The organism is Saccharospirillum impatiens DSM 12546, assembly GCF_000423605.1.
Classification (GTDB): Bacteria; Pseudomonadota; Gammaproteobacteria; order Pseudomonadales; family Natronospirillaceae; genus Saccharospirillum; species Saccharospirillum impatiens.
Map to the genome: position 1 here is coordinate 173,015 of NZ_AUIH01000002.1, position 57,671 is coordinate 230,685.

Sequence of the window (57,671 nt, forward strand, 5' to 3'; positions counted from 1 at the left end):
CTGCATAAAGGCGATTGCCCGCTATCGCCAGGGTGTTGGCTCGCAGGCGCATCCAGTCGGGTGAGGGTGTTTGGGGTCGGGCAATGGCTTCGGTCATCGGATTGTCCACTGATTCATCAGGCTATCAGTGTGACGTTTAAGCACACGCAATGGATTTCATTTTTTTCGATAAATAGGCTATTTTAGGGCAAATATTTTCAACATTGAATAAAGTGGAGGAATAAATTGCCCGACAACATCGATAAAGCCATCTTAAACCTGTTGCAGAACGATGCAACGCTGTCGGTGCAGGCCATTGCCGAGAAGGTCAATCTGACCACCAGCCCCTGCTGGCGGCGCATTCAGGCATTGGAGGAACAGGGTTACATTCGCCGGCGGGTGGCTTTGCTCAACCGGCAACCGCTGGCACTGGGCGTCGATGTGTTCGTCTTTATCCGCACCCGTGAACACAACGACACCTGGCTGACGGATTTCACCGAAGCGGTACAAGCCATGCCGGAAGTGATGGAAGCCTACCGAATGAGCGGAGATGTCGACTATCTGCTCAGGGTGGTGGTCGCAGACATCGCCGCCTACGACCGCTTCTACAAGCGACTGGTCAGCCGGGTCAAACTGGCCGATGTGAGCAGCAGTTTCGCCATGGAGCAACTGAAATACACGACGGCATTACCCCTGTAGCATGAGCCATGCGCAGAGGCCGGTCATTGAGTGTGGCCCCGGGTTAAGGCCAAAAAACCGCCGAGGGAGATCAGTAGAACAGAGGCACCAACCAAAATAGCCACGGGATAGAACAGATTACCGGCCAAATCGAGCTGACTGTATTTGATAATCATGATCAGCGATTCAAGCACCAGGGCGATGCACACTGTGCCCAAGAAACGGGTTATGGTTCGCCGTATGTTGGTGAAGACGTTCTCTTCCTGATCAGACTCGGTGTACTCTTTACTGATGCCAGCGCCAAGTTCAAACATGGCAAGACCGATAATCAAAGAATTGACGACGCTTACTGTGATCGACATAAAGCCGCGCTCGCCGGCAATGACATCCGTGAAGAACTGAAACACCCCGCTGATCACCAGCAGTGCAGACAGGCTATAAAACAGCAGGGTAAACACCCGGACCATCAGTTGCTTGCCCAGATGACTCAATGCCGTAAAGCCAAGGGGGTGCAGTGACTGAGACACGCCAGGGGCTATCGAAGGTGCCTGCTCCAGCGTGTCAGATGGCTTATTCAGTGCCTGAAATTCGTCAGGTGTTAAACTCAGGTCAATTGTCTGGCTTGTCATAGAGAAAAACCCCTTGTTGGCTGGTAAAGCGTGCGAACGATGCTAAAGCAAGCCAGGGTACAAACAAGCAGGGGCAGGTAAAGCCTGATGTGGAACAGGTAAACGTCGGTAAAATAATGATTATCGGTGTGAGTTGCGTCACAGCATCAGGAATGAAGGCCTAACACGACCATGCGAACAAGAGTTCAGTTGGGGTTCATGAAACAGGCGGATACTGAAGCCGCTATACTGAATCAGACGTCTTATTTTGCCATCAGCCACGAACAACCCCTTTATTCCCGGAGCCATATAGATGCAGCACCAAACCGGATACCGGCAAGCACTCCTGATTGCCTTTCTAGTGGCAGCGGCCAGTTCTGCGCTGGCCAGGGATGACTTTGTCTGGATATCGTACGGCGGCCAGCAAGGCTATTTCGAGTCGCCCTATGTGGGCGTCGGTTTTATGGCCGATACCTGGGGAGCTGAACTGGGCCTGGTACTGCGATCTGACTATAACGGCACCGTCAACCATTACGACCCACCACACAACGACACCACCCGGGTACAAAACAACGCCGTGGTCGGTTTCCCGTTGCACCTGTCCATCCTGAAAGGCTATGCCCCCAATGACCGCATTGCCTTCTACACCTCACTGGGCTTTCTCGCCTCAACTCGCTGCGACATAGAACAGTCCAATGTCACCAACTATGCCTATTGCGCCAACGAACGGGCTGAGTTTGAGCTCGTGCCTGGCGTCAGCGCTCTGTTCAGCCTGGGTGAGTTCACGCTGGGCATGGGTTACCAGTATGGTATTGGTCCTCTCATTTCTTTGGGAACGGACTTTTAACTGAAACCCAGATTCAGGAGTTAGGTGCGAATAATTAGCGGCGGGTGCCGGGTATGCCCCTGTGGGGTAGTCCGCAGCAGGGATGCTGCGGCCTAGGCTCCATGGATGGATTTACGCCGACCCCACAGGGGCATACCCGGTGGCCGCCGCGGGCCCATGCCACTTAGTCGGCCCGAAATCGGAACTTACATTAAAACAAGCCATTGGCGCCATTGGCGACGAACTGAATCGCCAGCGCCGCCAGAATCACACCAAGCAAACGCTGAATGATTTCATCACCGGTTTTGCCAATCACCTTACGGATCTGGCTGGCCAGCAAGCCTGCAGCCAGGGTCACCAGCAATACCGAAATCACCGCTGCGATCACCCACCCCTGATTGGCCGGAGAATCCGCATCGGCCATTAATAGCACCGTAATCGTCAGTGTACCCGGCCCGGCCATGAGCGGGATGGCCAGCGGATAGACCGCGATATCACCCACGCTGCGATCGGTTGGTTTGTCGGGCAGCGGAGCCGACGTAATCATTCTGAAGGCGGTATTGAACAACAGAATACCCCCGGCCACCCGCAACGCATCCATACTGATGCCGAGCGTGGTCAACAGCCCTTCACCCACCAAGGCGAACATCAGAATTACCGCTGCGGCAATGCCGGTTGCTTTCAGAATGACTCGAAGACGCTGGCGAAACGTTCGACCCAACGTCAGTGAATAAAAAATCAGCGCAGCGCCAATCGGGTCGATCACCACGAAATAACTGGTAAAGGCATTCAGAAACAGCGTCGTGTTCATACCCAGTCCAGGATCACCTTGCCGGATTGACCACTGCGCATAATATCAAAGCCTTCCTGAAAATCGGCGACCGGCAAGGTGTGGGTAATCATCGGTTTCAAGTCCAGACCCGATTGAATCAGACCGGCCATCTTGTACCAGGTCTCGAACATTTCCCGGCCGTATATGCCTTTCAACTCAAGCCCCTTGAAAATCACCTGGCTCCAGTCAATCGCCATCTCTTCACCGGGAATACCCAACAGAGCGACCTTGCCACCGTGATTCATCGACGCCAGCATGGACCGAAAAGCACTGGGTACCCCAGACATTTCCAGCCCCACATCAAAACCTTCGGTCATACCCAGGCTTTTCATGACGTCACTGAGATTCTCACTGGCCACATTGACCGTGCGGGTAGCACCCATGCGCTCTGCCAGTTCCAATCGAAAATCATTGACGTCTGTGATGACAATATTCCGGGCGCCGACATGACGTGCGACCGCTGCGGCCATCATACCAATAGGGCCGGCACCGGTTATCAGCACGTCTTCCGCCACCAGATTAAAGCTCAGGGCGGTATGAACCGCGTTGCCAAACGGATCAAAAATGGCAGCCAGCTCGTCGCTGACATCATCGGGCAACTTAAAGGCATTGAAGGCAGGAATCACCAGATACTCGGCGAATGCTCCGGCCCGGTTAACACCAACGCCTACCGTGTTGCGGCACAAATGGCGCCGACCGGCGCGGCAGTTGCGGCAATACCCGCACGTAATGTGACCTTCGCCACTGACCCGGTCGCCCAAGGCAAAGCCGGTGACTTCCTCGCCCATGGCCACGACTTCTCCAACGTACTCATGGCCAGTTACCAGGCCAAGCGGCACGGTGTTCTGCGACCACTGATCCCAGTTATAGATATGCACATCGGTTCCGCAGATCGCCGTTTTACGAATGCGAATCAGCAAATCGTTATGACCGACCTCGGGTTCATCAACCTCAGTCATCCAGATCCCGGCCTCGGGATACAATTTGGCAAGGGCTTTCATAGAGAGGACTCCTTAAATAAGCGCCAGTTCGCGACCGACATCGGTGAAGGCAGCAATGGCTTCATCCAGCTGCGCCCGGGTAAGCCCGGCACTCATCTGAGTGCGAATACGCGCCTCGCCTTTCGGCACAACAGGGTAACTGAAACCGGTCACATAAACACCGCGCTGCAACAGCTTGTCTGCCATGGTGCTGGCGACGGATGCATCGCCAACCATCACAGGAATAATGGGATGATCCGCACCGGCGAGTGAAAAGCCTGCAGCTTCCATTTGCTCCCGGAAATACTGGGTGTTGTCCCACAATTGCCGGCGCAGGTCACTGCCCTGTTCGATCAAGTCCAGTACTTTCAGGCTCGCCGCCGCGATGCTGGGCGACAAAGAATTGGAAAAAAGATAAGGGCGTGAGCGTTGGCGTAACCAGTCGACAATGGGTTTGGCCGCTGCCGTATAACCACCACTGGCGCCGCCCAGGGCTTTGCCTAGGGTTCCAGTCAGTATGTCGACGCGATCCATCACCCCATGGAACTCCGGAGTACCGCGCCCGTGTTCGCCCATAAAACCTACCGCATGGCTGTCGTCGACCATCACCAGGGCATCATAGCGCTCTGCCAGATCACAGATACCTTTCAGGTGGGCGACCACACCGTCCATCGAAAACACACCGTCCGTTACGATCAGACGGTAACGTGCCGACTCGCTCTGTTGCAGACAATGCTCGAGTTCCGACAAATTGTTATTGCTGTAGCGAAACCGTCGTGCCTTACACAAGCGGACGCCATCGATTATAGACGCATGGTTGAGCGCATCGGAAATAATGGCGTCCTGATCGTTCAACAGGGTTTCAAACAAGCCAGTATTGGCATCGAAGCAACTGGAATACAGAATCGTGTCTTCCATCCCAAGAAAATCACTCAGGCGCTGTTCAAGTGCCTTGTGCACGCTTTGCGTTCCACAAATAAACCGGACAGAGGCAACTCCGAAGCCGAAATCATCCAGCCCCTGCTTAGCTGCCGCGATCAGTTCAGGGCTATTGGCCAGCCCGAGATAGTTGTTGGCACAGAGGTTCAGCACTTCGCCATTGCCGGTTGTCACCCGCGCGCCCTGAGGGGATTCAATTATGCGCTCGGTTTTATAGAGCCCTTGCGCTTTCAGGTCGGCCAGGGCATCCGGTAACTGTTGAATGAGTGATCGGGACATAACAAAACTCCGGTAAAAGTGGATTGGACGCTCCGGCTCAATGGCACACTGAGGCATCCACAGCAAGAAATGCAGCAAGGGTCTCAGACCCGCCGGTGAAAGGCGACCCGTCGCCCACCAATAGAACACACTGTTCCGATACAGCTTGTAAGCCTGCTGCTACAGCGCAAAAGGCCCAAAATCCGGCGGGTTCTGTATAAAAACCATAAAAATCTAATCTACCACTGTTCTATTTCGGCTATTGATTTGAATTCCATCACAAAAATCGCTTCAATAGCACCCGCTCCGTGTCGTACTTCCATCGCCTTGTCAAAACAATCTGACAAAACGAATACAGCGTAGGATCAATACGGTAAGAAACCCTGTAGATCAGTGACAAATCAGCGCATGCAGTAGCAATTGTCATGCGGGTCAACTAGCATTACGTGTGTGAGTGACGTAACGATGGCGTGTCATCTTACCTCTTTCAATCCGTCATGAAACTCACACACAGGAATCTTTGACTGGCTGGCATTGCGGTCATCGTGGGACAACGAGGGAACTATGGATCAGAAGCTGGAAGAGCTTGAACAGGCCATTGTTGAGGCCGAGGAAGCAAAACGCCAGTTCGTTAGAGAAAACCCTAATGGGACTGGCAACAAAGACGATCGAATGCGCTTGTACAATGATGTTGAACGCGCACGCAAATCGTTGCGTGATTACAAACGCATGAACCCCCATTTGCTGTAACCTGCTCTTATTGCCCCGTCGGGCACTGTGCCTGCCCACCGTGTTACTGCACAGTGGGCAGGCGGAAGCACATCACTGAAGCCACAACGGCCAAAGCGCTCAGCAACAGGATCACCGCCAGCGGAGACCAAATATCTCCCAGCAAACCAATCAGCCCGCCAAACAACATGATTACACCGACCACCGTATTGCTGACAGCGACATAGCTTGCTCTATTGGACGGCGTCGCCATATCCACCAGATAGGCTTTGCGACCCAGCCGAACACCCCCATGGCAGATCATGATCAGCCCGTATGCCAGACTCAAGCTGAGCATATGGCCAGCCCCCGCCAACCAGGCGTCACTGGCCCAGGCCAACAATCCCGCCAACGAAGCCCCGAACGCTGCAATCGCCATGACGGTCTGACTTGAGCGGTCACTGAATCGACCCCAGACGCCCGATGACAACGACGCGGCCAGACCGCTTATGATGATCAGTGCACCCAGGCCGAGCCCGCCACCCTGCGATTGCTGGATCATCACCACATAAAAAGGAGGCATCAGCGCGACACTGAGAAGCGCCGACCGCGACAACACAAAAAACCGAAAAGTCGAGTCCGACCGCAGCAGCCCCAGTTGTCGCCAGGCCACGGTCCAGCCATTACCGCCGCCCTCGGTCGCGCCCGGCGCTTCGTTGATCACTGAAAAAGCCAGCATCGACAACCACCAGAATAGGGTCGCAACCAGTAAGAGCCCCACCAGAATAGGGGTATTTTCATCCAACCCCGGGGTACCGACCAGCATCAGGCCTAGCCCTAACAGGGCAAAACCGGCCAGGGAAGCACTGTACCCCATCACGGTGCCACGGCGGTTTTTCGACACCGTTTTGCCCAGTACATCTTTCGCCGACACCGAGCACAGGCCACGAGCCAGGCTGTATAACGTCAGCCCAACCAATATGCCACCACCCGCGATAATGCCCTCACTGAACAGGGCAGCAGAGGCTATCGTAAGCAGACCCAGAGACGACATAGCGGCCCCCAGCAGCCAAACTGGCTTGCGGTAAGCTCGCTGACGAACATAAGCGGCCACGAGCAACTGGGGAATCAGAACACCCGCTTCACGTATCGGCACCAGAAAGCCGACCAGTACCAGAGGCACACCGAGTGCACTCATCAGCCAGGGCAAGATGAGTCGAGCACTGCTCAGTTCATCGGCGATCTTACTGAACGTATTGGCGACGAGATAGGCAAAAAAATTACGCGGTTGATGCTGGCAAGCCGATTCGGGGATGTCCTTGCACACCCGAGCGTCTTCTTCACCAACGACCTGCTCATACACCCGGCCCAGGACGCCATTCTCAGTGCGGCCTTTAGCCCGGCCGGAAGGGGTTGATAGCGCCATCGGGCGGGTACTCTCATTACAGCTATTACAGCAAGTTCAACAACCAGCACATGGTTACTGCTGGCATGAATTCCGCGACTCTATCTGTCCTGCGGCGTCCAGGCCATTTTTAACGGTATAAACACCGCCGCCAGAACATCGGCTGGTTCAAAAGGCAAGCATTGGCGTCGACTGCTCCGGCATGGTTTAATACGCCTTGAACGTCCATGGTTCCGCTCTTTGACCCATTGTTCAGGATACTGAGTTCTTTTGAGCAGGACAGTTAACAGGATCGTTCAAAAAGCGCCAAACTCGCTTACAGCAAGCCAAAATAATAACACACGACCACCACAACACATTGCAGCCGATGATTAAGACTATCCCACGTGTTTGCCTTGTCTCAATAAAAAAGGATCACTCATGAAAAGCCTCGCGTTCGTGGTCAGGCTCTGTTGCCTGCTGAACCGATTCCTGGGTCAGGTATTTTCCTGGCTGACGCTGGGAATTGTACTGGTTTGCTTCACCGTCGTTGTCATGCGCTACGTCTTTTCGACCGGCTCAGTGCTGATGCAGGACCTCTATGTTTGGATGAACGGCGTGATGTTCATGGGAATTGCCGGTTACACCCTGCTCCGGGAAGGCCATGTACGAGTGGACGTGTTCTATCGGACGGCACCCATTAAGCGCAAGGCCATGGTCGACCTGTTTGGCTGTCTGGTTTTTCTGTTCCCCTTTATCATTACCATCAGTCTCTACGCCTACCCCTATGTCTCGCGCTCATGGCAGTTCATGGAAGGCTCCGCCAACTATGGCGGCATGCCTGGCTTGTACGTGGTCAAATCCTTCATTCTTGTTTTTGCCATCGTTGTTGCGATTCAGGCGTTGGCCATGATCGGACGCAGTATTCTCGTGCTGGCCAATCGCCAGGATCTGGTTCCCGAAGACTACCGTTATGGAGAGAAAGCCTGATGGAAGTAACGTTGTTGGGCGAAATTCTCGCACTGCTCATGTTCTTCGCCGTCATCGGCGTGTTAATGCTCGGCTTCCCAGTGGCCTTTTCACTGGCTGGCACATCGCTGATTTTTGCCGCCATCGCTCATTTCCTGGGTGCACTGGACCTGTCGAACCTGTCGAGCGTTGCACCGCGGTACATGGGTATTATGCTGAACGAGGTGCTGGTAGCGGTGCCACTGTTTATTTTCATGGGGATGATGCTGGAGCGTTCCGGCATTGCCGAAAAACTGCTTATCACCATGGGACGCCTGTTTGGTGACTTGCGTGGCGGTCTGGGTTTGTCGGTTATTCTTGTCGGTGCCTTGTTGGCCGCCTCAACCGGCATCATCGGCGCCACGGTGGTGACCATGGGCCTGTTATCCTTGCCTGCCATGCTTAAAGCTGGCTACGACCCCAAGCTGGCGACCGGTGTCATTACTGCATCCGGAACACTCGGCCAGATCATCCCCCCATCAACCGTATTGATTTTTATGGGTGACATGCTCTCAGGCATCAACAGCCAGGTGCAGATGTCGCTGGGTAACTTCGCACCGAAACCGGTTTCGGTGGGCGATTTGTTTGCTGGCGCCTTTATTCCCGGCATGATGCTGATGGGCATCTACATGCTGTACATGATCTACAAAGCCGTGCGTCACCCTGATAGCTGCCCTTCCCTGATCATGACGGCCGAGGAAAAGTCCCGGTTGCTGAAAGACGTATTCACTACCTTACTGCCACCGCTGGCTCTGATCATTGCGGTGCTTGGGTCCATTCTGGGTGGGATTGCCACACCGACCGAATCAGCGTCCGTAGGCGCCATTGGTGCCATGGTCCTGGCTGCTTTTCAACGCAAACTGACCTATACCAACCTGCGTCAGGTGATGTACGCAACGGCCAATACCACCACCATGATTTTCATCATCCTGATTGGCGCCACGGTATTCTCCCTGGTATTCAGAATGATGGGCGGTGAAGAACTGGTCAGCGACTTTCTCAACAGTTTGCCCGGTGGCCAACTGGGTGCCATTTTGTTCGTGATGCTGCTGATGTTCCTGCTCGGGTTTATTCTCGATACCTTCGAGATTATCTTCCTGGTCTTGCCTATTACTGCACCTATTCTACTGATGATGGGTGTCGACCCAGTCTGGCTGGGGGTGATTGTTGCGGTGAACCTGCAGACAAGCTTCCTGACGCCACCTTTCGGTTTCGCCTTGTTCTACCTGCGGGGTGTCGCACCCGATTCAGTCTCGACGATGACCATATACAAAGGAGCCGTCCCCTTTGTCTTCTTGCAACTGGTGGTAATCATTCTACTGGTAACCTTTCCGCAACTGGTTACCTGGTTGCCGTCGCAGCTCTACAATTGAGCCGTCAGTAAGACCAACAAGCGGGTTATCGCAAGCCATAACCCGCCCATAAAAAACCCGGCCTAAGCCGGGTTTTTTATGGGCCGAAATCCAAAATTACATCTGGAAGTACTTCTGACGTGCAGTCAGGAAGGCACCGTCAACCTGTTCGGTACGAGTACGCAACAGGGCAAGGGCCTCAAAGTAGCTTTCAGTGGTCCGGCGCACCAGTGCGTCGTCGCTGTCACGCAGTTCACCCAATACTTCTTTGGCTGCGTTCGCGCCCGCTTCCAGTACCTCTTCAGGGAAATACTTGACCTGAACGCCATGCTGTTCCACAAGGGTACGCAGCGCAATCGGGTCATTGGCGTAGAAGTCAGAAGCTACCTGGTCGTATTCAGCCTGGCAGGCGAACTCAACAATTTGCTGCAGGTCTCGCGGCAATGCCTCGAACTTCGACTTGCTCACCACCGCTTCTGTCGCCAGGCCCGGTTCGATGAAACTCGGCATGTAGTAGTTCTTGGCAATCTGATAAAAGCCAAGCGCCAGATCATTGTAGGGACCAACGAACTCAGCGGCATCCAACGCACCGGATTGCAGCGCCTGATAGATTTCACCACCAGCCATATTAACAACGCTGGCGCCGAGTTTTTCCCAAACCTGACCACCCAGGCCCGGCGTCCGGAATTTCAGGCCCTGGATATCTTCCAGGCTGTTGATTTCTTCGCGGAACCAGCCACCAGCCTGAGTGCCGGTGTCGCCTGACAGGAAGCCTTTAACGCCGAACTGGGCATAGATATCATCCCAAATTTCCTGACCGCCCATATACCGCACCCAGGCAGCCAGTTCGCGGGACGTCATGCCATAGGGTACACCGGTAAAGAATGAGGTTGCCCGGCTCTTGTTTTGCCAATAGTAGGCAGCACCGTGGCTCATCTCAGCCGACCCTTCAATGACTGCGTCGAACGCACCCAAAGGCGGCACCAGTTCACCGGCCGCATAAACCTGTACGGTCAAGCGACCGTTGGACATGGCGGTGATTCGGTCAGCCAGGCGTTGAGCACCCACGCCCAGACCGGGGAAGTTCTTTGGCCAGGTGGTGACCATGCGCCAGGTGATGCGATCTTCAGCCAGGGCCGGAGTGCCAATGGTGGTCGCTGCCGCCACGCTACCTGCGCCGATCAGGCCTTTTTTGATGACGTCACGTCTTTTCATGTTTAACTCTCCATCATGGGGTCAGGGAGGTACTCAACACGAGTCTGCTGGCTGCGATCTTACCGGAGTGCGAATGCGAGCCAGAGGGACCGGGTCACCGACCTCTATGTTCCAGTTTATTATTGTGTTAAATCGGGCAAAACCGTAACGGTCGTCAACCTCGCCGGGTACGATCCGTTACCGGGTTATCCCCCGTCGGAGTGAGCTTGCCGGCCGTTTTTAATTTTAATGGCCTGCGACGACTCCAGAACGCCGGGCTTTAGAATACCCCGCAGCCTGATATATCTCAATTCAGTTTAGACGGCATTGTCCGGTTTCGCCTGATCCTTTAGTGGTAGTTTGCGACTGGCACGCCAACTGGCAAGGCTGAATGCCCGGGCGGCTTTATACTTGCACAGACACCAATAGCCAGACAGTATGACCCTACCAGGCTGGCCTTAACGGTAACTGAATGCCCGACGTATTCATTCAGAGATTCCTGTGCCTGGGATCGCCATAACAATAAAACTGGACGGACATTCGATTCCACCGGCCAAACCTTGTAAGCCGGGTATGCTCCGTCAGGCAACCGAGGGATACACATGTCTCTAACCCTAGCTGTTCCGGTCGACAGAGCCCCGGGTGAAACCCGGGTTCCGGTCACCCCCGACACAACTCGCAAACTGATTGAACTTGGCTTTACCGTGCTCATTGAGCCCGGTGCAGGCAGCAACGCGCAATTCGCTGATGCCCTTTATGAACAGGCTGGCGCGACACTGGAAGCCGACGTTGCCAAATTGTATCAGCGCGCCGATGTTTTGCTGAAAATCAATGGACCCCAAACACAACGGGAAGGTCTGCCAGGCGGTGAACTGGACGCCCTGGGCAGCACCTCTGAACAAGCCAAGACCTGGATTTCCTTCCTCGCCCCCGGTCAGAATGGCCCTCTACTCGAACAATTCAACGGCCAGCACGTCACTGCCTTGTCGCTGGATGCCATTCCGCGGATTTCCCGCGCTCAGAAGATGGATGTCCTAAGCTCAATGGCCAACATAGCCGGTTACCGGGCTGTCATTGAAGCTGCCAATCAGTTCGGCCGTTTTTTTACTGGCCAGATTACCGCCGCAGGCAAGATTCCTCCGGCCAAGGTGCTGGTCATTGGCGCGGGTGTCGCCGGCCTTGCGGCTATCGGTGCAGCCAAAAGCCTCGGAGCGATCGTGCGCGCCTTTGACACCCGCAAAGAGGTTAAAGAGCAGGTTGAATCCATGGGCGGCGAGTTTCTCACCATTGAACTGGAGGAGGACGGAGCCGGTTCAGGTGGCTATGCAAAAGAAATGTCCAAGGCCTTTATCGATGCTGAAATGGCACTGTTTATGGAACAGGCCAAAGAGGTGGATATCATCATTACCACGGCTCTGATCCCGGGCAAACCCGCGCCCAAGCTGATCACCGATGCCATGGTTCAAGCCATGCAGGCCGGCAGCGTGGTGGTGGATCTGGCCGCACCAAACGGTGGCAATTGCGAATGCACCGTAAAGGACGAGATCGTCAAGGCGCATGATGTCACGGTTATCGGTTTCACCAATTTGGCGGCTCGTGCGGCCACCCAGGCCAGTCAGTTGCTGTCTAACAACCTCTGGCGATTACTGGAGCATTTATGCCCGAATAAAGACGGCCAGTTAGTCATTGATTTGAACGATGAAATCACCCGAAGCTGCACTGTCGTTCACGATGGCAACGTCACCTGGCCACCGCCGCCGCCCAAGCTATCAGCGACCCCCAAACCCGCAGCAACTGCGTCCTCGACACCGGCCGAAAAGCCAGCAGCTGCACCCCGAAAAGCCCGGCCGATTGCGCTGTACTGGGTCATCGCTGGTGCTCTGATTCTCGGGCTTGGCGCTGTTGCACCGGCTGACTTTGTCAGCCATTTCACCGTCTTTGTATTGGCAATTTTTATCGGCTGGCAGGTGATCTGGAACGTCAGCCATTCGCTGCATACCCCGCTGATGAGTGTGACCAATGCGATCTCGGGCATCATCATTCTCGGTGCACTGCTGCAGATCAGTGGCAGCGGCTCCTGGCTGGTGAGTGTGCTGGCCACGATCAGTGTGCTGGTAGCCAGCATCAACATCGCGGGCGGGTTCTATGTGACCCGCCGAATGCTGAACATGTTCCGTAAAGGAGACCCGTCATGACTGGCTTGCTATCGATGGCTTATTTGCTGGCCGGAGTGTTCTTTATCTTGTCACTGGGCGGTCTGAGTTCGCAGGAAACGGCACGGCGCGGCAACAACTACGGCATTGCCGGCATGCTGATTGCCATTGTGGCAACCGTCGCTTCGGCCGCCGTCGAAGCCTACTTTGTGCTAGCCATCGCCGTTGCCGTCGGCGCTGCCATTGGCTTGTGGCTGGCATCACGGGTGGAAATGACCGCCATGCCACAACTGGTTGCTCTGTTACACAGCTTTGTTGGACTGGCCGCTGTATTGATCGGCTGGGCTGCCTACCTGGACCCGAGATCGCAGTTAACGGGCGCTGAGAAGGTCATCCACAATACTGAGATCTACCTTGGCATTTTCATCGGCGCTATCACCCTAACGGGTTCCTGGGCTGCTTACGGCAAACTGCAGGGCATCCTGTCGAGCAAGCCATTGGCGTTGCCAGGGCGGCACCTGATGAATGCGGCCGCGATTCTGGTCTCGCTGGTGTTTCTGTTCATGTTCGCCCCAGACGGCCACGGCGCGGGTGATGCGACACTGCTGTTGCTGATGACGCTCATCGCGCTGCTGCTCGGTGCCCACCTGGTCGCAGCGATCGGCGGGGCCGATATGCCGGTGGTGATCTCGATGCTGAACAGCTATTCCGGCTGGGCTGCGGCCGCTACAGGCTTCATGTTGGGCAATGACCTGTTGATCATCACAGGCGCACTGGTTGGCTCATCCGGTGCCATTCTCAGCTACATCATGTGTCGGGCAATGAACCGATCGTTCATCAGTGTGATTCTGGGCGGTTTCGGCACAGACTCCGGTTCAAGCAATGACGATGAAGACTATGGTGAAGCACGCAGTTCATCCGCCGATGAAGTCGCCGGCTGGCTCCGCGATGCTGACTCGGTGGTTATCGCCCCGGGCTTTGGTATGGCGGTCGCCCATGCCCAGCAGGCTGTCGCCGAACTGACGTCCACACTGCGCAAACAGGGCAAAACTGTCCGTTTCGCGATTCACCCGGTCGCCGGTCGCTTGCCTGGCCACATGAACGTGCTGCTGGCTGAAGCCAATGTGCCCTATGACATCGTGCTGGAAATGGATGAGATTAACGATGACTTGCCGAAAACCGATGTGGTTCTGGTGATCGGAGCCAATGACATATGCAACCCCGATGCGCAGGAAAAACCCGGATCACCCATTGCCGGTATGCCGGTGCTGGAAGTCTGGCACGCACATCAGGTGGTGATTCTGAAGCGGTCGATGGCCACGGGCTATGCCGGTGTCAGCAATCCGCTGTTCTATCGTGACAACAGCAGCATGCTGTTTGGCGATGCGAAAGAGAGCGTGCAGGCCCTGGTCAGTAAGCTCTAGAAGAGTGTTAAAAGGGCTCTCAGCCTTTCGGCGAGCTACACCCGTGTAGCTCGCCCCTTGAGTGACTTGATGATTCGTTCCGGACGAATCGGTCATCACACCCAAAACCAGGGGCGCAGCGCACAGCAATCAGGCCGCACCTGACTTGCGCGCCAGCAGCTTGGTCAGTACCCGTGATACCTGAGTTCGGCCTTCGGCATTGATCATCAGCGCCTTGGGCGTCAGTCCTTCCAGGGCCGAGTTCGGCGTCGACAGCCAAGACTGAGCGGCGTCGACGCTACCCAGGGCATTACAGGCATGCAACACCAGTTTGCTGATGTCATCAACCATGCTTTGTGCGGGTGGCTCTTCAGACAAATCCATCCCAATCAACTGGGCATCCGGCATGGCTTGTTGTACCTGTGACTTGGCGTACTCCAGCACCTGAGTCACGCTGGCGCCCTCGCGGCTGAAATGAATCGAGAATTCACCACTTGGGTTCGACCCCAGGCCTTCAATGGTAAAATCCGATCCTGGCATCTGTCCGGCGACGGCCGCTGCATCGACGGCGGCGGAATCGGGCAACTGAAAGGTCAGTGTAAAATGGTGCAGCATGTCAGCCTTCTTAGTCTCGTGAGCACCCCTAAAGCATACCCAAACTGGCCGGGCTTTGAAAAACTTTCACGGATGGCCCCTTCCAATCGTCTAAAACAACTACCACGGAACCTTCACGCCCGCCAACACTGACCAAAAGATGGCTTACTGCTACACTGACCAGCTACCCTGATCTCAGTCTGGCAGGTCAAATCAAATGCGCCCTAGTTACCTGATATTCAATGGCGGTAATCCGTGTCAGCCACCAGGTAGGCTTATCCGGGGTCGGCGAAAACCCGTCCATGGGGCCTAGACTTCGGCATCCATGCCTCAGACTACCCCGGATAAGCCTACCTGGCAGCCAACTCTCAGTGTGTTGTCGACGCTTAACCTTGAGTTCATATAATTAAATAGTTTCTCGATAAAAGGATCACACCATGTCTGCCAACGACTCTGTAGTCATCAGCGGCGCCGGCCTCTGGAACCCCGAAAATGTGCTCACTAACACAGAGTTGGTGCAGGTACTGAATGAATACGCTGACAAGTTCAACGACGAACACGCCAGCGAAATAGAAGCAGGAACCCTTGAGCCCGTCGCCAAATCCGACCCGGATTTCATCACAAAGGCCAGTGGCATTCGCCAGCGTTATGTCTACGTCAAAGATGGCATCATGGACGTCGATCGCATGCGCCCCCGCATTCAGGAGCGCCCCGACGACCAGCTCAGCCATCAGGGGGAAATGGCCGTTGCGGCTGCCAAAAAGGCGCTGTCTGCCGCCAACAAAAAGCCAGCCGACATTGATGCCGTCATCGTCAGCTGCGCCTATACCCAGCGCTCCTATCCGGCCATTGCCATTGAAGTGCAGGCCGAACTCGGCATCGAGGGCTTCGGCTTCGACATGCTGGTCGCCTGCTCAGCCGCCACCTTCGCCCTGCACCGCGCCTATGAGATGATCAAGGCGGGCACCGCCCGGGCGGTTCTGGTCATCAACCCGGAACTGACCTCACCCCAGGTGAATTACCGCGACCGCGACAGTCACTTTATTTTCGGCGACGTCGCCACCGCCATGGTGGTTGAACGGGGCGACACAGCCGATGCCGAGCACGTTTACGACATTCTCGGCATCAAGGCAAAAACCGTCTATTCGAATAACATCCGCTCGAACTTCGGCTTCGTTTCACACGCCTTCGACTCCGACCCCTTTGGTCCGGACAAACTGTTCCACCAGGAAGGTCGCAAGGTGTTTAAGGAAGTCTGCCCAATGGCGGCCGAACATCTGGCTGTTCAGATTGAAGCAGTGGGCGCCGACATCGGTCAGGTGCGGCGCTGGTGGTTGCATCAGGCCAATATCAACATGAACCAGTTAATCACCAAACGCCTGCTGGGCCATGTAGGCACTCAGGACGAAGCCCCGATCGTACTCGACGAATACGCCAACACGGCCTCGGCCGGTTCGATCATTGCGTTCAACCTGCACCATAAAGACCTTAAGTCCGGTGATCTGGGCGTGATCTGCTCGTTTGGGGCGGGGTATTCGATTGGAAGTCTTGCTTTGCGCAAGCGGTGAGTTTGGTTTCTAAATTAGAAGTTTGCGCCAAAGTACGGACATGCCAGCTTATCTAACAACTCATTTTTAAGTATGGGAAACACAATGCTGGCACAGTGCTAAGTGCTGGTTACCGGGTAAGCGTATCCGGGGAAGTCCGCAACATGGATGTTGCGGCCTAGTCTCCATGGACGGATTCACAACGACCCCGGATAGGCTTACCCGGTGACCGGCACGACCTCCTTGCAACGTCAGTAGAGCAACGTAAACAGCTGGCGCTGGTATTTGACTGCGATGGGGTCACCCTTGCCGAGACTGTTGACGATATCCAGAAAGGTTTTACGAGCCTCTCCGTCCTTGAAGGTTTTGTCTTTGCGCAGGATGCCCAGCAGGGTATCCAATGCGTCCGCATGGCGGTTGATCTGGCTGTATTGCACCGCCAGTTCGTAGGCCAGTTCAAGGTTATCCGGATCGGCGTCCCGCTTGTTCTGCAAGTCCTGAATTTCCGGCGACTCGCCGGCCTGGTGCAACAGCGCAAGACGTGACTTCAGCGCCGCGTATTGAGGTTCTGTTTGCTCGGTCATCGTCATTTTACCGAGAATGGCCTCAGCGTCTTCAGCACGGTTCAGGGCAACGTAGATATCCGCCAGCGCAAAGGCAATGGCGGTTTCACCCTCGCTCAACGTATAGGCCTCCCGCAGCAGAGGCAGGGCTTCGTCGAGCTTCCCCTGCTCATGCAGCGCCTGAGCTTGCTGCAGCAGGCTATCCCAGGGTTTGGGCAGGTATTTTTCCAGGCGTTCCCGGATGGCCGATTCCGGCTCGGCGCCCATAAAGGCGTCTACCGGCTGTCCATTGACGATCAGCGCAACAGTGGGCAGGCTGCGAACACCAAACTGAGCCACAATGTTGGGTTGCTCATCGGCATTCACCTTAGCCAGCAGGAACTGGCCCTGGAATTCGGCCGCCAGCTTCTCAAGAATCGGCATCAGTGCCTTACAGGGCGCGCACCATTCCGCCCAGAAATCCATGACAACCAGGCGACGCTGGGATTCTTCAACCATTACGTGTTGAAAGTTTTGTTCAGTTACGACCACCACGTTGCCGGTATCTTGCCCGTATACTTCGTTCATAACACCCTCGCGTTCAAAACTGGCTTTATCCCTACATTATTGGGACATCACCGAATTTCGCAACACCGGGGATTCCATAAGAGCGCCAGGGATGCCATGACAGCAGGGCAAGCGACCGTTACAATCCTTTTCTTCACAGATTCCCGTGCCGGGTGCCGACCGGGATAGCCGTGAGTCTGAACGTCATTCATCAGGAGCGCAGTATGAAACGGGGTGTTCTCATCGCCATTACCGCCGGGGTTATCGTTGTTCTGGCAAGCGCAGGGCTGGTTGTTACCAGCGCCATGCAGCCCGGAGAGGAAAATCCGTCCAACATCGTGGTCAGCGAACGTGAAGACCGGGTATTCCACCAGTATGAGCTTGAAAACGGACTGACCGTTGTCCTGGTGTCGGATGAGGATGCCGAAGTCGCCGCTGCGGCCCTGAATGTCAGCGTTGGTTCATGGAGCAACCCGGCCGACTTACCGGGTCTTGCCCACTTTCTTGAGCATATGTTGTTTCTGGGCACAGAGAAATACCCGCAAGCCGATGAATACCATCGCTTTATCGAGCAGAACGGTGGCAACAACAATGCCTATACGGCCGATGAGAACACCCTGTATTATTTCGATATTGATGCCGAGCACCTCGAACCGGCGCTGGACCGACTGGCGCAATTTTTTATCGCCCCACTGTTCGATGCCAGCTATATAGAACGCGAAATCAACGCCGTGCAGTCGGAATTCACGGCCAGTCTGCAAGACGATAACCGCCGCCGGGAAGACGCCGTGCGCGAACAGATCAATCCCGACCACCCTGCAGCCAACCTGGCCATAGGCAATGCCCAAACACTGGAAAGCGACCAGCTGCGTGAGCGCATGCAGACGTTCTATCGTGAGCACTATGTAGCAAACCGGCTGTCGCTGGCGGTGGTTGGACCTCAGGACATCGAAACGCTTAAAAGCTGGGTCGACGCCCGCTTCAATCAGATTCGTTCTGTCTCCTCAGAACCCATTCAAGTTCATAGCCCCCTGTTCCAGGCCAGCACGTTACCCATGCTGATCGAGGTACAGCCCCGTCGTGAATCAAGGCTCCTGCAGTTCCGGTTCCCGGTGCCTGCCACCGTGACTGAACTCGATACCAAGCCCTATGCCTACCTCGCAAGCCTGCTGGATCATCAGGGGTCCGGCACTCTGTTTGCCGAACTGAAAAGCCGAGGCTGGGCCGATGGCCTGTCCGCTCATGCGCCAGGCACCAGCCGCAATTCAGAGACGTTCAATGTCTCCGTACAGCTGACGTCTGAAGGCATGGCCAACTGGCAGACGATGGCGACCCTGATGTTCGATTACCTGCAAACCATCGAACAGGAAGGCCTGAACCAGTGGCGCTACGAAGAACTTCAGACCATCAACCGGATCAATTTCGAATTCGCCGAACAGGTTTCGCCAGCGGCCACCGCCCAGCATCTGGCCACCCGGCTGATGCATTACCCAGCCGATCAGATTCTGGCCGGGCCTTACCAGTTGGCGCAATACGATCCCGAGGCAATTCAACTCTGGCTGTCCTACCTGAAACCGGACAATGCCCTGGTCGTATTAATGGAACCGCAGGTAGAAACCGACACGACCAGCCAATGGTACGAGACGCCCTATAAGGCCACCCCGCTGTCAGGTACCCAGGTTGCACAGTGGCGCAGCCCTGACGTAGATGCGGCAATGACCTTGCCGGAGGAGAATCTGTTCATTCCCGAAGACTTGTCGGTACTGCCCTTTGACGGTCGCCAGAGCGAGCTGATCAACAACACGCCACTGGTCATCAAACAGAGCCCCGGTCTGACTGTCTGGTTCGAACAGGATGAGACCTTCCGGACGCCCAAGCTCGACATTACCGTTATGATGGAATCGCCCGAGGCGAATGCCAGTGCACGCAGCGCCATTGCGACGCGACTGTTCATTGACATGGTCGACGACGGCATGACCGATTTTCGTTACGACGCCAGCCGCGCCGGCTCCGGCTACGGCTTGTCTTCATCCAAACGCGGCTTGCAATTACGGCTTTACGGTTACAGCGACCGCCTGCACGTGCTGCTCGACACCCTGTTGGTAGAAATGACCGACACCGGGGTCAGTCAGGCCCGGTTTGAACAATTGAAATCCGACTTGCAGCGACGGTTGCGCAATACCAGTGAAGATCCGGTTCTGAACCAGATGGTACGCCGGCTAAACACGGCGCTGATACGGGATACCCGCACACCCGAAGCCTTACTTGCGGCGCTCGACGACCTGACGCTGGAAGACGTCCTCGCTCAGCGCGATGCGTTGCTGAATCGCCAGGCCATGACGGTACTGATTCACGGCAATCAGACCGAAGGCGGTGCCCTGCAACTGGCCAATCGCATCAGCGCAATGCTACCGCCCAATGCGGAAATTGGCACCGTACGCACCGAGGTTGCCGCCTTGCCAAGTCGCCGTTATCGCCATGAAATGACGATTGATCACAACGACAGTGCCCTGCTCGGCTACTATCAGGGCCAGGACAGCAGTTTGCGTGAGCGTGCCCTGTTTTCCCTGCTCAACCGAACCCTGAGTGCACCTTATTTCGCTGAGCTGCGCACCGAAGAACAACTGGGCTACATTGTATTTAGCCAGAATTTTATGGTTGAAGATCTGCCCGGCCTGATCGTTTATATTCAATCACCGGGTACCGACCCGGCCTTGCTGCAATTGTTTTCAGACCGTTTTATGAATCGTTATCTGCAACAACTCCGAAGCTTGGAGAGTGATGCATTCAACCGCTACAAAGCCGGGCTGATCAACGACCTGACGACGCCGGAACAAAATCTCTATGAACTCAGTCAGACCTACTGGCAATCGATCATGGACGGCAACCAGAACTTCAACACGCGCCGGCGCCTGGCCTCCGCTGTCGAGGCGATCAGCCTGGACGGCTTTACCCGCTTTTTTGAAAACCAAATGCTGCGAGACGATGCCAAAAGCCTGGTGCTTCATCAGATCGGGCGGGGAATGGAAGACGCTTACGCTGAAAACGGCACCAATCTGGTGGGCTTCTACCCAGCTGACGATGTGCTGACGCTTCAGGAAGCCAGCCGCTGGATAACACCGACGTTCAATAATTTGCCAGTGCAGGACAACCCCGCGCAATAAAGGGCCATTGAACCGCTCGACTGGATAACCCGGCATTCATGCCTGCCGACCCGGAGAACTCTCTCCGGGTCGGCAGGCATGAATGCCCCTATCTACCAGGGCGTACCAGGCTGGCAGCCAAGCCACCCGGCTTCAGCCGTTGTGCACAATGAAACAACGCAACCGGGTTAACCGTGCTCTGCGGTTTCCAGCCAGTTGTGTTGCCTGCGCGGTAGCACCACCATGACTTCGGTGCCCTTGTCGCCATCCAGTACATCCAGATTGCCGCCCAGCATTTGTGCCAATCTGCGAGCGACTACCAGCGACAGGCCAGGTCCCACATCACGCCCTTCGTCAATGACACTGGTGTAATGGGTAAGTACGTTACTGAGCTGATCCGGATCGAGATGGCGGCCTTCGGCGTTGATCCGGATGCGCAGGGCTTCGCCAAGTTCGGCATCGATGTACCCGATCAGATGAACCTGTACCAGACCTCCTTCGTTCATCCTCATCAGTGAGTACACAACCCGGGTGAGCAATGAGTGCAACCAGTTCACATCAGAAACCAGGGGCAGCTGGTCTTCCTGATGCTCGAATTTAACGCGTGTCTTGTAGCCTTTGCCGAACCGTTGCCACTCTTCACAAAACCCTTCCAGTACCGTCAACAGATTCAGGTTCTCGGTGCGGGGTAATTCTGACTTAAGCTCCAGCCGGGCCAATACTTTCAGATCGTCGGCATAACGCTGCATCAGTTCCGATTTCTCGCGTATTCGCTCCAGTGCATCCGGCTGACTAGACGTGCAGAGTGACTGAACTTCGGCCATGGCTGTGTTCAGCGCATTGGCCATGTTCTTGAGTGCCAGATCTTTCTCCTGGGCCGAAGACAGCACCAAACGACGCAGCTCGGCGCTTTGCTTACCTTCATATTCGAATCGCTCGATCCTGAGATGGCTTTCCTGCAACGTCCGCTTAACCCGGCTGACCTCCCGGAACGCATCATCTGCATGGTTCTGACTGCGATTCAGGGTCAACAGTGACATGGCGGCGGCTGCCACCAGCAAGGCCACCGGCACAGCCAACACCGGTACCTCGAGCACCGGTCGTGCGAAATACACCAGCGCAGCCAGGCTGGCCAGCCACAACACCCCGCTGATCACCCAGAAGGTTGCCACCTGTGACGATTTATTCACTGTTTTCTCCCAAACAAAGACGCCTAATACGTCAGCCGCGAAGAACGAGCCGCAGCGACGACATGGATTTGCTGGCAGTTTGCCATTAAATTCAGGGATGCGCAGTCTTCTTGATAAATAAGCGTCCACCTTTGCCGCCAACGCTGTATGGGTAGCCGGGCGGCCTGGTCGCAACCGTTCGTAATGCGATCAGCACCATCCGAAGCCCTCCGGCATGCACCCGGCCGACAGCCCTGGCCGCCTTGCCGATCCTGCGGTTAGGGACCCCGGGCCACCGCTTTGGAGCGCTTACGTTGAGTCGCCGGTCGAACCCTCCATACTGAGTCACCTCAGCGGCTGGCACGCCGTGCATTGGCATGAGAAACCCCATCGCAAGTGGCTTGTTTTTTAACCAGTCAGACGTTGTTTTTGACCCCTTATGGGCATAAACTTATTAAAAACTGACCATTTGGACAATAAAATGAATCCGCTACAGCGCGATGCCAGAACAGCACTCGGGTTAATGGACCTGACCAGCCTGAACGATGATGATAACGACGCTGTTATCGAAGCCCTGTGCAAGCAAGCCAGAACGACAGCGGGTTCTCCTGCTGCCGTGTGCATCTACCCGGCGTTCATTGATATCGCGCGCAAGACCCTCGCTGCGGAGGGCTTGAACTCGGTGCGTGTTGCGACAGTCACCAACTTTCCCGATGGCAGTGACGACATCGAACGGGCCGTTCTCGAGACGCGCAAGGCCGTTGCTGCAGGGGCCCATGAAGTGGATGTGGTGCTGCCCTATCGGGCATTGATGGCCGGTGACACCCCGGTATGCCAGGCGCTGGTCGAAGCCTGCAAAGCAGCCTGTGGCTCTGCCGTGCTGCTTAAAGTGATTATAGAAAGTGGCGAGTTGGGCAGCCCCCGGTTGATTCGTCAGGCCAGTGACATCGCGATTGCCGCCGGGGCTGACTTTATCAAGACAAGCACCGGGAAAGTCGCGGTGAACGCGACTCTGGAAGCGGCTGAGGTCATGCTAAATGCCATTCGCGACGGTGGCCGCCAGGTAGGCTTCAAAGCCGCCGGAGGCATTAAAACCACCGAAGACGCCCAGGCTTATCTGGCACTGGCTGAGCGCATTATGGGCTCTGGCTGGGTCAGCCCCGCTACCTTCCGCTTCGGTGCGAGTAGCCTGCTGAATAACCTGCTGGTCACCCTCGGTGAAGCGGATTCAACATCAACTGAACCAGGCGGGTACTGATATGTATTTGCCTCAGGAATTGATTCGTCAAAAACGCGACGGTGGCGTACTCAGCGATGACGAGATTCGCTGGTTTGTGCAAGGCATAAAAGATTCCAGCATCAGCGAGGGCCAGATCAGCGCCTTTGCCATGGCGGTTTACTTCAACGGCCTGACGCTGGACGAACGCGTCGCCCTGACTCTCGCCATGCGCGACTCCGGCGACGTGATGCACTGGCCCGACCTGAACGGCCCGGTCCTCGATAAACACAGCACTGGCGGAGTGGGTGATCTGGTCAGTCTGATGCTCGGCCCCATGGTGGCCGCCTGCGGTGGCTACGTACCGATGATTTCAGGGCGGGGCCTCGGCCACACGGGAGGAACTCTCGACAAGTTCGAATCCATACCCGGGTATAACACCTACCCGGACAACGCCCTCTTTGAACGCACCGTTCGCGAAGCTGGCGTCGCCATTATTGGTCAGACCGGAAATCTGGCCCCGGCCGACAAACGGTTTTATGGCATTCGCGATGTCACCGGCACTGTGGAAAGCATTGATCTGATCACCGCGTCCATTTTGTCGAAAAAACTGGCCGAAGGGCTAGATGCGCTGGTGATGGACGTCAAAGTGGGCAGTGGCGCATTTATGCCCACTCCGGAGAAAAGCCGGGCCCTGGCCGAGAGCATTGTCCGTGTCGCCAATGGCGCCGGTGTTAAAACCACGGCGTTGTTGACTGACATGAACCAGGTTCTGGCACAGTCCGCTGGCAACGCGGTAGAAATGGCCGAGGCCGTCGCCTACCTTCGGGGAGATCACCGCGACCCGGTGGTCCATGAAGTCACGCTCGCTTTGTGTGCCGATATGCTGGTTTCCGGCCGACTGGCCGACAGCGCCGATGCCGCTCGCAACCAGCTACAAGCCGCACTCGACTCCGGTGAAGCCCTGAACGCCTTTCAGCGCATGGTGACACGGCTCGGCGGCCCGTCGGACTTTACCGACCGGCCCGATGAATATTTGCCTACTGCCCCCATCATACAACCAGTCATCGCAACTCGAGATGGCATCGTACAACCATTGCAGGTACGCGATATTGGCCTCGCCGTCGTCGCTATGGGGGGTGGGCGAACTCGCGCTGACCAGCAGATTGATGCCGCCGTAGGGCTGACAGACATCCTGCGCCCGGGTGCAACCGTTCGCGCTGGTGACGTTCTGCCCATGGCCCATGTGCGCAGCGAAGAACAACTGGCCGACGCCAGGCAACGGTTGACCCGGGCCATGCCCATCGCCGACCAGCCAGTAGCGGCTCAACCGGTGGTTCACGACCGGATTAGCCCGGAAGACCTAGGGAGCCTCTGAATAACTCCCCCGGGGCTCTGGCTTATCCGAGGGACGTTGCCACAAGGCGGACTCATGCAGGAATGTCTAGACCTTTCAAATGAGTCCAACGCAGTGGCAGCGTTCCTCGGAAAACCCCTGCGGGCGCGGCTAAAACGTCCTGGCCCGACGTTGCACTTCTTGACAAGGGCTACGGCCATTGCGCTGCGAAGTGCGTCGGAGTGCCGCCCACTTGTGCCAGAACGTTTTAGCTCGCGCAGAGCCCTGGGGGAGTTGTTCAGAGGCTCCCTAGACTAACCAGGCCGGTAGCACACCGCAGACCGACCTGACACATCACCACAGGGCTCTGTCAAACACAGCCCGGGAGGAAAACATGGGACGCGCCATCGTATTGGTACTGGATTCATTTGGCATTGGTGCCAGCGCCGATGCCGACCGCTTCGGCGATACCGGAGCCAACACGCTGGGCCACATTGCCCAGTGGTGTGCGGCAGGCAAGGCGAACCAGGGCCGCAACGGGCCGCTGACACTGCCCAACCTGACTCGCCTGGGCCTGATCAATGCGGCCACGCAAAGTAGCCAGGGTGCTGTACCGGAAGGCATGGCACAGGCGACGGAAACCGAAGGCAGCTACGGCTACGCCCGTGAACTGTCGAGTGGTAAAGACACCCCCAGCGGTCACTGGGAAATCGCGGGTGTGCCCGTTCTCTACGACTGGGGCTATTTCAGCGAACTGGAGAACTCCTTTCCGCAATCGCTGCTGGATACTCTGATTGAGCGTTGCAACCTGCCCGGCGTATTGGGTAACTGCCACGCCTCTGGCACCGAGATTCTGAAAACGCTGGGTGAAGAGCATTGCCGCACCGGCAAGCCGATTGTGTATACCTCGGCCGACAGCGTTTTTCAAATTGCCTGCCATGAGGAGACCTTTGGTCTGGATCGGCTTTACGAGGTCTGTGAAGTGGCCCGTGAGCTGGTCGATGAGTACAACATCGGTCGGGTCATCGCGCGCCCCTTTATCGGCGACAGCGCCGACACCTTCCAGCGTACCGGTAATCGCCACGACCTGGCGGTCGAGCCACCGGCGCCGACCGTACTGAAAAAACTGGCGGAAGACGGTGGGGAAGTCATTTCCATTGGCAAGATCGCTGACATCTACGCCAACGTGGGCATCACTCAAAAATTCAAAGCCACCGGGTTGCCCGCCCTGGTTGATGAGACCCTGACACAGATGAACAGGGCTGGCGACCGCAGCCTGGTGTTTACCAACCTGGTGGATTTCGACTCCTCTTACGGGCACCGTCGCGATGTCGCCGGTTATGCCGCGGCGCTTGAATACTTCGACTCACGTCTGCCCGATATTCTCGAACAGATGCAGGACGATGACATCCTGGTCATGACCGCCGATCACGGCTGTGACCCAACCTGGCCAGGCACCGACCATACCCGCGAGCACATACCCGTGCTGGTCTATGGCAAAACGCTGAAACCGGTCAATCTGGGCGAACGGGAAACCTTCGCAGACATTGGTCAGACGCTGGCGGAGTTCTTCAAGGTAGAACGAATGGATTACGGCACCAGTTTTCTGAAGTCAATGACCGGACAGGCCGCTTAGCGGCGTCCGATTATGCTACCCAAGTAATGGAGTTCGATCTTGTTGTATTGCCAGGAGTCCGTATCAGCCACCGGTCATGCTCTTCCGGGGTCGGCGTGAACCCGTCCATGGGGCCTAGATCGCAGCATCCCTGCTGCGAACTACCCCGGAAAAGCATGACCGGCACCTGATACTTAACCGTTTACGAACTCCAAAACTTGAGTTACAAACCCAAACGTTGCCGCACCGTTTCAAACAGACACACGCCAGCGGCGACACTGACGTTCAGGCTACTTACCTGCCCGGCCATGGGCAGCTTGAACAGGACATCGCAGGTCTCGCGCGTCAGGCGGCGCAATCCAGCACCTTCAGCCCCCATCACAATGGCTACCGAGCCGGTCAGATCAGTCTGATAGAGTGACGACTCGGCTTCTCCCGCCGTGCCATACACCCAGACACCCTGTTGCTTCAGCGCATCCAAAGTGCGCGCCAGATTGGTCACCACCACAAAGGGCACGGTATCGGCTGCGCCACTGGCAATTTTCACGGCTGTAGGCGTGAGACTGGCGGATTTATCCTTGGGTACGATGATCGCATCGGCCCCGGCGGCATCGCAGCTGCGCAAGCAGGCGCCAATGTTATGCGGGTCGGTCACGCCGTCCAGAACCAGCAGCAAAGCCGGGTGATCCAGACCGGCCACCAGCGACTCCAGATCACCTTCATCCAGCACCGGTGCCGCCAGCGTCTGTACCAGTACGCCCTGATGGCGGGCGTCCTGCATCTCGTTACGATTGAGAAGGCGGTCGAATTCGTCCCGGGCCAGCCAGCGAAACCGGGTGCCCTGGTCTTTGGCCAGATCGAGCAAACGCTGAATGCGCTGATCCTGCCGCCCTTTCAAAAACAGAATTTCGCGCACCCGGTCCGGATGCTGTTCAAGGGCACTCTGGCAAGCATGAATGCCATAGACCCAAGAGGTTGTGTCACTCATTATTTTGGATACCACTTTGACAAGTACATTCGCAACCAGCGTACGGTTCCGTTATGGGTGAACGGGGGCGGGCCGGTTGACGGTGTCGATTTCCGTTCGGGGTGAGCTTGTCGAAGCCCCTTGGGAATCAGATTAAACCGGTGGCCGGGCAAACGCCCCAAGGCCCTTCGACAAGCTCAGCACGAACGGGAGTTGGACCGATAGACCACCCCCATTTCGTGTGAGGTGATCCTGTCTATCGGGATGTCAGCTTTCTTTTTTACGACGCGGGCGGGATTTGCGCTTACCGCCCGACTTCTTGCCTTTTTTCGGTTCGTCACCGGCGCCGGTTTTTTGTGCCGGACGTGCCTTGGCCTTTGAGCCTTTGGCAGTACCGGGGCGAGCTGGCTTTTGCACCCAGTCGCCCGACAGTTCAAAGTCGATTTTACGGTCATCGAGATCAACCCGCATAACCTTGACCTGTAACCGGTCACCCAGGCCATAGCTGACTCGCGTGCGCTCCCCGACCAGGCAATGCGCCACTTCGTTGAACTGGTAATAATCGCTGGCCAGCGAACTGATGTGCACCAGACCATCAACGTAGACTTCATCTAGCTGAACAAAAAGCCCGAAGTTAGTCACAGACGACACCGTACCCATGAACTCGTCGCCAACGTGGTCTTTCATGTATTCGCACTTGAGCCAGGCCACCACATCCCAGGTCGCTTCGTCGGCACGGCGCTCTGTCAGTGAGCAATGCTCACCCAGCTCAACCATGGCCTGCAGATCGTAGGGATAGATGTCTTTCTGGTTCAGCTTGGGTGCACTGCGCACCCGACGCACCAGCGACGTGCGCTTGCCGGAACGGATAACGCTGCGGATCGCCCGGTGGGTGAGCAAATCCGGGTAGCGGCGAATCGGTGAGGTAAAATGGGTGTAGGCATCAAACGCCAGACCAAAGTGGCCCAGATTGTCAGGCTGATACTTGGCCTGATTCATCGACCGCAACAGCATCGTCTGAATCAGCTGGAAATCTTCCCGGCCTTTGAGTTGGTTCAACAGCGTCTGGTAATCCTTAGCATGCGGTTTATCGCCGCCTTTAAGATCCAGCCCCAGTTGACCCAGGTATTTGCGCAGGTTTTCCAGACGCTCGGGCGATGGCGTATCGTGCACCCGGTACAGCGCCGGAATCTCGAGTTCCTGCATAAAGTTCGCCGTACAGACGTTGGCGATCAGCATGCACTCTTCGATCAGGCGATGCGCATCGTTACGCTCGCTGGGCACAATGCGTTCTATCTTGCGATCGGCATCGAACACGATTTTGGTTTCGACGGTTTCAAAATCGATGGCGCCACGCTTGCGCCGCTGAAAGCGGAAAATCTTGTACAGCTCGCGCAGCGTGGTCAGGTTTTTAAGCACCGCCTCACCGTATTCCTGCTGCATGGTTTCCCGCGCCTCAGCGGCGGTTTCGGGTTCCAGCAACGGCGCTACCTTGTTATAGGTCAGGCGGGCGTGAGAATTGATCAGGCCTTCCATGAAGCGGTAACTGTCAATATTACCGGTGGCCGAGACGTTGATTTCACAGACCAGCGTCAGACGATCGAGGTTCGGATTCAGTGAACACAGACCGTTTGACAATATTTCCGGCAACATCGGGATCACGCGCTCGGGAAAATACACCGAGGTCGATCGTTTGCGGCCCTCAACGTCCAGCGGCGAGTTGACCGCCACGTAGCTGGAAACATCGGCAATGGCAACGTACAAACGCCAGCCACCGCCCTTTACCGACTCGGCAAGTACCGCGTCGTCAAAATCGCGCGCGGTTTCATCGTCGATGGTGACAAACGCTTTGTCGCGCAGATCAACCCGGTTTTCCTTATCGGCTTCGGCAACCTGATCGCTCATACCGTCGATCTGGTGTTCGACCTCGGACGGCCATTCATGCGGAATGTCATAGGTGCGTAGGGCGATGTCGATTTCCATGCCCGGTGCCATGTGCTCACCCAAAACCTGGGTAACACGACCGACCGGCTGGCGCCGGAACTGCGGCTGCTCGAGCACATCGACCACCACGATTTCGCCGGGCTGAGCGTCGCCCTCATTGCCTGCTGGAATCAATACATCGATGCTGACACGACGGTTTTCCGGTTCAACCCGGCCAATGCCACCGTCGTTGAAATACCGGCCCACTACTTCGTGGGTATTGTGCTCGAGCACTTCCGTGATAATGGCTTCAACGCGCCCGCGATGGTCGGTACCGCCCTTGCGGACCAATACCACGTCGCCATCAAAGCAGCAGCGCATCTGGCGGTGGTTCAACACGTAGTCTTTGCCGCCCTGATCGTGAATCAGGAAGCCAAAGCCATCGGGGTGGCCCTGCACCCGGCCTTTAACCAGATCCATCTTGTCGATCAGGCCAAAGGCGCCTTTGCGCGAGCACAGCAACTGGCCGTCGCGGACCATGGCAATCAGACGGCGACGCAGTGCTTCAATATCGCGTTCGTCGTCGGCAAGGCCCAGCTCATCGCACAGTTCGGGGTGTGTTGCGGGGCCCTGGCGGTTTTCCAGGTGCTCCAGAATAAATTCCCGACTGGGAATGGGGTTTTCGTATTTCTCAGCTTCCCGTTCAAGATTCGGGTCAGCAGGTTTCCGTCGGCTGATAGGTCGTAATCCTTGTTGATTAAAATTTGATCAATAGTGCGTCCATGTCAACCTCCAGTTTGGTAACCGCCTCGGCGGCCAATGGGTATCGGCTGACTAACGCGCGCACAGTATAACGCATTGTTTGGGTTCTGAATAAGGTTGTCTGCAGACGGCTGTAACAGCATGGCTACGGCCAAAACGGAGAGGCTGGCTTAGGTTCGGTGGTTGTCGTACGCGGCGGCTAACGGTGGTGCCTACGCGGGGTCGGCGTAAACCCATCCATGGGGCCTAGACCGCAGGATATGAATCCCCTCCCTGGGATTCACCCTTCGGGCTCGCTTCGCTCATGCTAAAACGCTCCAGGCGTTTTAGTCCATGCTGCGGACTACCCCGCGTAGGCACCACCGTCACCCACCGCTGGCATTATGCAAATGCCGGAACTCGGGTCACTGAATATCGAACGAGTGGCGCAATACGATGGTTTCAATTCGGTCCGGACCGGTTGAGACGATATCGATTGGCGCGCCAATGGCTTTTTCCAGGTAGGCGATGTAATCGCGTGCGCCCTGTGGCAACTGGCTCAGTTCACTCGCACCAACAGTGGATTCATCCCAGCCCGGCAGCTCTTCGTAGACCGGTGTTACCCGGGCGAAGGCTTCTGCTGATTCCGGCCACTCAACCTCGTTGCCCGCTTCATCGCGATAGCCCACGCATACCTTGACCGTTTTCAGGCCGTCGAGAACATCCAGCTTGGTCAGGCAGATGGCATTGATGCTGTTGATGCGAATGCTGTGCTTGACCAGCACGGCATCGAACCAGCCGCAGCGACGCGGGCGGCCCGTGGTGGTTCCGAACTCATTGCCTTTCTTGGCCAGGTACTTGCCGTCGTCGTCGAACAGCTCCGTCGGGAACGGGCCGGCACCTACGCGGGTGGTGTAGGCCTTGGTGATGCCCATAATCTGGTCCAGGTACAGCGGTCCAACACCCGAGCCTGTCGCAACACCGCCAGCGGTGGTGTTTGAGGACGTCACATAGGGGTAGGTGCCGTGGTCGATGTCCAGCAGTGAGCCCTGGGCTCCTTCGAACATGATGTCGCCGCCCTGCTCGCGAATGCTGTGAATCAGGCCGACCGAGTTGACCGTGATGTCGCGAATGCTTTGCGCCTGCTCGGTCACTTCAGCCAGGGTTTTGTCGACGTCTATGGCGTCTACGCCATAGTAATTAACCAGCACAAAGTTATGGTAATCCATCAACTCGCGGACTTTATCGGCGAAACCGGGCTGAAAGACATCACCCAGACGCACACCACGACGGCTAACTTTGTCTTCATAGGCCGGGCCAATACCGCGCCCGGTGGTCCCGATCTTCGCTTCACCACGACGGTTTTCACGCGCCTGGTCGAGGGCGATGTGTACCGGCAAAATCAATGGGCAACCGTGGCTAACGCGCAGTCGCTCGCGCACTGGAACGCCACGCTCTTCAAGCATGGCCATTTCCTTCAGCAGCGCCTCAATCGACAACACGACTCCATTGCCAATGATGCAGTTGACGCCCTGGCGTAAAATGCCTGAAGGAATCAGATGCAATGCGGTTTTGACACCGTCGATAACCAAGGTATGGCCGGCATTGTGCCCGCCCTGAAAGCGCACCACAGCCGACGCTTTTTCCGTCAGCAGGTCGACGATCTTACCTTTGCCCTCGTCACCCCACTGGGTGCCGAGTACGACAACATTCTTACCCATTGTATTTTGCCTGTAGTTGATAAAATGGTTGGTTAATTCGCTGACTGTCCGAAACAGCCAGGCCAAGCAGCGCTGAGCCGCTTCAGGTCAGCGGCTTTATCTGCCAGTCGCCCTGCTCCAGCACAAGCTCCCGGTCGCAGCCCAGTTCTTCGGGCGCCGTCTGCTCTGTAAACACTTGAATAACCCGCTCGCCAGCTGCCCGCAATTGGCTGATTCTCTCAATAAGCAGCGGATCGGACACCGCTGGTGCCCGTATACCCGCTGCTTCATGCCATTGGCCGCGCGTTTGACTGGCCAGAATTTTCAAATCACTGGAGAAGCCTGTCGCCGGTCTCGCCCGGCCAAATACTTTGCCGGTTGAGTCGTACCGACCGCCCTTGGCAACAGCCTGTCCAAAACCCGGCACAAACGCCGAAAACACCAAACCGGTGTGGTAATTGAAGTCGCGCAATTCAGCCAGGTCGAGATGGATCGGCTGATCCGCAAAGCGCGCCTTCAATGCCTCGGCGATCCGGGTCAGGGTATCCAGTGCCGTTAGCACACCTTCGGGTGCGCCGTCAAACCGCTCTGGCCAGCTTGCCAGTTGATCCATGGAGCCCGCGCATTGAGGCAACAACGCAAACCAGCGCTTGAAATCATCGGTCAACGGGGCCGTTGTCAGCCAGCGATTCAGCTCCGGCAGCGAACGGTGGCGCAATAGTCGGAACAGTTGAGCCGCCTCATCGCCTTCCAGGCCCGACGCTTCTATCAGGGCCTGATAAACACCAATGTGGCCCAGATCCAGCGTTACGTTCACCAATCCGGCCCGGGCCAGCGAAGTCAGCATCAACGAAACGATCTCGATATCGCTGTCGATTCCGGAATAGCCATACAGTTCGGCACCCACCTGAATGGGGCTGCGTGACGACAACAGGTGCGTGGCTTTGGTGTGCAGCACATTGCTTGAGTAACAATAGCGGGCCACACCTTTGCGTGGCAGGCTGTGCGCGTCCATCCGCGCAACCTGCTGAGTATTGTCGGCGCTCAGACCCATCAGGCGACCGCTGGTTTGGTCGGTGATCTTGTAGGTCAGCAAGTCCAGGTCATGGCCAACACCGGTCAGCAGGGATTCCAGGTATTCGGCGCTCGGCGGAATCACCAGGTCGTAACCCCAGGTACGGTATTCATCAAGAAGAAGTCGGCGCAAGGCCTCAATTCGTGCGGCTTCCGGCGGCAGGACTTCTTCGATACCGTCGGGCAACAGCCAGCGTTCTGCTATGGTCATGCCGAAACACGTTCCCGTTCATTCAATCAGGATTTTACCGGACGTTGTGGTCTCATCGCGGCTTTCAGGCCGCCATTTGCCAACACCAGGCACAAAAAAACCGGGCACAGAGCCCGGTTGATGGATTCTACACTTGCAATGGCCGGTCCCCAACCCTTTTTTAACTATTTCTCAAAGGGCGGGGCATTCAGGCCTGGCTACTCTTCGCTTGGGGACAGCACGCCCGTTTTCGATTGCAAGTAGCGGAAAAAGTCATTGTCCGGTTCCAGCAACAGTATGTCGCCGTTTCCGCCAAAGCTTTGTTCGTAAGCGCCGAGGCTGCGATAGAAGCTGTAGAACTCACCATCCTGAGAATAAGCGTCTGAATAGACCCGTGAAGCTTCGGCGTCTCCTTCACCACGAATCTGTTCCGATTCACGAAACGCATTGGCCCGTATCACGGTTTCTTGCCGGTCGGCAGAAGCTCTGATTTCTTCGGCTTCCCGCTCACCGTTAGACCGGAACAACTGAGCTTCCTGCTGACGGTCCGAACGCATCCGGCTAAATACGTCAGCCGACACTTCCTGTGGCAAGTCAATTGCCTTCACCCGGATATCAATAACCCTGATGCCCAGACCACTGCGAGCAAAACTGTCCACATCGGCGGTCACTTCTCGCAACAGCCGATCCCGTTCACCCTCGTCTTCGATCTCGGTTCCTGTTGACAGTGGCTCGTCTTCGCTACGCCCTGAAACCACTTCACGCAATGTACGACGACCGAAGGCGTCACGCAGTGCCGAATTAACCCGGTTACCCAGAATGGTGTTAGCACGGAAGAAATCGCCCCCGCTGGTAGCTGTGTAAAACTCACGCACATCATCTATCTGCCATTGAACATAGGCGTCTACTTCAAGACCTTTCTGTTCGCTGGTGATGAATCGCTCAGATTCACTGTCGAGTGTAATGAGACGGGCTTCAAATTTGCGCACGTTCTCAATGAACGGCACCTTGAACTGCAGGCCTGGTTCAACATCGGCTGCAACCACTTCACCAAATCGCAGTTTAATAGCACGCTGTTTTTCGCTCACGACATAAACGCTTTGCAAGCCAATAAAGACAACCAGAGCGAGCACGGCGAGCAGGATTGTATTACGAGTACTCATAGTTCAGCCTCCTCAGTTTGCTCGCCGGCGGTCAATTTCACGCAAAATCTGATCAGTCAGACTTCGCACTTCACTGCTCGACAAGTTATTCACATTGGATCCGGATCCGGTCGGGCTCAGAACCTGGCCGGATGGCGTCTGTCCGCCCGAAGCGTTGTTACGCAACTGATCCAGTGGCAGATACATCATGTTGTTACCACCTTCGACATCCACCAACACCTTATTGGTATTTGCATAGATGCGTGAAATGGATTCAAGGTAGAGACGTTCGCGCGTCACTTCCGGTGATTCACTGTAGGCACCCAGGATGTCGGTAAAACGGTCCGCTTCACCTGTTGCGTTAGCAACCACTTGCTCACGATAGGCCTGAGCTTCTTCCAACTGACGACGCGCCTGACCCTGAGCTACCGGTAAAATCTGGTTGGCATAGGCCTGGGCTTCGTTGATCAGCCGTTGCTGGTCCTCTCGGGCGGTGATCACATCATCGAACGCGGCTTGCACTTGGTTCGGAGGCGAGGTGTCGTTGATGTTCAACTGCGCCAGTTCAATACCCACGTCATAGAGGTTCAGGTAGTTCTGCAAACGCTGACGCACCGACACCTGAATCTGGTCTCGACCGACGGTCAGTGCCTGCTCCAGTGTGGCGGAGCCAATGACATGGCGCAGAGCTGATTCGGCGGCGTTCGCCAGGCTGGTTTCCGGCTGCTGCACATTCAGCGCGAACTTTTCAGCATCCGCAGCACGGTATTCTACCGACATGGTCACAGATACAATGTTCTCGTCTCCGGTGAGCATACTTTCCTGCAAGCGGAGGCTTCGAACTTCGGTAACGTTTACTTTCTGATCAATCTGATCGATGAACGGTACCTTGAAATGCAAACCTGGCAACTGAACGCTGCTGAATTCGCCCAGACGGAGAACAACCGCCCGCTCGGATTCATCGACTGTATAAATCGAGTCATAGGCGGCGTAAGCCACAAACACCACCAGTAAAATACCGAAAATGGCCCCAATGCTGGCACCGGAACCACCAGTGCCACCGGATCCACCGCCGCCTTTCTTTTTGCCGCCGCCGAGCCACTTATTCAGTTTCTCATTGACCTGCTTGAAAATTTCATCCAGATCTGGCGGGCCATCGTTGCCTTTACGGCGCCGGTTCCCCCAGGGATCCTGATCGTTATTGTTGTTGCCATTTGGTGGTTCATTCCACGCCATGGTCATCTCCGTTTTCAAATGATAAAGGGTTGGGTTGATGATCGTCGGCCGATAGCCGATAACCGTCACAACTCAAAAAATTCCCGGGGTTCGCTAACACCGAACCGCTCTGCATCGAGGCCGTTTTTCTTCAGCAACTGTTTTAGGTCTTTCTTCTGGATTCGTATATCCAGGACCGACAGCCCCTGTGCATCATAATCCTCAGACAGTACCGCATTGTACTGATAGAGTGCAGCCCTTAAAGCCGATTCGTTCGGTTTCAGGCTGATTTTACGTGCAATAATCTCATCACCAAGGCACTCAGCAATGGCCTGTTGAATCAATGCCAGTCCCTGACCCGACTGTGCGGACACCCAGACCCGCACCGGTCGGCCCTGGTCATCCCGTTCAATGGCCGGGGCAAAATCGTCCAACAGGTCAATCTTATTGAAGATTTCCAGTCGGGGCAGGTCCATCGAGCCAATTTCTTCCAGTACCAGCTCAACCTGCTCCATATTCTCTATACGGTCTTCATCAGCACAATCGACCACATGTAACAGCAAATCGGCATCGGCGGTCTCCTGCAAGGTCGCTTTAAACGCCTGTACCAACTTATGCGGCAAATGCCGGATAAAACCCACGGTGTCGGCTAATACAACATCGCCCATATCGGGAATGCTCAGTCGACGCAACGTGGGGTCAAGGGTGGCAAATAGCTGGTCGGCCGCGTACACCTCGGCCTGCGTCAGGGCGTTAAACAGCGTTGACTTGCCGGCGTTGGTGTAACCCACCAGCGAGATGGTCGGCGTATCCGACCGGGTTCTCGCGCGTCGACCCTGGTCACGCTGCTTCTCTACCTTTTCGAGCCGACGATGAATGGTACTGATGCGCACTTGAAGCAACCGCCGGTCGGTTTCCAGCTGGGTTTCACCGGGGCCTCGCAACCCAATCCCGCCCTTCTGACGTTCCAGGTGGGTCCAGCCACGCACCAGCCGGGTACTCTGGTACTGCAACTGAGCCAGCTCGACCTGAAGCTTGCCTTCATGGGTGCGCGCGCGCTGAGCAAAGATATCAAGAATGAGCCCGGTTCTGTCCAGCACCCGGCACTCGACCGCGCGCTCGACATTACGCTCCTGAGAAGGCGACAAAGTATGGTTGAACAACACCACCTCAGCCCCGGTAGCCTCAACCGCCGCCTTGATTTCTTCCAGCTTGCCCGACCCGACAAAGTACTTCGGGTGCGGCGCCGATCGGGACCCGCCAAGCGTAGCCACGGGCGTGGCGCCGGCAGAGGTCACCAGCTCTTCGAATTCCCGGGGGTCTTCCCGGTTGGCAGATTCGGGAAAATCGACGTGGACCAATACCGCTCGGTCCCCGCCTTCGACACGTTCAAAAAACAATCAGACTCTCCGATACCCGGACATTGACCGGGCTAACCTGCATGACGGCGTCATCACTCGATGGTGACTTCTTCGCTTTCATGAGGAATTTTAACATTACGTGCTGGTACCACAGTGGAAATGGCGTGTTTGTAGACCATCTGGCTCACGGTGTTTTTCAGCAGGATGACAAACTGGTCAAAGCTCTCAATCTGCCCTTGCAGCTTGATGCCATTCACCAGAAAGATTGAAACTGGAATACGTTCTTTCCGCAGCGCATTGAGGAAAGGGTCTTGTAACGAATGCCCCTTTGACATGTCGAACTCCTTTTAACGAAGGATTATAGTAATCGTTTATGGGCATTCCGACAGTGCCGAACGTCACTGGACATTCAAGCACCCGGCTTGCCGTGGATGGATTGCTCCAGCGTCACCATTGACACCATAGCCTGACTGGCATGTTTCGCACACCCGGCCTAAACCGGATGGTCTGAACCCTTACTGGTCAGGCTTGCGTGCCCCGGGTCGACAAAAAGTCTGGGTTGTCACGATCGGGCCGGCAAACGCCCGCCAGATCACTCCACAATCCGCAAGATATTGTGGAATTGTAGGCGAATTTCAAGCTGATGTGGATGCAATTCGTCTACTAAAGTCCCGATTTACGCAAGATTTGCCACGCCTGGTCAATAATGCGGCGATCCCCGTCGGCACCGACCGGGTCCAACACCGCCAGCTCCGGCCATTTGCGCAGCCAGGTCAGTTGCCGTTTTGCCAGCTGACGAGTGGCCGCTACCCCGGTGTCGATCAGCGTTGAATGGTCGATCTGGCCTTCCAGGTACTGCCACATTTGCCGGTAACCTACGGCCCGGATACTGGGCAAGTCCGGATGCAGGTCTCCTCTCGCCATCAGCGCGCGTACTTCCTGCTCAAAACCCTGATCCAGCATCTGACGGAACCGCAACGCTATGCGCTCATGCAAAACGGTTCGATCAGAGGGAATGACGGCCAGTTGTAGCAGGCGCCAGGGAAACGCATCGGCGGCCTGGTCGGCCAGACGACCCTTGCCGTCGTTCACGGATTCAGCCCAGAACGCTGAGATAGGCCGGCCACTCACCCGGTAGACTTCCAGAGCGCGCACGACTCGCTGTGGATTTTGGCGGTCTATGCCCGCGAACGCCCTGGGGTCAACCCGCTCCAACTCGTGAAGCAAGGGTGCCAGGCCTTCATTGTCCAATTGCGCCAACAACGCCTTGCGCACCACTTCGTCGGCCGGTGGCATATCAGCCATTGGCTCAACCAATGCTTTAAAGTAGAGCATGGTTCCGCCCGTCAGCAAGGGAATCCGGCCCCGTTGCTGAATATCGTTCATGACGCCCAGGGCATCGGTTCGAAACCGGGCAGCGCTGTAACTGTCGGCCGGGTCGCAGATATCGATCAGATGGTGAGGTGCCCGCTTCAGAGTGGCCGCATCCGGCTTGGCGGTGCCAATATCCATTCCGCGAAACACCTGGGCTGAGTCCACACTGATGATCTCGTACTGCCCGGAGTCCACCAGCGACAGTGCCAGATTGGTTTTGCCTGCCGCTGTTGGCCCCATCAGGAACACAGCGGCTGGTTTGTCCGTGGGTACCTGTGGACTCACCTATCGCCCCCTTAGAAACAGTTTGTCGAGGTCATCAAGCGATAGCTGGGTCCAGGTGGGGCGGCCATGGTTGCATTGGCCGCTTCGTTCAGTGCGCTCCATGTCCCGCAATAAAGCATTCATTTCGGGAATGGTCAGCTTACGATTGGCGCGTACCGAACCATGGCAAGCCATGCTGGACAATATCTCGTCGCGCCGGGCTACAATGGCATCCGAGGTCTCATGCTCCATAAAATCGGCCAGAACCGACCTCACCAGTGGTTCAACATCGGCCTGCTGGAGATACACGGGTGTCTGGCGAACAATCAGAGTATCCGGCCCCAGCCGCTCGATCACCATGCCGAACTGCACCAGCAAATGCCCAAATTCCTCGGCAACATTCGCTTCGCGCTCACTGACCGAGAGTTTCTGGGGCACCAGAACCGGTTGGGCCTGCAGGCCTTGCTGATCGTATTGACGCTTCATCCGCTCGTAGGTGATGCGTTCATGGGCGGCGTGCATGTCCACCACAACCAGCCCGTGCTGACTTTGCGACAGAATAAAAATACCGTGCAACTGAGCCACGGCGAATCCCAGCGGGGGCATGTCGCCATCGGCATCCGGCAATGGCTGAGCCGGCCGATCCCAGGCGCCCGGCGCCGGGTGTTCAGGCGATGACCCGGCAGGAGCGGGATACAACGCCTGATAAAACCCGATCTGATCCGCAACAGACGCAGGCTGTGTGGCACCGGCGGAATGATCATAGCCACCCCCGTGCACCGGCGGCGACATATCCATACGCTGCTGCCCGGCAAACTCTCCTGCCATTGTACCCGTGGCCTGGGGACGCAGCCCCTGCGGAGACGATGACTGTGCCCGGGAAGGATCATTGTCTGCATCGGGCCGAACTTGCGCCAGTGCCCGGTGCAACTGCCTGAACAGGAAGTCATGCACCAGGCGCTGGTCGCGAAAGCGGACTTCGTGTTTGGTGGGGTGAACATTAACGTCAACGCCGCCCGGATCGAGTTGCAAATACAATACAAAGCAAGGCTGGCGGCCGTGGTAGAGCACGTCCCGATAGGCTTGCTTCACCGCATGCGAGATCACTTTGTCGCGCACCACCCGACCATTAACGAAGAAATATTGCATGTCCGCCATCGACCGGGAAAACGTTGGCAATCCCACCCAGCCAGTTAAGTGCAAACCCGCCGCTTCAGCGTCTATCACCAGCGCATTGTTCATGAAGTCCGGGCTGAGCAACTGAGCCACCCGACGCTCCTGCTCGGCCTGAGTGGTCGCCGGGCGCAGTGAGTGAATCGTCCGGTTGTTGTGGCGCAAACTGAAACCAACATCAAATCGTGCCAGTGCCTGTCGCTTTACGACCTCTTCCAGGTGGTTGTACTCGGTTTTCTCAGTGCGCATGAACTTGCGCCGAGCCGGCGTGTTAAAAAACAGATCGCGGACCTCAACGGTGGTTCCGTCGGTATGGGCGGCCGGTAGAATTTCAGTGTTCATGTCCTGGCCGTGGGTATTTACCTGCCAGGCCTCAGACTGCTCGGCCGGCTTCGAGGTCAGCATCAGGCGCGACACTGAGGCAATACTCGCCAGTGCTTCACCGCGAAAACCGAGCGAGGCTACCGCTTCCAGTTCATCCAGATTATGAATCTTCGAGGTAGCGTGGCGATTCAACGCCATCGCCAGATCCTCCCGGACAATACCCGAGCCGTTGTCGCGGATGCGCATCAGCTTGACGCCACCCTGCTCGACTTCGACATCGATGCGGTTTGCCTTTGCATCCAGACTGTTCTCGACCAGTTCCTTCACCACCGAAGCGGGCCGTTCAACCACCTCACCCGCCGCTATCTGGTTCGCCAGCCGGGGAGAGAGCGTTAGTATTCGACGCATACCAGAACCTTTACTGTCTCTAATTTGGGTGTTCGCCACCACTGAGCGCCAGGGAGTCTCCCTAACCCTGGGGGATCAGAATCACCTGACCGATACGAATGGCCGAGCCGTTCAACTGATTCACTTCGCGCAACCGGCTGACCGAGGTGTTGTTGCGCGAGGCAATACCCGACAACGTATCACCACTGACCACAACATAGCGCCGCAAGGTACCCGCCTCACGCTTCTGCCAGGCGACCCAGGTACCCGGTGGCGGATTACTTTCGAACCAATGAGTCACGCCTTGTCGAATGGCGGTTGCCAGTTGCCTGCGATAACCCGCCGAACCGAGATTCGCCTCTTCCGTCGGGTTGGAAATAAACCCGGTCTCGACCAGTACCGAGGGCACATCCGGCGATTTCAAAACCGCGAAACCCGCCTGCTCGACACTGGCTTTGTGCATGCGCGCCACTTGTTTCATCTGGCCTAGAATGTTGTTGCCCACATCGAGACTTGATCTCAGCGTCGCCGTCATCGACAGGTCAACCAGCACGGAGCGCAGCACCTCATCCTTATCTTCCAGGCTAATGCCGTTCACACCGCCGATAACATCCGCCGCATTTTCCTGGTTTGCCAGATACCCCGCCATAGCCGAGGTCGCGCCACTTGAAGACAAGGCAAACACCGACGCCCCCGACGCCCGGGGGTTGGTAAAGGCATCCGCATGGATGGAGATAAACAGGTCAGCCCGCTTTTCACGCGCCAGTTCCCGCCGACGTTGCAGTGACAGATAGTAGTCGCCGGTTCTCATCAGCACGGGCTCATAGCCGCGCAGGTCGTCCATTTGGTTATAGAGTTCACGGGCAATGGCCAGTACGACGTCTTTTTCACGCGTCCCCCTTGGGCCAATCGCCCCCGGGTCTTCACCACCGTGTCCGGCATCGATGGCAATAACGATGTTACGTTGCTGGTTTGACAGATCATCAGCGCTGCGACTGACTTGTCGTTCGCTGGGCTCCATGGAAAGACCAGGCGGCCGTTCCAGATCGAGCACGAGACGATGGCCATATTGTTCATTGGGGCGCAGAACAAAGCTGCGCGGGTTCAATTGAGTCGACAAATCGAGCACCACACGCAGCTCTCCGCCCTCGCGTTGAGCACTGCGAATGCGTGAGACGCCGCTATTGTCCAGCGCCAGGCTGGCCAGGTTAATACCCAGCGACACATCACTGATGTCTACCACTACCCGACTCGGGTTCGACAACACAAACACCCTGTGTTCAACCGGTCCACTCAGGTCAAATACCAGGCGGGTGTTGTCTGGCGCCGGCCAAATACGGGCGTCCTCTATTTCAGTGGCGCTGACACCACCGGGAATAACGACCATACCCATCAGGAAACCCAAGGGCATCGCCAGGCTCATAAACCACTGTTTCATTTACTGTCCCATTACCAATTGCATCGTGCCAAACACCAGGCTCGTACCCGAAACAAGGAGATTCCATTGAAATCAATAACATCCAAATCATTGATTTTTAAAAATAATAATTTTGTAAAACGTTCGCGCGAGTGTTTTAAAAACAGATAGAAACGGGCTCTATTTCTCCCAGCTAGTCAGCCTTTTCGGCAGTTGCTGCTGCAATAAGTCAACCATGCGTTTTCCCGCAGAAGTGGCGCTTTCGAACCTGAGCAGACGACCGTCACTGCCATCAAGAGCCCCGGCATCGCTGAAATGTACCACGACATCGGCTGCTGGTAACACGCCCGCGCCCCGTTCCGGCCACTCTATGAGCCACAGGGCGTTGGGCAGCAGATAATCGCGCAGCCCCATAAACTCCAGCTCTTCGGCATCGGCCAGTCGGTACAGGTCGAAATGAACCACGGTAATGTCGTTGCACTCATAGGGTTCAAGCAGCGTGTAAGTCGGGCTCTTGACCTTACCCGACCAGCCGCAGGCTTGAATCACAGACCGGCTCAGGGTGGTTTTGCCCATGCCCAGAGTACCGTCGAGATAGACAATACCCCCGCCATTGGCACGCAACGCCGATGCCAGACACTGCCCGACAGACGCCATCTCAACTTCACTGACAGTGATCGACAACACGATGTTCTGTTTCTCCGTTCGTGGTTTACCGGCAATATTCGGTTAGGGTTTGACTCGCCTGGCAGCAGGCTGGCTCCCCTCACGCATTCTGGCTGTGTGCCTTACATACCGAACATCACGGATGGATCACTTGCCCGGACATTTCGCGCACAAACGCGCAAAGTGTAACATCAACGTGCCACGGGTGCGGAACCCATGGGTTGTCTAACCCGGTTTATGGCCGCACACTTTACACCCTGCTTCCAAACTGGCTATCGCTTCATGCCCGCTGACACCCAAATCGTTCCAAGTCTGGATCTGATTCACCTGACAGAACGGATCAAATCCGAAGCGACATCGCTCGGCTTTCAATCAGCCCACATCGGCTCCGGGAATACCGAGGCGCATCAGGCGCGCTATGAGGCCTGGCTGGATGCAGGCTATAACGGCAGCATGAGCTGGATGGCTCGAAACCTGGACAAACGATTCGACGCCAGCAAATTGCATTCAGGCACCCTTAGGTCCATTTCAGTACGCATGGACTACCGGCCCGAGGGCGACATGCAAGCCGCACTGGACGACCCCAATCGAGCCTACATCTCCCGCTATGCACTCGGCCGCGACTATCACAAGCTGATGCGCAAACGCCTGACTCAACTGGGTAAATCGATAGAGTCCTGGGTTGGAGAGCACGGCTACAGAGCCTTTGTTGACAGCGCACCGGTTCTCGAACGACAGCTCGCTCAGCAAAGTGGTATGGGCTGGCTTGGCAAAAATACCCTGCTGCTCAACCAGCAGGCCGGCAGCTATTTTTTTCTGGGCGAACTGTTTACCAACTTGCCTTTGCCGCTGGACACACCGTTCGAAACACAGCACTGCGGCAGCTGTAATCGCTGCCTGACCGATTGCCCGACCGATGCTTTCGTGGAGGCCGGCGTGCTGGACGCGCGCAAGTGCATCAGTTACCTGACCATAGAACACAGTGGCCCGATTCCGGTCGAATTGCGCAGCAAAATGGGCAACCGCATTTATGGCTGTGACGATTGCCAGATCGTCTGCCCGTTCAACAGCTTCAGTGAACCCACCCGTGAAGCCGACTTTCAGCCTCGTCATTCACTGGATAACATCAGTTTACTGACTCTGTTCAACTGGGACGAAACCACCTTCCTGAGCAACACCGAAGGGTCCGCCATTCGACGCATAGGCTTTGAACAATGGCAGCGCAATCTGGCCGTGGCCCTGGGTAACGCGCCCACCAGCGCTGCCATTATTGCGGCTTTGCAGCGTCGACTCCCCGAGGCAAGCCCGTTGGTTCAGGAACATATTCAGTGGGCTTTGTCGCAACATAATCACTTGCCGGCCGTTTGAGATATCCCAGGTTCAGCGATACGATACCCCAACCTCAATTAAAGGCTGTTCATGTGTCTGTCGAATACCCCTCCGATGCTGTAAAGCGACTCGCCCAATGCGCCTGTTAAGACGCCTGGTGCGTTTGCTCGGCCTGGTGGGTGCTTTGATTCTGGGCATTTTTCTGATTTTGGGTCACGACCTCGGCCGACGCCTTGGCTGGCTCGACCGGCACAGCAAACACCTGCTGGCACAATGGTGGTATTCCCGGCTATTGCGGGTTATGAGGGTGGAAGTCAGTCTGTTACAGGCACCGGACCAGGCGCGCGGGCTGATCGCGGCCAATCACATCAGTTGGCTGGACATTCCGGTTCTGGGCAGCGTTCTACCCACCTACTTTCTGGCCAAGATCGAAGTGGGGCAGATTCCCGTCATCGGCTGGCTTGCTCGCCGGGGCGGCACCCTATTCATTCACCGGGGCAAGAGTCAGCACGCCGAAGTTCTTACCTTGATGCAAGCATTGATGAGACAGGGCGGCGGAGACCGGTACCTGACCTTTTTCCCGGAAGCCACCACGGGTCCGGGAGATCGGTTACGCCCATTCCACCCCCGCCTGTTTGCAGCCGCTATTGAGACGGCTTTACCCGTGGTTCCGGTTGCGATCCGCTACAGCAGCGACGACCCGAACCATCCCATCATCCCTTATGGCGAGGAATCCATGGCCTCAAATATTATGCGGGTATTGGGCGAAAAACAGATAACCGTTGAGGTAAGCGCACTGCCAGCACTGGCCAGTGAAGCCTGCTCCCGCAGGCAATTAGCGGACCAGGCGAGACTGGCCATTGCGCTATCACTCAGGATTCCCGCAACGCCCTTACCCGGCGCTCGATCAAATCGCTCCGCTGCGGCGCCAGAACCATGAAGTCACGACGCAGGTCGCTGAGCTGGCTTTCGGGCACGGTCACTTCAATCTGGACTCCGGTCGAATATTCGACCTGCTCTGGCATCAGTTGATAGCGTTCCAATAGTCGGCGAAGCTCACTTTCCAACGCAAAGGGGCAAGTAAACGCCCAGGGATGCATCGTCTCAACCGGTACCCATTCCGCCTGCTCCAACGCTAATGAAATGACGCCTCCGTAAGCCCTGACCAGGCCACCTGCACCCAGTTTGACGCCTCCAAAATAGCGCACCACCACAGCCAACACATTGACCAGGTGCTTGTGACTGATCACATTGAAGATGGGCTTGCCAGCGGTACCCGAGGGCTCACCATCGTCACTCATGCCGCTGTTGCCACTCACGTAAAACGCAAAACACAGATGGCGTGCGTCGGCATACTGTTTGCGCAATTCAGCCAACCGGGTCTGCACGGCTTGCGGGTCAGCGACCGGCTCTACCCAGGCCAGAAAGCGACTTTTCTTTACCTCGAGTTCCGCATAGACGGGCGCCTTGAGAGTACAACTCAACCGAACCACCAGCTGCGGTCGTTGCTGACCAGATCGAATATTTTGCGGTGACCAAAAGACCCCGGGTGCAGGCGATCACCCTGGTTCAGTTCACGACGGTATTGAACGTCGTCCTGTAGCGATGTAAACAGGTCGACATAGGGTATCCTGGCCCGGGTGCACAGTTCACGATAGCCGCCATTGATGCGTTTTATCCGGCCATTCTGCGCCGGATCGTAAACCGCAGGGGGTCCAATCAGCAGTGGTTTATAGTGACCATGAACCTCTTTCAGCAACGTCGCCAGATTGTGCCAGGATGTCTTGGCTGGCAGCGGTTCCTCGCCACGCACACCAACGGCGTCCATAAGCCCAAACGCCAGAATCAGGCGGTTATCAGCTCCGAGGGGCATCCGCGGCTCGAGCTCACCCAGGCGTTGAAGCACGGCCTCAGAATTCTGACCAACGATGCCCAGATTGTAATAGTTCAAGGGACCGTGATCGGCACGCACGCTGTCGACCAGTTGCCCGGCCCAGCCGCGGTTCTGGGTATCGCCCTCGCCACTGGCAATACCGTCGCCAAGTACACAAATATTAAGGTCTGTCAGCAATACGGTGCTCATACCATCTCTACTGCGGTGAATCATTCATGCAGTATATCGGCAAACAGCGGTGTCTTCTCCAGTCACTTGCATCACTTTACCCACTTGATGCAGCAGCAATTGCCGCATTCACCTTTTCGACGCTGGTCTGGCTGGTTATAGTGAAGCCTGTTTCCGGCCACCCTAACAAGAGTGCGTGATGACCCTAAAAACGCTATCCCTGCTGACCCTGACCGTTGCCATAGGCTCGGTGCAGGCTGAAAACCTGAGACCCGCCAACTGGGTGTTGCTGCCAGCCATTGGCTCAAGCCCCGAGACCGGTTTTCAATACGGCGCCTATGTGATGCGTCAGTTCAGACAAACCAGCCTGAACCAGCCGCAGGACCGTCTCGAACTGTTGCTGCAAGGCACCGCCAAAGGCCAGTTTCAGGCCTATATCTGGCCGGATTTTTATGTGGCCGGTGGTGACTGGAACCTATACGGTACTCTGGGCGGCAAATACTGGCCAACCCCCTACTACGAGCAAGGCAACGACTCCGGTTTCGATGACGACGAGGAAATCTACGACCTTACGACTGTTGAAACCGAGTTCGGCGCGGCCTACCGGGTTTCGCCCACCCTGCGCCTGGGCGGCCTGGTGTTTGCCGACAATGAGACGATAGAAGACGATGCGGGCAACCCTCTGCTCAGCGGTGGTCAGCGCGGCTATGAAGGCGGTTTTTACAGCGGTCTCGGCTTAACGGCACGGTGGGATACGCGGAACGACAGAGACTGGCCAACGGCTGGCAGTCAGGTCAGTATTACCGGTCGTCAGTATGTCGAATTTCTGGGCAGCGACAGCAATTTCGGCACCATCGAGACCGATACCAGCTACTACTTTGCCGTGGGTGACGATGTCATCGCACTCGGTGCCAATTACGATTATGGGTGTGAAACCACACCCTTTAGCCGCCTTCCCAGGCCGGAAGGTGCACGCACTTTGCGCGGTGCGGACGGCAACCTCTGGGTCGACCATCATTTACTGGGCCTGCAATCGGAATACCGCATGACGCTTACTCAGCGCTGGGCAGTCACTGGTTTTCTGGACACGGCTCAGGTGGCCAGTGAGTTGAGCGATTTCGGTGTCGACCGGTTCCATACCAGCGTCGGCGGCGGCATTCGTTATTCGACCCTGGCCGATTCACGCTTTAATATCCGCGCAGACTTCGGTCTGGTCGATATGGAAAGCTTTGGTTTTGCGATCAGTGTCGGTGAAGCGTTTTAATGACTCAGCGTCGTACCGACCGGTTTCACATTCCACCCCCGGGCCCCGACAAGGGTCGGCTGGCTGAAGAGTCTCCGCCAGAGCCACTGGCTCCGTGGCGACTGGCGCTGAATGATGTCATTTTTGGGGCAGAGTCCAAGCCCGGAAAGCTGTTCGATGTGGTATTGATCATCGCCATCCTCCTCAGTGTGGCGGCGGTCATGCTCGAGACTGTCAGTTCAGTGGCAACCCGCTACCGACCCCAACTGATCGGCATTGAATGGTTCTTCACGCTCGCGTTTACACTGGAGTACGGGTTGCGGCTGGTCAGCGTTCGCCATCCGCTGAAATACGCGACCAGCTTTTATGGCATTGTCGATTTGTTGTCGATTATCCCCACTTATCTGAGCCTGGTGATACCCGGAATCAACTCCCTGCTGGTGATTCGAATATTACGCATTCTGCGTATTTTCCGGGTACTAAAACTGATTCGCTACGTCAGCGAAGCTGAAGTCCTGATGCAGGCACTGCGAACTGGCAAACGAAAGATCCTGGTGTTCCTGTACAGTGTCATCACCATGGTGGTGGTCTTTGGGGCCATCATGTATCTGGTAGAAGGCCCCCAGGCCGGGTTCACATCGGTTCCCAAAAGCATCTACTGGGCCATCGTGACGTTAACCACCGTTGGCTATGGCGATATTTCACCGGTTACTCCGTTCGGCCAACTGATTGCCTCGGCGGTCATGATCACAGGTTACGCCATCATTGCGGTGCCCACGGGTATTTATACCGCTGAACTGGCCACGCAATTACGCGTCCAAAGAGACAACCGCGGCTGCCCCGGGTGCGGCAAAACCGGACACGAAGCCGATGCGGAGTTTTGTCGGTTTTGCGGGGAGGAGATGGTGGACAAGGAGGAGAGTTGACGGCAGTGGATATTCTTGCCTCCTGTTGAATCGGCTTAATTGCCAATCGTTCGCGACCGGCACCGGGTACTCCAGGGGAGGTCGCTGCAAGTACTTCAATGTAAGCTCGGCGGTCCGCATCCATGCGGACCGACGCCCTCCCCTGAAGCACCCGGTACCGATCGCTTTCTAACGTGGTTACCTGTTCTTAGTTACCGTTCTCACTCCACTTTCTCGTATGGAAGTCCCACGTAGTTTTCTGCAATAACAGCCAGCCCCGCTTCCGACCCGGTAAAGTAATCCAATTCAGCCAACTGCATCTTTTGATTAAAGCTGTTTTCGTCGAACTTGTGCATCATCGACGTCATCCACCAGGAGAATCGTTCGGCTTTCCAGATGCGGCGCAACGCGATGTCCGAGTATTTGTCGAGCAGTTCCGGCTTGCCATCGTGATAGGCTGCGATCATGGCGTGATAGAGCGTATACACATCGCTGGCTGCCAGATTCAGGCCTTTGGCTCCGGTAGGCGGCACAATGTGGGCGGCATCGCCAACCAGGAACATGCGGCCAAACTTCATCGGTTCGGCGACAAAACTGCGCAATGGCGCAATGCTTTTCTCGATCGACGGCCCCGTGACCAGGCGGGCGGCCACGTCTTCTGGCAGGCGGCGCTTCAACTCTTCCCAGAAACGATCATCGGACCAGTCTTCCACTTTTTCGTCCAGTTCAACCTGAATGTAATAGCGGCTGCGGGTACTGGAGCGCATGGAGCACAGGGCAAACCCGCGTTCGTGATTGGCGTAAATCAGTTCTTCATCGACCGGCGGGGTGTCGGACAACACGCCCAGCCAGCCGAACGGATAGATGCGTTCGTGCGTTTTCAGCACGTCTTTCGGCGCGGTTTTGCGGGACACACCATGATACCCATCGCAACCGGCAATGTAGTCACACTCAAGGGTTACTGTTTCACCGTTTTTGGTGAACGTCACCGTCGGGGTGTCGGTATCTATGCCGTGCAGCGTAACGTCTTCGGCTTCGTATACAGACTGAGCACCGGCTTCTTTGCGAGCGTCCATCAGGTCTTTGGTCACTTCGGTCTGGCCGTACACCATCACGGTTTTGCCACCGGAGTACTTTTTCAGGTCAACCCGGGCCAGACGATTGTCGAACGACATATGAAAGCCTTCGTGCACCTGCCCTTCGCGGTCCATCCGTTCGTCGACACCGGCTTCACGCAGCAGGTCGACCATGCCCTGCTCCAGAACGCCTGCGCGAATGCGGCCCAGTACATAGTCTTCGCTGCGTTGTTCGATGATGACGTTGTCGATGCCCTTACGGTGCAATAACTGGCCAAGCAGCAAGCCCGAGGGGCCCGCACCAATAATCGCGACTTGAGTCTTCATGTTCAGTACTCCTGTTTAGGCGACTGTCGGGGTTGGGATGCATGGGCTGCGAATGCGCCACGACAGCCCACTCTCTCACTTCAATCCCCGTAAAATCCGACAGACGTCTGGCCGATGTAGCAGTAACAGCCCGGTTTGTTATTGGCTGCGCTTTCTTATGCTGGTATTTTTAGTCGATATGGAGGGCAAAAGAAGGAACAAAATGGGCTTTTTCTTGTACTTTTGATGGATAGCTGGACAATTATCCATTCAATAACCGACTGGGTGCCACCATGGCCGAGCCAAAACCCATTCCCGTGTTCAAGCTCTATGGCGAACAGACCGCCTGGCTGACGCCGGATCTGCTGCATTGCGAGGCCATTGCCGATCGCAGCCGCCTGCACGACTGGGTGATTAAACCGCACCGTCATCGGGGGCTGTATCAATTGCTCTATCTGAATGCGGGCGAAGCCGTCTTGCAGCAGGATGCCCAACAATACCACCTCGACGCAGGCAGCCTGGTGATTGTGCCCGAGATGTCGATTCACGGCTTTGCTTTCGGTCCCGGGGCTGCGGGCTATGTCCTGACGCTGGCGCACCCGCTGGTACACCGGCTGGCGCAATCGCTGCCCGAGCTGCACGCCTTTTTCAGTGAATTTGTGCGCCACCGCATCTCGGTATCACAACGGCGCAGCGACATTGAGCGGTTGTTTGAAGTCATCAATCAGGAATACCAACGCGATGGCCTGGGCCGGCAAGTGTTGCTGGAATCCCTGCTCAGCAGCCTGTTCGTCTGGCTGCTGCGCCAGGTTCGGCCCCAGGACACGCACGATGCGCCCGCCGCCCAGGATCACTTTGGGCGCTTTACCGATCTGATCGAAGCGCAGTTCAGGGAGCCCCGGGGCGTGGCCGACTACGCCCGGGACATCGGCATCACCGCCAACCACCTGAATGCGATCTGCCGCCAGGCGGTCAACAAACCGGCGCTGGCGCTGATTCACGAACGCCAGATACTGGAAGCAAAGCGCCGCCTGGTCTACAGCGCCCTGACCATCAACCAGATCGCCGACGAACTCGGCTTCTCCGACCCGGCTTATTTTTCGAGGTTTTTTAAACGATTGACTGGGGTGTCACCGAAAGGGTTTCGGACTCAGGCAGGCACGTAGTGGCATGAGTTGGACATTCGCCGAATAATTTGCCAAATCAGTAATCTTTGCTTGGGTGCCAGACGGACCGCCGCGCACGCCTACTGAAGGCACGCCGTGAACCCATCCCTGGGGGCTCGAAGACAACATCCATGTTGTCTAACGGCCTTCAGTAGGCGCACCCGGCGGTCCTTGGATGATTCGTAGTTTATTGAACGCGAATGTCCAACTCATGCCACTACTCGTCCGGCAGAATCCGCGCCAGCCCCTGTGCCAGGGTCGCCCTGGATAGCTCGCCGGCATGGGTGTCCATCAAGGTGCCGCTGGCGTCGTAAAACAGGGTAGTGGGGAGGCCCCGGCTGCCGATCAGGGCGGGCATGGCGGCTCGCAAATCAAACAGGCTGTGGCGCAGATTCAGTCCCTGTTCGTTGAGAAACGCCAGCCCCCGGGCCGGACTCTCGGCCTGGTTAACGAAGATGAAGGTCACTTCCGGGTACTCTTCCTGGGCAGCCTCCAGCACCGGCATTTCACGCACACAAGGCCCGCACCAGCTCGCCCACAGATTCACCACACGTGGCCCGCCAGCGCCTACCACGGCCAGGTTTTGCGGCTGCCCCTGCAGATCCACCAGTTCCAGATCCGGCACGTCGGCGTTGGGGTAACCGACCATCTGTACCCCGCTCCAGATGCCCAGCCAGGCCACCACACCCGCACTCACCGCTATAGCCAGTGGCTTGCGCACATCGGCATGGCGCCAGTACCAGAACGCCGCCATCAGCACCGTGCCTGCCAGGCCAAACCAGGGATCAAAACCGCCATCGCGGATGTCGATCATGCCGAACCAGTCATCCCGGTAGAATTCAAAGTAAAGCGCGATGAACCCCACCCGTGCGAAGACGACGGTAACCAGAAAGATATCGCCCAGTTTCGACACGACTGAACTGCGGGTGCGTCGACCGACCAGGCTGCCAACGAGTATGGCGATGCCAAACGCCAGCATGAGCATGATGTAACCGATGGGCAGACTGAAGGGGCCGATAATGACTGAGGTCATGGAAAAACGAGTGTCCTGTTAGCCAGGGAGTGACAGGACACTCCCGCTTCAAAAATAGGGTCAGTATTCAGCGTTATGATAGACGTGTTGCACATCGTCCAGATAGTTCAACAAGTCGAGCATTTTCTCAAGCTGTTCAACATCGACGCCCTCAAGCGGCGTGGTCATCTGCGGAACAAACTGAACCTCTTCAATATCAAATTCAAGTCCTTCGAAGGCGGCGTTTAGCGCATTTCGAGTCTTGGCAAATTCAGTATGGGGGGCAAATACGGTGATTGTGCCCTCTTCCGCTTCGATATCAGTGACGTCGACATCGGCCTCAGCCAACGCTTCCAGCACGGCATCTTCGTCCGGTCCTGAAAAGCTGAAAATGGCACTGTGGTCAAACAGGTGACTTACCGCACCCGAGGCACCCAATTTGGCTTTCACTTTGTTGAAGCAGGTACGGACATCGCCGTAAGTCCGGTTAGGGTTGTCCGTCAGGCAGTCGACGATGATCATGGTATTGCCGGGGCCAAAGCCCTCATAGCGTGCTACGGCAAAGTCTTCCCCACCGCCACCGGCCGCCTTGGTAATGGCCTTGTCGATCACATGGGCTGGCACCTGCTCTTTCTTGGCACGCTCCAACAGGGAGGCCAGTGCCAGGTTGCCAGTTGGCTCTGTACCGCCAGCTTTGGCGCACATGTATATTTCGCGGCTGTAACGGCTGTAGACCTTGGCTTTCATGTCCGAAGTCTTGGCCATGGATTCTTTTTTGTTCTGGTAGGCTCTGCCCATGAGAAAAATACCGGGTTGTTAATCGATGGACGGCGATTCTAGTCGTATTTGCGGGTTTTCACTAGACCGGTCGCCAACCCGGGCATGTTCCCGGCTAACCGATAATTGCAGGCTACCGTATTTCTTTTCCAACTGATAATACGAAAAACAGGCCGACCCCGCGCTAATGCCAGGCCGGCCTGTCGTAGAGGTACTACTGTTTTCATTTTACAGCGCGCAGACGTCACTCCATGATGCGTCGGTTCCCGGCTCTGCGCTGGTCCACCAACTGGCTTCCCACAGACTGCCCTCATGGGTGAGGCGGTCACCCTGAACGGCATGGCTGGGGTTTCCGTTAGCGTCGAGTTGTGGAAAGCCCGGGTAAGCGTTGACGCCCGAGGCGTCGCAAGCACCGTCGCCATTGCCACCCCCGTCTCCACCGCCGGTTTCAGGCGTGACAACCGGCAGATTCGGGTGTTCTTGCGCCAGTCCGTATTCGTTATCGCCCAGGTGCAGGCGGTACCCTGCCGGGCCGGCAACGGGTAGGTAGTAGTTGAGCGTGATGTCGATAGATTCCCCCGGGGCAAGGGATTGCCAGGCCGGTAGCGTGAACCCGACCCGGTGAAAGGTGTTGTCCAGCCCGCCGATGTTATTGCCTGCCGCGTTGCTGCCGTCTTCCAGTACCGCAAGGTTAGCGCCACTCTGATCGGAAATATCGCTGGATGTGGCCGTCGACATGTTAAAACGGACTTCAGTGCCACCGGGAATCTCGACGTCAGTGTGGTTGGTTAGCGTCAGTGTCGGGTTGATTGGGTAGTTGTTATCGCCGACTTTGAAATCGCTGATCCCGACCCTGACATCGATGACCTCGACGGGCGGCGCCAGGTTGGTGCTCTGCTCGGTGTCGTACCCGGCAGCCCCGGCGAAGGCGTTATAAGCGATGTCGGTCAGAGCCGTGCCCATGTAGTATTCGCCGTTGTCGCCCCGCTCCGGGTACCAGCCGTAGTCGCCCGCCAACTCCCAGAACATGATACCGCCAACGCCCTGATCAATGACGTACTGCACCTTGGCGTTCATGGATTGCTCGTCTTCGGTGCTCAGGAAGACCCGGGTGTTCTCGTTCCACAACCAGGGGGCTTCAGCCAGACTGTCATAGTGACGCTCGTAGGTACCGGTCAGGTTCATGTCGGGGGCAAACCCGTAGTCATTGACATACTGGCCAACAATACCGGCTTCCAGGTTTTTGGCGTGCCACATCGGGTTGGAGCCGGCACCCATTTCGTTGCCACTTTCATCTTTGTCGTGCCAGAGGTTGTCGATGCCTGTCGCGCCATAACCGCAGGGGCTGTTAACGCCCGTACCGGTCGGGCACTCTGTCTGATCGGGCAATTCAGCCGAGCCCCACAAACCGTTTATACCACCCTGAACGTTCCGGAAGCCGCGGGTGTAATAAGGCACGCCAATGTTGATGCGCCCGGCACTCATAGCCCCGCGGAAATACTTCACGGCCCAATCGGTGTTGAGGTAGCCGATACCACCATATTGTTCGGTACCGTAGACATTGGCCGATGCCAGTTCCGCATCGCTGCCGGTATCGTAAAGCGCCGCATTATGCCCGACGTATTCATTCCAGGCACCGTGCAGGTCGTAGGTCATGATGTTGACGTAGTCGAGGTAGGGCGTTACATCGAAATCCTCCATGCCGCGCAGCAGGTAACCCGAGCTCGGTGCGGCAATGGTCAGCATATAGTGCTGGCCGTCTTCGGCGCCGGCCTGGTCAAGCTTTTCACGCAAGACGCTCATCAGCACCTGATAGGAACGCCAGAGGTCACCGCGCAGGTTATCGGCGTAGTCGAAGTCGAGCGGGTTGCCCGCACCACTCATCGATGTTGGGTATTCGTAGTCGATATCGACCCCGTCAAAGCCGTAGGTACGAATGAAATTGACGGCCGAGTCGGCAAAGGTATCGATGCCAGCGTGATTCACACTGCCATCGGCGTGCGTGGTCATGGTATAGAAACCGCCATTGTCGACGCGCTGACCGGTACTGTCGAAGTAGCCACCGGTTTCGGCCCAGCCGCCAACCGAAATCAGCGTTTTCACGTGTGGGTGCTGCTCTTTGTATTGATTCAGCAGGTTAAAATGGCCCTGGTAGGCCAGGTTCGGGTCCATCTCGGCGCCCGGCACAGCAGGCCAGGTCAGGCCAGTAGCTGGGTTGTCCGGGTTGTTGGTGTCTCCGACGGACAATTCATTCTGGTCGTTGATGTGGGCAAACGCGTAATTAATGTGAGAGAGCTTCTCCCAGGGGATATCACTGGCAAGGTAAGCCGGCTGACCATTCTTGCCCGTTCGCCAGGAGGTGAAATACCCGATAATACGGCGGCTGTGGGTGTCGCCCAAGTCCTCACGGCCTGCTTCGTCATAGACGCTGCAATAGGGTACCTCAACACCTTCGGTTTGGTATAAGCCCTCTGGCCGGCAGCCGCTAACGACCGGACCGTCTCCGATACTGAGCTCGACGCCCGTACTGTCGGTCGTCGCGCCGTCGTCATCGGTAGCGCGGGCGAAGATGCTGTAATCGCCTTCCCGGGCCGTCCAGTTGATGCCGTAGGGTTCAAGGGTGTCGATGCCGACGCTGGCACCGCCAACGAAGAACTCGACTGAGGTGATCTCGCCGTCACTGTCCTCTGCCTGGGCGGCAATAGAAACGGTATCGCCCAGTTGCGGGGCATCGTTGGCTGTAGGGCTGGTCAGACTGACACTGGGTGCTGCATTACCCCCAATACCGGTGACCATGACGCTGGCCTGTGAGGTCGCGCCGTCGTCATCTGTCGCGCGCGCGGTGAGTGTGTACTCACCGGAGGTGATCGTCCAGACGGTGCTGTACGGCGGTTGATTCAGGGTATCGACCGTTGTGCCATTCGCCATAAAGCGAACACTGGCAATCGTGCCATCGACATCACTGGCGCTGGCGGCCAGGGTCAGTTGGGTACCCGCCGGGTAAGAGCCGGCGATCGGATCGGTCAGCGACAGGCTTGGCGGTTGGTTGGGGTCGGCATTGTCGCAAACGCCGAGCCTGCTCCATTCCTGGTAGTCTCCGCTGTGTTCTGCCGGGTTCTGGTTTTGGGTCCACCAGTTGGCCTGGTAGGCTACGTCATTGTATTGCACGTCATCACCGGTACTAAAGGCTGTGGCGGCATCCCAGTCGGGGAGACCGCTGCAATCGTAGGCCGCTGCCGAGCCGGCCGTTAACAGGCCGCCCAGCACCGCGCTCAGAGTAGGGTTAATGGTCATGGTTTATCCACTTATCGTTGTTATGTGACGGTCGTCGGGGTGCAGCGCCAGATACTTTCCAGCCCGAATGACAACCCGGGCGAGGATTTTCTGAAACGCCGCACCAGGCATGAGGCCTGTTTCAACAACCCGTAAAAATTGAGCCCTCGCCACTCGGCAGAGGGCTATCGCACGAATGGCAGGCTTTACTGCAACGAGTGCCCAAGCCCTGAGTTCATGGAATTCAGAATGTGCCCATTGTCGGCATCGATTTCCCAGGCGAAAAGACCACCAAGATTGTTTTGCAGCACGTAGTGGCCTTTGGCTTCGACGGATCGCTGTGTGTCGAACGTCAGCAGCTTGCCGTCGGCAAAGTTCCAGGCGTAGCTGCCCTGGGCAATGTCGTCCCAGAAGACCTCGTAGCCGTTAACACCCGAACCGGAGGGACCGCCCATCACGTCAGATTCAATCTCCTTGTAATCCTGAATACCGGCTTCCCAACTGCCTTCAATCGGGCCGCCGCCGCTGCCGGCAAAGGGGTCACCAGGCTGACCACCGGTCACGTCTTTCCAGCCGCGGCCATACATGGCAACACCCAGGCTTAGCTTCTGTGGCGAGACATTCTGACCCAGCATGTATTGCACGGCTTCGTGAGCACTGAACCCTTGCATTGCTGCATTTTGCGCCGGATACAGGCCGGTCTGATGGCCCAGTACGCCGTTCCAGGCGCCGTAGTAGTCGTAGGTCATCAGGTTGATGTGATCCATCACCTGAGCCGCGTCAGCCCAGCCATCACCGACGGCCTGCAGTTTCTCAACGCCCCCGCTCATTGCAGCGGTCAGTTGATATTCGCGGCCAGTCTCCGCTTCCAGCTCATCCAGCGCCACGCGCAACGCCTGCATTAACGTCACGAAACCCTGGCCATCTTCCGAACTGCCCAGATTTGGGTTGGCACCACCGCCACCGGGAAATTCCCAGTCGATATCGATACCGTCAAAGAAGTCGTACTTGCGGATAAACGCAATCATCGACTCGACGAAGACCTCACGCGCGGCCGGGTCGGTGCCAATGTCGTACAGCGGATCAGACAGCGTCCAGCCACCGACCGACGGCAAAATGGTGACGTTTGGATGCGCCTGTTTCAGCCGGTACATTTGCGCGAAGGTGCCGCGCACCGGCTGGTCCCAGCTGTCGTTGGGGTATGACTTTTCCAGGGCGGCGAACTTGTCGTGTACCACAACCTCATAATCCTGCTTACCGGCGCACTGGCTTTGCAAGGCGCTATAACCGCCCGGGTTGGCGTCCGCTAACGACTGGTTTGGCCCGCAAATCGGGATAAAGCCGTAATAGAGGTGGGTGATGTTCTCCGCGGGGATGTCCGAAGGCTGATAATCGCGACCGTATATTCCCCATTCAACAAAATAGGCACCGACCTGCTTGCCGCTGGCGCCAGTGTCATAGGCCTGGTTGTTTTGCTTCAGCGGGTGTGGCCAACCCGTCATATCGAGGTCAGCAGGATCCCAATCTCCTGAATCATCACCACCGCCGCTACCGCCGGCGCTTACCGTAATTGCTGTTGCGGCCGAGTCAGTGCACCCGGCGCTGCTGCACAAACTGACCTGATAGCTGTAGCTCCCCGCTTCGGTCACGGTGACACCCACGGTGTCGCTTTGGGCACTCGGGCTATTGGCGGCCAGGTTGGCAGAATGAATCTCAACGCCATTCTCCAGCAATCGCCATTCAGAGCCATTCTCGCCCCACCACATGTTCCACCCGACGGTGAAACTGACGGCGCCATCCGACAGCGTCTGATCGCTCAGCGAGCCCAGCATCGGTGCACTGGGCAGTGTACCGCTGCCTCCATCGCCTCCATCACCTCCACCATCACCGGTTCCGGCAACACTGACCGGGGTAGGGCTACTGGCCGTGCAACCGCTGTCGTTACACAGCTCCACCACCAATTGATGACTGCCAGCAGCCAGATCGACCGTGCAGCTGCCGTTTTGGGCAGCGGGATCATTGCGGGTGAGACTGCTCTGGCAAATCGGCGAGCCGTTATCGGACAGTGTCCAGGACGACCCGTTCTCACCCCACCAGATATCCCAGGCAATGGTGGTATTGGTGCCACTGTCGAGGCTGGATGGCATCCAGCCAATGCTGGGCTGGGCGGGGGCAGCCATGAGGCCGGCGCTCAGCAAGGTACCGGCGGCACCCATAAACAGTCGTTGATGTGTCATGATATGAACCTGCATCTGTTGTTGTTTTAAGAGTTGGCTAAGTGGGCTTAGCTCATTCGCATCATTAGAACCAATCTAATACCTATTATCAGATCGATGATCAAAATATAACCATGCAGATGGGTGGCTCAAAAAGTAAAACCTTCTATTTTTGTCGACTGATTCGCACTTTTTTCGGAAATTAATTACATTACAGATAATCATTCGTTTTTTAAAAACAGCAGATCGTCACTAAAAATAATACCAATATAGACCCTAAAACCACTGCACACAGTCTGTGTAAGTGAGCTACAGTCAGGACTCTGACCGTGACATTTCAACGCGAAGTGGCGTTCG

At 56.5% G+C, this 57,671-nt stretch carries 46 protein-coding genes (1 of these 46 cut by a window edge); 17 read left to right on the top strand and 29 right to left on the bottom strand.

Translation table 11 applies throughout. The features are described from left to right. On the bottom strand, positions 1 to 97 hold the 5' end (the start) of the coding sequence (locus G565_RS22590) for an aminotransferase class V-fold PLP-dependent enzyme (RefSeq protein WP_051207161.1). Its footprint begins 1,319 nt before the window's first position; the window shows 97 of its 1,416 coding nt (coding positions 1-97); its start codon is at positions 95 to 97; its stop codon lies beyond the left edge, outside the window. Between the two features lie 128 nt (positions 98 to 225). On the opposite strand from G565_RS22590, the gene G565_RS0102100 reads away from it, so the two are divergent. Beyond that, complete coding sequence (locus G565_RS0102100; protein ID WP_028669489.1) at positions 226 to 678, top strand: Lrp/AsnC family transcriptional regulator; 453 nt, start codon at positions 226 to 228, stop codon at positions 676 to 678. Positions 679 to 701: 23 nt separating this feature from the next. On the opposite strand, the gene G565_RS0102105 is transcribed toward G565_RS0102100, so the two are convergent. Continuing rightward, positions 702 to 1,286, bottom strand: coding sequence for a hypothetical protein (locus G565_RS0102105; protein WP_211227111.1), 585 nt, complete (start codon positions 1,284 to 1,286; stop codon positions 702 to 704). A gap of 292 nt (positions 1,287 to 1,578) precedes the next feature. Between G565_RS0102105 and G565_RS0102110 the strand changes: the two genes are divergently transcribed. Continuing rightward, on the top strand, positions 1,579 to 2,112 hold the full coding sequence (locus G565_RS0102110) for a hypothetical protein (RefSeq protein ID WP_028669491.1): 534 nt from the start codon (positions 1,579 to 1,581) through the stop codon (positions 2,110 to 2,112). Between the two features lie 190 nt (positions 2,113 to 2,302). Here G565_RS0102110 and G565_RS0102115 read toward each other — a convergent pair whose 3' ends face one another. From G565_RS0102115 to G565_RS0102125, 3 genes are read right to left on the bottom strand one after another with little or no spacing between them, the layout of a single operon-like run. Further along, on the bottom strand, positions 2,303 to 2,902 hold the full coding sequence (locus G565_RS0102115) for a MarC family protein (protein WP_028669492.1): 600 nt from the start codon (positions 2,900 to 2,902) through the stop codon (positions 2,303 to 2,305). Further along, on the bottom strand, positions 2,899 to 3,924 hold the full coding sequence (tdh, locus tag G565_RS0102120) for an L-threonine 3-dehydrogenase (RefSeq protein ID WP_028669493.1): 1,026 nt from the start codon (positions 3,922 to 3,924) through the stop codon (positions 2,899 to 2,901). The genes G565_RS0102115 and tdh overlap by 4 nt, the downstream gene beginning before the upstream one ends. Positions 3,925 to 3,936: 12 nt before the next feature. Continuing rightward, positions 3,937 to 5,121 carry a glycine C-acetyltransferase gene (locus G565_RS0102125; RefSeq protein WP_028669494.1) on the bottom strand — a complete coding sequence of 395 codons (1,185 nt, stop codon included), beginning with the start codon at positions 5,119 to 5,121 and terminating at the stop codon, positions 3,937 to 3,939. Positions 5,122 to 5,664: 543 nt separating this feature from the next. On the opposite strand from G565_RS0102125, the gene G565_RS0102130 reads away from it, so the two are divergent. Further along, a complete protein-coding gene (locus G565_RS0102130; RefSeq protein ID WP_028669495.1) occupies positions 5,665 to 5,850 on the top strand; it encodes a hypothetical protein in 186 nt (61 codons plus the stop codon). A 43-nt stretch (positions 5,851 to 5,893) separates the two neighbouring features. Here G565_RS0102130 and G565_RS0102135 read toward each other — a convergent pair whose 3' ends face one another. Next, the gene (locus tag G565_RS0102135; protein WP_211227112.1) at positions 5,894 to 7,234 is read right to left on the bottom strand and encodes an MFS transporter; all 1,341 of its coding nucleotides are present in this window, start codon (positions 7,232 to 7,234) and stop codon (positions 5,894 to 5,896) included. Positions 7,235 to 7,633: 399 nt separating this feature from the next. On the opposite strand from G565_RS0102135, the gene G565_RS0102140 reads away from it, so the two are divergent. Both G565_RS0102140 and G565_RS0102145 read left to right on the top strand, forming a co-directional pair. Further along, the gene (locus tag G565_RS0102140; RefSeq protein ID WP_028669497.1) at positions 7,634 to 8,182 is read left to right on the top strand and encodes a TRAP transporter small permease subunit; all 549 of its coding nucleotides are present in this window, start codon (positions 7,634 to 7,636) and stop codon (positions 8,180 to 8,182) included. A 14-nt stretch (positions 8,183 to 8,196) separates the two neighbouring features. Next, entirely contained in the window at positions 8,197 to 9,573 is a 1,377-nt protein-coding gene (locus tag G565_RS0102145; protein WP_211227120.1) for a TRAP transporter large permease, read from the top strand. Positions 9,574 to 9,669: 96 nt separating this feature from the next. On the opposite strand, the gene G565_RS0102150 is transcribed toward G565_RS0102145, so the two are convergent. Beyond that, the gene (locus tag G565_RS0102150; RefSeq protein WP_028669499.1) at positions 9,670 to 10,767 is read right to left on the bottom strand and encodes a TRAP transporter substrate-binding protein; all 1,098 of its coding nucleotides are present in this window, start codon (positions 10,765 to 10,767) and stop codon (positions 9,670 to 9,672) included. A 581-nt stretch (positions 10,768 to 11,348) separates the two neighbouring features. On the opposite strand from G565_RS0102150, the gene G565_RS0102155 reads away from it, so the two are divergent. Further along, the gene (locus tag G565_RS0102155) at positions 11,349 to 12,941 is read left to right on the top strand and encodes a Re/Si-specific NAD(P)(+) transhydrogenase subunit alpha (protein ID WP_028669500.1); all 1,593 of its coding nucleotides are present in this window, start codon (positions 11,349 to 11,351) and stop codon (positions 12,939 to 12,941) included. Beyond that, positions 12,938 to 14,323, top strand: coding sequence for a Re/Si-specific NAD(P)(+) transhydrogenase subunit beta (pntB, locus tag G565_RS0102160; protein WP_028669501.1), 1,386 nt, complete (start codon positions 12,938 to 12,940; stop codon positions 14,321 to 14,323). The genes G565_RS0102155 and pntB overlap by 4 nt, the downstream gene beginning before the upstream one ends. Positions 14,324 to 14,452: 129 nt before the next feature. On the opposite strand, the gene G565_RS0102165 is transcribed toward pntB, so the two are convergent. Beyond that, positions 14,453 to 14,917, bottom strand: a complete 465-nt coding sequence (locus tag G565_RS0102165) for an MbcA/ParS/Xre antitoxin family protein (protein ID WP_028669502.1) — start codon at positions 14,915 to 14,917, stop codon at positions 14,453 to 14,455. Positions 14,918 to 15,333: 416 nt separating this feature from the next. Between G565_RS0102165 and G565_RS0102170 the strand changes: the two genes are divergently transcribed. Continuing rightward, positions 15,334 to 16,464, top strand: a complete 1,131-nt coding sequence (locus tag G565_RS0102170) for a beta-ketoacyl-ACP synthase III (RefSeq protein ID WP_028669503.1) — start codon at positions 15,334 to 15,336, stop codon at positions 16,462 to 16,464. Positions 16,465 to 16,694: 230 nt separating this feature from the next. Here G565_RS0102170 and trxA read toward each other — a convergent pair whose 3' ends face one another. Continuing rightward, on the bottom strand, positions 16,695 to 17,573 hold the full coding sequence (gene trxA, locus G565_RS0102175) for a thioredoxin (RefSeq protein ID WP_028669504.1): 879 nt from the start codon (positions 17,571 to 17,573) through the stop codon (positions 16,695 to 16,697). 203 nt (positions 17,574 to 17,776) lie between these two features. Here trxA and G565_RS0102180 point away from each other — a divergent pair, with 203 nt between their 5' ends. Further along, positions 17,777 to 20,716: an insulinase family protein gene (locus G565_RS0102180; RefSeq protein WP_028669505.1), complete on the top strand. Its 2,940-nt coding sequence runs from the start codon at positions 17,777 to 17,779 to the stop codon at positions 20,714 to 20,716. A gap of 167 nt (positions 20,717 to 20,883) precedes the next feature. Here the strand turns inward: G565_RS0102180 and G565_RS0102185 are convergent, their stop codons facing one another. Beyond that, positions 20,884 to 21,885: a sensor histidine kinase gene (locus tag G565_RS0102185; RefSeq protein ID WP_028669506.1), complete on the bottom strand. Its 1,002-nt coding sequence runs from the start codon at positions 21,883 to 21,885 to the stop codon at positions 20,884 to 20,886. 460 nt (positions 21,886 to 22,345) lie between these two features. Between G565_RS0102185 and deoC the strand changes: the two genes are divergently transcribed. The 3 genes from deoC to G565_RS0102205 all read left to right on the top strand — a co-directional run bounded on the left by deoC (position 22,346) and on the right by G565_RS0102205 (position 26,052). Further along, positions 22,346 to 23,122, top strand: a complete 777-nt coding sequence (gene deoC / locus G565_RS0102195) for a deoxyribose-phosphate aldolase (RefSeq protein ID WP_028669508.1) — start codon at positions 22,346 to 22,348, stop codon at positions 23,120 to 23,122. 1 nt (position 23,123) lies between these two features. Beyond that, positions 23,124 to 24,458, top strand: coding sequence for a thymidine phosphorylase (deoA, locus tag G565_RS0102200; protein ID WP_028669509.1), 1,335 nt, complete (start codon positions 23,124 to 23,126; stop codon positions 24,456 to 24,458). Positions 24,459 to 24,810: 352 nt separating this feature from the next. Then, positions 24,811 to 26,052 (top strand): phosphopentomutase, encoded by a 1,242-nt coding sequence (locus G565_RS0102205; protein WP_028669510.1) that lies wholly within the window; start codon positions 24,811 to 24,813, stop codon positions 26,050 to 26,052. Between the two features lie 202 nt (positions 26,053 to 26,254). On the opposite strand, the gene rlmB is transcribed toward G565_RS0102205, so the two are convergent. The 12 genes from rlmB to tsaE form a co-directional block, all read right to left on the bottom strand. After that, a complete protein-coding gene (rlmB, locus tag G565_RS0102210; protein WP_028669511.1) occupies positions 26,255 to 27,019 on the bottom strand; it encodes a 23S rRNA (guanosine(2251)-2'-O)-methyltransferase RlmB in 765 nt (254 codons plus the stop codon). A gap of 246 nt (positions 27,020 to 27,265) precedes the next feature. Then, complete coding sequence (gene rnr, locus G565_RS0102215) at positions 27,266 to 29,659, bottom strand: ribonuclease R (RefSeq protein ID WP_028669512.1); 2,394 nt, start codon at positions 29,657 to 29,659, stop codon at positions 27,266 to 27,268. Positions 29,660 to 30,087: 428 nt separating this feature from the next. Continuing rightward, entirely contained in the window at positions 30,088 to 31,383 is a 1,296-nt protein-coding gene (locus G565_RS0102225) for an adenylosuccinate synthase (protein ID WP_028669513.1), read from the bottom strand. An 82-nt stretch (positions 31,384 to 31,465) separates the two neighbouring features. Further along, positions 31,466 to 32,647, bottom strand: coding sequence for an ATP phosphoribosyltransferase regulatory subunit (locus G565_RS0102230; RefSeq protein WP_028669514.1), 1,182 nt, complete (start codon positions 32,645 to 32,647; stop codon positions 31,466 to 31,468). Between the two features lie 197 nt (positions 32,648 to 32,844). Next, positions 32,845 to 33,789, bottom strand: coding sequence for a protease modulator HflC (gene hflC / locus G565_RS0102235; RefSeq protein WP_028669515.1), 945 nt, complete (start codon positions 33,787 to 33,789; stop codon positions 32,845 to 32,847). 12 nt (positions 33,790 to 33,801) lie between these two features. After that, a complete protein-coding gene (gene hflK / locus G565_RS0102240) occupies positions 33,802 to 35,004 on the bottom strand; it encodes an FtsH protease activity modulator HflK (RefSeq protein ID WP_028669516.1) in 1,203 nt (400 codons plus the stop codon). Positions 35,005 to 35,069: 65 nt separating this feature from the next. Next, positions 35,070 to 36,383: a ribosome rescue GTPase HflX gene (hflX, locus tag G565_RS0102245; RefSeq protein WP_028669517.1), complete on the bottom strand. Its 1,314-nt coding sequence runs from the start codon at positions 36,381 to 36,383 to the stop codon at positions 35,070 to 35,072. Positions 36,384 to 36,436: 53 nt separating this feature from the next. Beyond that, entirely contained in the window at positions 36,437 to 36,679 is a 243-nt protein-coding gene (gene hfq, locus G565_RS0102250; RefSeq protein ID WP_028669518.1) for an RNA chaperone Hfq, read from the bottom strand. Positions 36,680 to 37,007: 328 nt separating this feature from the next. Continuing rightward, entirely contained in the window at positions 37,008 to 38,003 is a 996-nt protein-coding gene (gene miaA / locus G565_RS0102255; RefSeq protein WP_028669519.1) for a tRNA (adenosine(37)-N6)-dimethylallyltransferase MiaA, read from the bottom strand. Beyond that, positions 38,004 to 39,887, bottom strand: a complete 1,884-nt coding sequence (gene mutL / locus G565_RS0102260) for a DNA mismatch repair endonuclease MutL (protein ID WP_028669520.1) — start codon at positions 39,885 to 39,887, stop codon at positions 38,004 to 38,006. A gap of 61 nt (positions 39,888 to 39,948) precedes the next feature. After that, positions 39,949 to 41,304 (bottom strand): N-acetylmuramoyl-L-alanine amidase, encoded by a 1,356-nt coding sequence (locus tag G565_RS0102265; protein ID WP_245584103.1) that lies wholly within the window; start codon positions 41,302 to 41,304, stop codon positions 39,949 to 39,951. A 159-nt stretch (positions 41,305 to 41,463) separates the two neighbouring features. Next, on the bottom strand, positions 41,464 to 41,970 hold the full coding sequence (tsaE, locus tag G565_RS0102270; protein WP_245584104.1) for a tRNA (adenosine(37)-N6)-threonylcarbamoyltransferase complex ATPase subunit type 1 TsaE: 507 nt from the start codon (positions 41,968 to 41,970) through the stop codon (positions 41,464 to 41,466). Positions 41,971 to 42,231: 261 nt separating this feature from the next. Here tsaE and queG point away from each other — a divergent pair, with 261 nt between their 5' ends. Next, complete coding sequence (gene queG, locus G565_RS0102275; RefSeq protein ID WP_037337224.1) at positions 42,232 to 43,317, top strand: tRNA epoxyqueuosine(34) reductase QueG; 1,086 nt, start codon at positions 42,232 to 42,234, stop codon at positions 43,315 to 43,317. A 97-nt stretch (positions 43,318 to 43,414) separates the two neighbouring features. Continuing rightward, on the top strand, positions 43,415 to 44,218 hold the full coding sequence (locus G565_RS22595) for a lysophospholipid acyltransferase family protein (protein WP_051207163.1): 804 nt from the start codon (positions 43,415 to 43,417) through the stop codon (positions 44,216 to 44,218). Here G565_RS22595 and G565_RS0102285 read toward each other — a convergent pair. Beyond that, positions 44,151 to 44,762: an IMPACT family protein gene (locus G565_RS0102285; RefSeq protein ID WP_028669524.1), complete on the bottom strand. Its 612-nt coding sequence runs from the start codon at positions 44,760 to 44,762 to the stop codon at positions 44,151 to 44,153. The genes G565_RS22595 and G565_RS0102285 overlap by 68 nt on opposite strands. Then, positions 44,759 to 45,361: a GDSL-type esterase/lipase family protein gene (locus tag G565_RS25705; RefSeq protein ID WP_169579606.1), complete on the bottom strand. Its 603-nt coding sequence runs from the start codon at positions 45,359 to 45,361 to the stop codon at positions 44,759 to 44,761. The genes G565_RS0102285 and G565_RS25705 overlap by 4 nt, the downstream gene beginning before the upstream one ends. 178 nt (positions 45,362 to 45,539) lie before the next feature. Between G565_RS25705 and G565_RS0102295 the strand changes: the two genes are divergently transcribed. Beyond that, entirely contained in the window at positions 45,540 to 46,604 is a 1,065-nt protein-coding gene (locus G565_RS0102295) for a BamA/TamA family outer membrane protein (protein WP_028669526.1), read from the top strand. Further along, entirely contained in the window at positions 46,604 to 47,509 is a 906-nt protein-coding gene (locus G565_RS0102300; protein WP_028669527.1) for an ion transporter, read from the top strand. Before G565_RS0102295 ends, G565_RS0102300 begins: the two co-directional genes overlap by 1 nt. Before the next feature lie 200 nt (positions 47,510 to 47,709). Here the strand turns inward: G565_RS0102300 and pobA are convergent, their stop codons facing one another. After that, on the bottom strand, positions 47,710 to 48,891 hold the full coding sequence (gene pobA / locus G565_RS0102305) for a 4-hydroxybenzoate 3-monooxygenase (protein ID WP_028669528.1): 1,182 nt from the start codon (positions 48,889 to 48,891) through the stop codon (positions 47,710 to 47,712). Between the two features lie 272 nt (positions 48,892 to 49,163). Between pobA and G565_RS0102310 the strand changes: the two genes are divergently transcribed. Continuing rightward, positions 49,164 to 50,036 (top strand): helix-turn-helix domain-containing protein, encoded by an 873-nt coding sequence (locus G565_RS0102310; RefSeq protein WP_028669529.1) that lies wholly within the window; start codon positions 49,164 to 49,166, stop codon positions 50,034 to 50,036. A gap of 217 nt (positions 50,037 to 50,253) precedes the next feature. Here G565_RS0102310 and G565_RS0102315 read toward each other — a convergent pair whose 3' ends face one another. The 4 genes from G565_RS0102315 to G565_RS0102330 all read right to left on the bottom strand — a co-directional run bounded on the left by G565_RS0102315 (position 50,254) and on the right by G565_RS0102330 (position 57,335). Then, positions 50,254 to 51,069: a TlpA disulfide reductase family protein gene (locus G565_RS0102315; RefSeq protein ID WP_028669530.1), complete on the bottom strand. Its 816-nt coding sequence runs from the start codon at positions 51,067 to 51,069 to the stop codon at positions 50,254 to 50,256. 60 nt (positions 51,070 to 51,129) lie between these two features. After that, a complete protein-coding gene (locus G565_RS0102320; RefSeq protein WP_028669531.1) occupies positions 51,130 to 51,846 on the bottom strand; it encodes a YebC/PmpR family DNA-binding transcriptional regulator in 717 nt (238 codons plus the stop codon). Between the two features lie 207 nt (positions 51,847 to 52,053). Continuing rightward, complete coding sequence (locus G565_RS0102325; RefSeq protein WP_037337227.1) at positions 52,054 to 55,119, bottom strand: glycosyl hydrolase family 18 protein; 3,066 nt, start codon at positions 55,117 to 55,119, stop codon at positions 52,054 to 52,056. A 185-nt stretch (positions 55,120 to 55,304) separates the two neighbouring features. Continuing rightward, positions 55,305 to 57,335 (bottom strand): glycosyl hydrolase family 18 protein, encoded by a 2,031-nt coding sequence (locus G565_RS0102330; RefSeq protein WP_051207165.1) that lies wholly within the window; start codon positions 57,333 to 57,335, stop codon positions 55,305 to 55,307. Positions 57,336 to 57,671: the final 336 nt, after the last annotated feature.

What these genes read in the sequence shown, in the direction of transcription:
- G565_RS0102180 (WP_028669505.1), top strand. Translation starts at nt 17,777, where the DNA reads ATGAAACGGGGTGTTCTCATCGCCATTACCGCCGGGGTTATCGTTGTT.
- mutL (WP_028669520.1), bottom strand. Translation starts at nt 39,887, where the DNA reads ATGCGTCGAATACTAACGCTCTCTCCCCGGCTGGCGAACCAGATAGCG.
- G565_RS0102110 (WP_028669491.1), top strand. Translation starts at nt 1,579, where the DNA reads ATGCAGCACCAAACCGGATACCGGCAAGCACTCCTGATTGCCTTTCTA.
- G565_RS0102150 (WP_028669499.1), bottom strand. Translation starts at nt 10,767, where the DNA reads ATGAAAAGACGTGACGTCATCAAAAAAGGCCTGATCGGCGCAGGTAGC.
- G565_RS22595 (WP_051207163.1), top strand. Translation starts at nt 43,415, where the DNA reads ATGCGCCTGTTAAGACGCCTGGTGCGTTTGCTCGGCCTGGTGGGTGCT.
- G565_RS25705 (WP_169579606.1), bottom strand. Translation starts at nt 45,361, where the DNA reads ATGAGCACCGTATTGCTGACAGACCTTAATATTTGTGTACTTGGCGAC.
- G565_RS0102105 (WP_211227111.1), bottom strand. Translation starts at nt 1,286, where the DNA reads ATGACAAGCCAGACAATTGACCTGAGTTTAACACCTGACGAATTTCAG.
- G565_RS0102155 (WP_028669500.1), top strand. Translation starts at nt 11,349, where the DNA reads ATGTCTCTAACCCTAGCTGTTCCGGTCGACAGAGCCCCGGGTGAAACC.
- hflC (WP_028669515.1), bottom strand. Translation starts at nt 33,789, where the DNA reads ATGAGTACTCGTAATACAATCCTGCTCGCCGTGCTCGCTCTGGTTGTC.
- trxA (WP_028669504.1), bottom strand. Translation starts at nt 17,573, where the DNA reads ATGAACGAAGTATACGGGCAAGATACCGGCAACGTGGTGGTCGTAACT.
- G565_RS0102295 (WP_028669526.1), top strand. Translation starts at nt 45,540, where the DNA reads ATGACCCTAAAAACGCTATCCCTGCTGACCCTGACCGTTGCCATAGGC.
- G565_RS0102135 (WP_211227112.1), bottom strand. Translation starts at nt 7,234, where the DNA reads ATGGCGCTATCAACCCCTTCCGGCCGGGCTAAAGGCCGCACTGAGAAT.
- G565_RS0102300 (WP_028669527.1), top strand. Translation starts at nt 46,604, where the DNA reads ATGACTCAGCGTCGTACCGACCGGTTTCACATTCCACCCCCGGGCCCC.
- G565_RS0102125 (WP_028669494.1), bottom strand. Translation starts at nt 5,121, where the DNA reads ATGTCCCGATCACTCATTCAACAGTTACCGGATGCCCTGGCCGACCTG.
- G565_RS0102265 (WP_245584103.1), bottom strand. Translation starts at nt 41,304, where the DNA reads ATGAAACAGTGGTTTATGAGCCTGGCGATGCCCTTGGGTTTCCTGATG.
- G565_RS0102165 (WP_028669502.1), bottom strand. Translation starts at nt 14,917, where the DNA reads ATGCTGCACCATTTTACACTGACCTTTCAGTTGCCCGATTCCGCCGCC.
- G565_RS0102130 (WP_028669495.1), top strand. Translation starts at nt 5,665, where the DNA reads ATGGATCAGAAGCTGGAAGAGCTTGAACAGGCCATTGTTGAGGCCGAG.
- G565_RS0102230 (WP_028669514.1), bottom strand. Translation starts at nt 32,647, where the DNA reads ATGACCATAGCAGAACGCTGGCTGTTGCCCGACGGTATCGAAGAAGTC.
- G565_RS0102310 (WP_028669529.1), top strand. Translation starts at nt 49,164, where the DNA reads ATGGCCGAGCCAAAACCCATTCCCGTGTTCAAGCTCTATGGCGAACAG.
- G565_RS0102170 (WP_028669503.1), top strand. Translation starts at nt 15,334, where the DNA reads ATGTCTGCCAACGACTCTGTAGTCATCAGCGGCGCCGGCCTCTGGAAC.
- G565_RS0102330 (WP_051207165.1), bottom strand. Translation starts at nt 57,335, where the DNA reads ATGACACATCAACGACTGTTTATGGGTGCCGCCGGTACCTTGCTGAGC.
- queG (WP_037337224.1), top strand. Translation starts at nt 42,232, where the DNA reads ATGCCCGCTGACACCCAAATCGTTCCAAGTCTGGATCTGATTCACCTG.
- tdh (WP_028669493.1), bottom strand. Translation starts at nt 3,924, where the DNA reads ATGAAAGCCCTTGCCAAATTGTATCCCGAGGCCGGGATCTGGATGACT.
- pntB (WP_028669501.1), top strand. Translation starts at nt 12,938, where the DNA reads ATGACTGGCTTGCTATCGATGGCTTATTTGCTGGCCGGAGTGTTCTTT.
- deoC (WP_028669508.1), top strand. Translation starts at nt 22,346, where the DNA reads ATGAATCCGCTACAGCGCGATGCCAGAACAGCACTCGGGTTAATGGAC.
- G565_RS0102115 (WP_028669492.1), bottom strand. Translation starts at nt 2,902, where the DNA reads ATGAACACGACGCTGTTTCTGAATGCCTTTACCAGTTATTTCGTGGTG.
- G565_RS0102225 (WP_028669513.1), bottom strand. Translation starts at nt 31,383, where the DNA reads ATGGGTAAGAATGTTGTCGTACTCGGCACCCAGTGGGGTGACGAGGGC.
- deoA (WP_028669509.1), top strand. Translation starts at nt 23,124, where the DNA reads ATGTATTTGCCTCAGGAATTGATTCGTCAAAAACGCGACGGTGGCGTA.
- G565_RS0102140 (WP_028669497.1), top strand. Translation starts at nt 7,634, where the DNA reads ATGAAAAGCCTCGCGTTCGTGGTCAGGCTCTGTTGCCTGCTGAACCGA.
- G565_RS0102315 (WP_028669530.1), bottom strand. Translation starts at nt 51,069, where the DNA reads ATGACCTCAGTCATTATCGGCCCCTTCAGTCTGCCCATCGGTTACATC.
- G565_RS0102320 (WP_028669531.1), bottom strand. Translation starts at nt 51,846, where the DNA reads ATGGGCAGAGCCTACCAGAACAAAAAAGAATCCATGGCCAAGACTTCG.
- G565_RS0102205 (WP_028669510.1), top strand. Translation starts at nt 24,811, where the DNA reads ATGGGACGCGCCATCGTATTGGTACTGGATTCATTTGGCATTGGTGCC.
- hflK (WP_028669516.1), bottom strand. Translation starts at nt 35,004, where the DNA reads ATGGCGTGGAATGAACCACCAAATGGCAACAACAATAACGATCAGGAT.
- pobA (WP_028669528.1), bottom strand. Translation starts at nt 48,891, where the DNA reads ATGAAGACTCAAGTCGCGATTATTGGTGCGGGCCCCTCGGGCTTGCTG.
- rlmB (WP_028669511.1), bottom strand. Translation starts at nt 27,019, where the DNA reads ATGAGTGACACAACCTCTTGGGTCTATGGCATTCATGCTTGCCAGAGT.
- hfq (WP_028669518.1), bottom strand. Translation starts at nt 36,679, where the DNA reads ATGTCAAAGGGGCATTCGTTACAAGACCCTTTCCTCAATGCGCTGCGG.
- G565_RS0102325 (WP_037337227.1), bottom strand. Translation starts at nt 55,119, where the DNA reads ATGACCATTAACCCTACTCTGAGCGCGGTGCTGGGCGGCCTGTTAACG.